At 67.0% G+C, this 56,898-nt stretch carries 52 protein-coding genes and 1 other RNA gene (1 of these 53 only partly in view); 24 read left to right on the top strand and 29 right to left on the bottom strand.

Features of this window, described 5'->3' with window-relative positions; all coding sequences use genetic code 11:
* Positions 1–101: the 5' end (the start) of an ATP-dependent Clp protease adapter ClpS gene (gene clpS, locus CSC76_RS06950; RefSeq protein ID WP_162109328.1), read on the bottom strand. Its footprint begins 220 nt before the window's first position; only the first 101 of its 321 coding nucleotides appear in the window; the start codon lies at positions 99–101; its stop codon lies beyond the left edge, outside the window.
* A gap of 92 nt (positions 102–193) precedes the next feature.
* Here clpS and CSC76_RS06945 point away from each other — a divergent pair, with 92 nt between their 5' ends.
* Genes CSC76_RS06945 through hflD form a run of 4 tightly spaced genes read left to right on the top strand, consistent with a single transcriptional unit; the run spans position 194 to position 2,864 of the window.
* A complete protein-coding gene (locus tag CSC76_RS06945; RefSeq protein WP_162109327.1) occupies positions 194–679 on the top strand; it encodes a hypothetical protein in 486 nt (161 codons plus the stop codon).
* Positions 680–1,141 (top strand): NUDIX hydrolase, encoded by a 462-nt coding sequence (locus CSC76_RS06940; protein WP_162109326.1) that lies wholly within the window; start codon positions 680–682, stop codon positions 1,139–1,141. It abuts the gene before it with no gap.
* On the top strand, positions 1,138–2,256 hold the full coding sequence (gene mnmA, locus CSC76_RS06935; RefSeq protein ID WP_162109325.1) for a tRNA 2-thiouridine(34) synthase MnmA: 1,119 nt from the start codon (positions 1,138–1,140) through the stop codon (positions 2,254–2,256). The genes CSC76_RS06940 and mnmA overlap by 4 nt, the downstream gene beginning before the upstream one ends.
* The gene (gene hflD / locus CSC76_RS06930) at positions 2,253–2,864 is read left to right on the top strand and encodes a high frequency lysogenization protein HflD (RefSeq protein WP_238394894.1); all 612 of its coding nucleotides are present in this window, start codon (positions 2,253–2,255) and stop codon (positions 2,862–2,864) included. Before mnmA ends, hflD begins: the two co-directional genes overlap by 4 nt.
* Positions 2,865–2,928: 64 nt before the next feature.
* Here hflD and acnB read toward each other — a convergent pair whose 3' ends face one another.
* Genes acnB through CSC76_RS06915 form a run of 3 tightly spaced genes read right to left on the bottom strand, consistent with a single transcriptional unit; the run spans position 2,929 to position 6,177 of the window.
* Entirely contained in the window at positions 2,929–5,520 is a 2,592-nt protein-coding gene (acnB, locus tag CSC76_RS06925) for a bifunctional aconitate hydratase 2/2-methylisocitrate dehydratase (RefSeq protein WP_162109323.1), read from the bottom strand.
* 52 nt (positions 5,521–5,572) lie between these two features.
* Positions 5,573–5,974 carry a type II toxin-antitoxin system VapC family toxin gene (locus CSC76_RS06920; protein WP_162109322.1) on the bottom strand — a complete coding sequence of 134 codons (402 nt, stop codon included), beginning with the start codon at positions 5,972–5,974 and terminating at the stop codon, positions 5,573–5,575.
* Positions 5,971–6,177, bottom strand: coding sequence for an AbrB/MazE/SpoVT family DNA-binding domain-containing protein (locus CSC76_RS06915; protein WP_162109321.1), 207 nt, complete (start codon positions 6,175–6,177; stop codon positions 5,971–5,973). The genes CSC76_RS06920 and CSC76_RS06915 overlap by 4 nt, the downstream gene beginning before the upstream one ends.
* 204 nt (positions 6,178–6,381) lie before the next feature.
* On the opposite strand from CSC76_RS06915, the gene acnA reads away from it, so the two are divergent.
* The gene (gene acnA, locus CSC76_RS06910; RefSeq protein WP_162109320.1) at positions 6,382–9,147 is read left to right on the top strand and encodes an aconitate hydratase AcnA; all 2,766 of its coding nucleotides are present in this window, start codon (positions 6,382–6,384) and stop codon (positions 9,145–9,147) included.
* 65 nt (positions 9,148–9,212) lie between these two features.
* Here the strand turns inward: acnA and CSC76_RS06905 are convergent, their stop codons facing one another.
* Complete coding sequence (locus tag CSC76_RS06905) at positions 9,213–11,669, bottom strand: S9 family peptidase (protein WP_162109319.1); 2,457 nt, start codon at positions 11,667–11,669, stop codon at positions 9,213–9,215.
* 145 nt (positions 11,670–11,814) lie between these two features.
* Here CSC76_RS06905 and CSC76_RS06900 point away from each other — a divergent pair, with 145 nt between their 5' ends.
* On the top strand, positions 11,815–12,279 hold the full coding sequence (locus CSC76_RS06900; protein ID WP_162109318.1) for an LppP/LprE family lipoprotein: 465 nt from the start codon (positions 11,815–11,817) through the stop codon (positions 12,277–12,279).
* On the opposite strand, the gene CSC76_RS06895 is transcribed toward CSC76_RS06900, so the two are convergent.
* Positions 12,280–12,699, bottom strand: a complete 420-nt coding sequence (locus CSC76_RS06895; RefSeq protein WP_238394893.1) for a Cif family virulence factor — start codon at positions 12,697–12,699, stop codon at positions 12,280–12,282.
* A 136-nt stretch (positions 12,700–12,835) separates the two neighbouring features.
* On the opposite strand from CSC76_RS06895, the gene CSC76_RS06890 reads away from it, so the two are divergent.
* Both CSC76_RS06890 and CSC76_RS06885 read left to right on the top strand, forming a co-directional pair.
* A complete protein-coding gene (locus CSC76_RS06890) occupies positions 12,836–14,515 on the top strand; it encodes a long-chain fatty acid--CoA ligase (protein WP_162109316.1) in 1,680 nt (559 codons plus the stop codon).
* 267 nt (positions 14,516–14,782) lie between these two features.
* Positions 14,783–15,649 carry a crotonase/enoyl-CoA hydratase family protein gene (locus CSC76_RS06885; protein ID WP_162109315.1) on the top strand — a complete coding sequence of 289 codons (867 nt, stop codon included), beginning with the start codon at positions 14,783–14,785 and terminating at the stop codon, positions 15,647–15,649.
* 187 nt (positions 15,650–15,836) lie between these two features.
* Here CSC76_RS06885 and CSC76_RS06880 read toward each other — a convergent pair whose 3' ends face one another.
* The 4 genes from CSC76_RS06880 to prfB form a co-directional block, all read right to left on the bottom strand.
* Positions 15,837–18,029, bottom strand: coding sequence for an ATP-binding protein (locus CSC76_RS06880; RefSeq protein ID WP_162109314.1), 2,193 nt, complete (start codon positions 18,027–18,029; stop codon positions 15,837–15,839).
* Positions 18,030–18,032: 3 nt separating this feature from the next.
* Positions 18,033–19,172 (bottom strand): cyclic di-GMP phosphodiesterase response regulator RpfG, encoded by a 1,140-nt coding sequence (rpfG, locus tag CSC76_RS06875; protein WP_162109313.1) that lies wholly within the window; start codon positions 19,170–19,172, stop codon positions 18,033–18,035.
* Positions 19,173–19,519: 347 nt separating this feature from the next.
* A complete protein-coding gene (gene lysS / locus CSC76_RS06870; RefSeq protein ID WP_162109312.1) occupies positions 19,520–21,040 on the bottom strand; it encodes a lysine--tRNA ligase in 1,521 nt (506 codons plus the stop codon).
* A gap of 103 nt (positions 21,041–21,143) precedes the next feature.
* Positions 21,144–22,269 (bottom strand): peptide chain release factor 2 gene (prfB, locus tag CSC76_RS06865; RefSeq protein ID WP_162109311.1). Its coding sequence is split into 2 segments (ribosomal slippage): positions 21,144–22,193 and positions 22,195–22,269, totalling 1,125 coding nucleotides; the frame shifts between segments, so codons are not numbered across the junction.
* A gap of 125 nt (positions 22,270–22,394) precedes the next feature.
* Here prfB and CSC76_RS06860 point away from each other — a divergent pair.
* The gene (locus CSC76_RS06860; protein ID WP_162109310.1) at positions 22,395–24,308 is read left to right on the top strand and encodes a GGDEF domain-containing protein; all 1,914 of its coding nucleotides are present in this window, start codon (positions 22,395–22,397) and stop codon (positions 24,306–24,308) included.
* 3 nt (positions 24,309–24,311) lie between these two features.
* Here CSC76_RS06860 and CSC76_RS06855 read toward each other — a convergent pair whose 3' ends face one another.
* On the bottom strand, positions 24,312–25,196 hold the full coding sequence (locus CSC76_RS06855) for a LytTR family DNA-binding domain-containing protein (RefSeq protein WP_162109309.1): 885 nt from the start codon (positions 25,194–25,196) through the stop codon (positions 24,312–24,314).
* A 154-nt stretch (positions 25,197–25,350) separates the two neighbouring features.
* Here CSC76_RS06855 and CSC76_RS06850 point away from each other — a divergent pair, with 154 nt between their 5' ends.
* Positions 25,351–26,565 carry an acyltransferase family protein gene (locus CSC76_RS06850; RefSeq protein ID WP_162109308.1) on the top strand — a complete coding sequence of 405 codons (1,215 nt, stop codon included), beginning with the start codon at positions 25,351–25,353 and terminating at the stop codon, positions 26,563–26,565.
* A gap of 4 nt (positions 26,566–26,569) precedes the next feature.
* Here the strand turns inward: CSC76_RS06850 and recJ are convergent, their stop codons facing one another.
* The 14 genes from recJ to hrcA all read right to left on the bottom strand — a co-directional run bounded on the left by recJ (position 26,570) and on the right by hrcA (position 45,231).
* Complete coding sequence (gene recJ / locus CSC76_RS06845) at positions 26,570–28,291, bottom strand: single-stranded-DNA-specific exonuclease RecJ (RefSeq protein WP_162109307.1); 1,722 nt, start codon at positions 28,289–28,291, stop codon at positions 26,570–26,572.
* On the bottom strand, positions 28,288–29,241 hold the full coding sequence (locus CSC76_RS06840) for a phosphoglycerate mutase (RefSeq protein ID WP_162109306.1): 954 nt from the start codon (positions 29,239–29,241) through the stop codon (positions 28,288–28,290). The genes recJ and CSC76_RS06840 overlap by 4 nt, the downstream gene beginning before the upstream one ends.
* A 4-nt stretch (positions 29,242–29,245) precedes the next feature.
* The gene (gene greA, locus CSC76_RS06835) at positions 29,246–29,710 is read right to left on the bottom strand and encodes a transcription elongation factor GreA (RefSeq protein ID WP_185896981.1); all 465 of its coding nucleotides are present in this window, start codon (positions 29,708–29,710) and stop codon (positions 29,246–29,248) included.
* A gap of 8 nt (positions 29,711–29,718) precedes the next feature.
* Positions 29,719–32,964, bottom strand: coding sequence for a carbamoyl-phosphate synthase large subunit (carB, locus tag CSC76_RS06830; RefSeq protein WP_162109304.1), 3,246 nt, complete (start codon positions 32,962–32,964; stop codon positions 29,719–29,721).
* An 18-nt stretch (positions 32,965–32,982) separates the two neighbouring features.
* The gene (locus tag CSC76_RS06825; protein ID WP_162109303.1) at positions 32,983–34,881 is read right to left on the bottom strand and encodes an alpha/beta hydrolase family protein; all 1,899 of its coding nucleotides are present in this window, start codon (positions 34,879–34,881) and stop codon (positions 32,983–32,985) included.
* A gap of 73 nt (positions 34,882–34,954) precedes the next feature.
* Positions 34,955–36,088, bottom strand: a complete 1,134-nt coding sequence (carA, locus tag CSC76_RS06820) for a glutamine-hydrolyzing carbamoyl-phosphate synthase small subunit (protein WP_162109302.1) — start codon at positions 36,086–36,088, stop codon at positions 34,955–34,957.
* Positions 36,089–36,313: 225 nt separating this feature from the next.
* Positions 36,314–37,030: a 4-hydroxy-tetrahydrodipicolinate reductase gene (dapB, locus tag CSC76_RS06815; protein WP_162109301.1), complete on the bottom strand. Its 717-nt coding sequence runs from the start codon at positions 37,028–37,030 to the stop codon at positions 36,314–36,316.
* A gap of 45 nt (positions 37,031–37,075) precedes the next feature.
* Positions 37,076–38,395, bottom strand: coding sequence for a sensor domain-containing phosphodiesterase (locus tag CSC76_RS06810; RefSeq protein ID WP_162109300.1), 1,320 nt, complete (start codon positions 38,393–38,395; stop codon positions 37,076–37,078).
* A 114-nt stretch (positions 38,396–38,509) separates the two neighbouring features.
* Positions 38,510–39,220: an MOSC domain-containing protein gene (locus tag CSC76_RS06805; protein ID WP_162109299.1), complete on the bottom strand. Its 711-nt coding sequence runs from the start codon at positions 39,218–39,220 to the stop codon at positions 38,510–38,512.
* The gene (locus CSC76_RS06800; RefSeq protein ID WP_238394892.1) at positions 39,217–40,323 is read right to left on the bottom strand and encodes a prephenate dehydrogenase; all 1,107 of its coding nucleotides are present in this window, start codon (positions 40,321–40,323) and stop codon (positions 39,217–39,219) included. Before CSC76_RS06800 ends, CSC76_RS06805 begins: the two co-directional genes overlap by 4 nt.
* A gap of 52 nt (positions 40,324–40,375) precedes the next feature.
* Positions 40,376–41,494 carry a molecular chaperone DnaJ gene (gene dnaJ, locus CSC76_RS06795; protein ID WP_162109297.1) on the bottom strand — a complete coding sequence of 373 codons (1,119 nt, stop codon included), beginning with the start codon at positions 41,492–41,494 and terminating at the stop codon, positions 40,376–40,378.
* A gap of 94 nt (positions 41,495–41,588) precedes the next feature.
* A complete protein-coding gene (gene dnaK / locus CSC76_RS06790; protein ID WP_162109296.1) occupies positions 41,589–43,508 on the bottom strand; it encodes a molecular chaperone DnaK in 1,920 nt (639 codons plus the stop codon).
* A 110-nt stretch (positions 43,509–43,618) separates the two neighbouring features.
* Complete coding sequence (gene grpE, locus CSC76_RS06785) at positions 43,619–44,140, bottom strand: nucleotide exchange factor GrpE (protein WP_162109295.1); 522 nt, start codon at positions 44,138–44,140, stop codon at positions 43,619–43,621.
* A 41-nt stretch (positions 44,141–44,181) separates the two neighbouring features.
* Entirely contained in the window at positions 44,182–45,231 is a 1,050-nt protein-coding gene (hrcA, locus tag CSC76_RS06780; protein WP_162109294.1) for a heat-inducible transcriptional repressor HrcA, read from the bottom strand.
* Between the two features lie 87 nt (positions 45,232–45,318).
* Here hrcA and recN point away from each other — a divergent pair, with 87 nt between their 5' ends.
* Positions 45,319–46,986 (top strand): DNA repair protein RecN, encoded by a 1,668-nt coding sequence (gene recN, locus CSC76_RS06775; protein ID WP_162109293.1) that lies wholly within the window; start codon positions 45,319–45,321, stop codon positions 46,984–46,986.
* 107 nt (positions 46,987–47,093) lie between these two features.
* Here the strand turns inward: recN and fur are convergent, their stop codons facing one another.
* On the bottom strand, positions 47,094–47,498 hold the full coding sequence (fur, locus tag CSC76_RS06770; protein ID WP_162109292.1) for a ferric iron uptake transcriptional regulator: 405 nt from the start codon (positions 47,496–47,498) through the stop codon (positions 47,094–47,096).
* Positions 47,499–47,601: 103 nt separating this feature from the next.
* Here fur and CSC76_RS06765 point away from each other — a divergent pair, with 103 nt between their 5' ends.
* Entirely contained in the window at positions 47,602–47,994 is a 393-nt protein-coding gene (locus tag CSC76_RS06765; RefSeq protein ID WP_162109291.1) for an outer membrane protein assembly factor BamE, read from the top strand.
* 15 nt (positions 47,995–48,009) lie between these two features.
* Here the strand turns inward: CSC76_RS06765 and CSC76_RS06760 are convergent, their stop codons facing one another.
* The gene (locus tag CSC76_RS06760) at positions 48,010–48,258 is read right to left on the bottom strand and encodes an RnfH family protein (protein ID WP_162109290.1); all 249 of its coding nucleotides are present in this window, start codon (positions 48,256–48,258) and stop codon (positions 48,010–48,012) included.
* Position 48,259: 1 nt separating this feature from the next.
* Complete coding sequence (locus CSC76_RS06755) at positions 48,260–48,688, bottom strand: type II toxin-antitoxin system RatA family toxin (protein WP_162109289.1); 429 nt, start codon at positions 48,686–48,688, stop codon at positions 48,260–48,262.
* A 41-nt stretch (positions 48,689–48,729) separates the two neighbouring features.
* Here CSC76_RS06755 and smpB point away from each other — a divergent pair, with 41 nt between their 5' ends.
* The 12 genes from smpB to CSC76_RS06695 all read left to right on the top strand — a co-directional run bounded on the left by smpB (position 48,730) and on the right by CSC76_RS06695 (position 55,888).
* Positions 48,730–49,218, top strand: a complete 489-nt coding sequence (smpB, locus tag CSC76_RS06750) for an SsrA-binding protein SmpB (RefSeq protein WP_162109288.1) — start codon at positions 48,730–48,732, stop codon at positions 49,216–49,218.
* 225 nt (positions 49,219–49,443) lie between these two features.
* Positions 49,444–49,797, top strand: a transfer-messenger RNA (tmRNA) gene (gene ssrA, locus CSC76_RS06745).
* Between the two features lie 180 nt (positions 49,798–49,977).
* Positions 49,978–51,213, top strand: a complete 1,236-nt coding sequence (locus CSC76_RS06740) for a tyrosine-type recombinase/integrase (protein ID WP_162109287.1) — start codon at positions 49,978–49,980, stop codon at positions 51,211–51,213.
* 66 nt (positions 51,214–51,279) lie between these two features.
* A complete protein-coding gene (locus CSC76_RS06735; RefSeq protein WP_162109286.1) occupies positions 51,280–51,510 on the top strand; it encodes a hypothetical protein in 231 nt (76 codons plus the stop codon).
* Positions 51,511–51,601: 91 nt separating this feature from the next.
* Complete coding sequence (locus tag CSC76_RS06730; protein WP_162109285.1) at positions 51,602–51,778, top strand: hypothetical protein; 177 nt, start codon at positions 51,602–51,604, stop codon at positions 51,776–51,778.
* A complete protein-coding gene (locus CSC76_RS06725) occupies positions 51,778–52,173 on the top strand; it encodes a hypothetical protein (RefSeq protein WP_162109284.1) in 396 nt (131 codons plus the stop codon). The genes CSC76_RS06730 and CSC76_RS06725 overlap by 1 nt, the downstream gene beginning before the upstream one ends.
* A 2-nt stretch (positions 52,174–52,175) precedes the next feature.
* Positions 52,176–52,385, top strand: coding sequence for a hypothetical protein (locus tag CSC76_RS06720; RefSeq protein ID WP_162109283.1), 210 nt, complete (start codon positions 52,176–52,178; stop codon positions 52,383–52,385).
* 2 nt (positions 52,386–52,387) lie between these two features.
* Positions 52,388–53,074, top strand: a complete 687-nt coding sequence (locus CSC76_RS06715; protein ID WP_162109282.1) for a hypothetical protein — start codon at positions 52,388–52,390, stop codon at positions 53,072–53,074.
* An 84-nt stretch (positions 53,075–53,158) separates the two neighbouring features.
* Positions 53,159–53,404, top strand: coding sequence for a helix-turn-helix transcriptional regulator (locus tag CSC76_RS06710; RefSeq protein ID WP_162109281.1), 246 nt, complete (start codon positions 53,159–53,161; stop codon positions 53,402–53,404).
* Positions 53,401–53,826 (top strand): hypothetical protein, encoded by a 426-nt coding sequence (locus CSC76_RS06705; protein WP_162109280.1) that lies wholly within the window; start codon positions 53,401–53,403, stop codon positions 53,824–53,826. Before CSC76_RS06710 ends, CSC76_RS06705 begins: the two co-directional genes overlap by 4 nt.
* On the top strand, positions 53,823–54,053 hold the full coding sequence (locus CSC76_RS06700; protein ID WP_162109279.1) for a hypothetical protein: 231 nt from the start codon (positions 53,823–53,825) through the stop codon (positions 54,051–54,053). The genes CSC76_RS06705 and CSC76_RS06700 overlap by 4 nt, the downstream gene beginning before the upstream one ends.
* Positions 54,054–54,508: 455 nt before the next feature.
* Positions 54,509–55,888 carry an AAA family ATPase gene (locus CSC76_RS06695; protein ID WP_162109278.1) on the top strand — a complete coding sequence of 460 codons (1,380 nt, stop codon included), beginning with the start codon at positions 54,509–54,511 and terminating at the stop codon, positions 55,886–55,888.
* Between the two features lie 299 nt (positions 55,889–56,187).
* Here CSC76_RS06695 and CSC76_RS06690 read toward each other — a convergent pair whose 3' ends face one another.
* Complete coding sequence (locus tag CSC76_RS06690; protein ID WP_162109277.1) at positions 56,188–56,787, bottom strand: hypothetical protein; 600 nt, start codon at positions 56,785–56,787, stop codon at positions 56,188–56,190.
* Positions 56,788–56,898: the final 111 nt, after the last annotated feature.

Below are 56,898 nucleotides of genomic sequence, written 5' to 3'. Positions count from 1 at the left end.
TTGAGCAGGAGCACCTGGTAGAGGGGCGGCGGCGCGACCTCGGGCCGGCTGGTCTCCACCATCAGGCCATGGTCGCGTTCGTTTTCGTTCTTGCGGGGCATGTGCCGATTATAGGCGCTGGCCGCTGTCGCCCGCATGGACGCCATGCGTGACCCCGGCCACAATGCGCCATTCCATCCACCCCGAGCCGACCATGATCCCGACGCTGTCCCGCCTGCCCATCACCGCACTGCTGTGCACCGCCGCCGCCGTCGCGGCACCCGCCACCGCTGCCGATGCGTCGGTCGAGGCCCGGCTGAAGGCACGCGGCATCCAGTACGAGATCGATGCCGACGGCGACTACAAGGCCACCTATTCGTACGACAAGGAAAACCGTACCCAGCTGGTCTTCGTGTCGGGCGGCACCGAGCAGATCAGCGGCCTGAGCATCCGAGAAGTGTTCTCGCCGGCCGGACGCATCGCGGCTGACGGCATCGACGGCGAACAGGCGCTGGCGCTGCTGGCGGACAGCCGCACCAAGAAGCTGGGCAGCTGGGAGATCGCCGGCGACGTGCTGTACTTCGTCATCAAGCTGCCGGACAACGTGGATGCGGCGGCGCTGGAAGCGGCGATGGACATCGCGGCCGAGACAGCCGACAACCAGGAGATCGAACTCTCCGGCGACCAGGACGACCTGTAAGTGAGCTATCGCGAGGGCCGGTTCTGGCAGCCCGACGTCACCGTGGCCACCGTGGTGGTCCGCGATGGCCGGCTGCTGATGGTGGAAGAGCGCGCTCAGGGCCGGCTGGTGTTCAACCAGCCCGCCGGCCACCTGGAGCCGGACGAAAGCCTGCTGGACGCCGCCCGTCGCGAAACCCTTGAGGAAACCGGCTGGGAGGTGGCGCCGACCGCCTTCATCGGCGCTTACCAGTGGAAGGCCGAGACCGGGCGGCATTACCTGCGCTTCGCCTTCTCCGCCGATCCCGTTCGGCACCTGCCCGACCGTCCGCTGGATGACGGCATCGTCCAGGCGGTGTGGCTGACACCGGCGGAACTGCAGGCGCAGGCCGACCGCCATCGCAGTCCGCTGGTCTGGCGGGTCGTGCAGGACTACCTGGCCGGCCGTCGTTCGCCGCTGTCCACGCTGCGGCACATCGCATGAGCGCTCCGCGGGTCATCGTCGGGGTGTCCGGTGGCGTGGATTCGTCGGTGGCCGCGCTGCGTCTGGTGCAGCAGGGCGAGTCCGTCGCCGGGCTCTTCATGCAGAACTGGGCCGACGACGGTACCGGCGAATGCCGTGCCGAAGACGACCGCCGCGACGCCGTGGCCGTCTGCGGCCGGCTGGGTATCCCGTTCCATTTCCGCGATTTCTCGGCCGAGTACTGGCAGGGCGTGTTCGAACATTTCCTGGCCGAGTACGCCGCCGGCCGCACCCCGAACCCGGACGTGCTGTGCAACCGGGAGGTGAAGTTCAAGCATTTCCTGGATGCCGCCCGCGAGCTGGGGGCCGAGAAGATCGCGACCGGCCACTACGCGCGCGTGGGCGAAGCGGGCGGACGCTGGCGGCTGCTGCGCGGCATGGACCGCGGCAAGGACCAGAGCTATTTCCTCCACCAGTTTGGCCAGACGCAGCTGTCGGCCACGCTGTTTCCCATCGGCGAACTGCAGAAGTCGGACCTGCGCCGGATCGCGCGCGAGGCGGGGCTGCCCACGCACGACAAGAAGGATTCCACCGGGATCTGCTTCATCGGCGAGCGCGATTTCCGCGAGTTCCTGGGACGCTATCTGCCCGCGCGGCGCGGCGAGATGCGCGACCCGCAGGGCCAGGTGGTCGGCGAGCACCCGGGCGTGTTCTATTTCACGCTGGGCCAGCGCGAAGGCCTGCAGATCGGTGGCGTGCGTGGCCGTCCGCAGGCGCCGTGGTATGTCGTGGGCAAGGACGTGGCCCATAATGTGCTGTACGTCGACCAGGACACGCACAGTCCCTATCTGATGTCCACGCGGTTGTGGACCGACACGGCGCACTGGGTGTCGGGCAGTCCGCCCGCTGGCCGCTTCGACTGCACCGCGCAGACGCGCTATCGCCAGCCGGACGAACCGTGCCGGGTGCAGGTGATGGAGGATGGCAGCGTCATGGTCGAGTTCACCACGCCGCAGCGTGCCGTCACGCCGGGACAGTCGCTGGTGCTGTATGACGGCGACGAATGCCTGGGCGGTGCGGTGATCGCGCGCACCGACGCCCCCCTGGAAACCCGTTTCGCGGAGCAAGCAGCTTGAGCAACCGATATTCCGACCGTGTGCTGGCCCTGGCCGGGCTGGCACAGGCCCTCCACCAGGTGCGGCGCATCGCCGAAACGGGTCAATCCGAATCCTCTGCCGTGCAGGCGTCGCTGGAAAGCGTGTTCCGCATCGAAGCCGCCACGCCGCTGGCGGTGTACGGGCGCCTGGGCGACGTCACCCCCGGGCTGCGGGTCCTGCGCAGCTACCTGGCCAAGGAGGCGCAGGACGACGGCCTGCCCCGCCTGGCGATGGCGGTATTGCAGCTGGAGCGGCGGTTCGTGCGCGAAGACGACACCGTGCACGCCGTTACCCGCGGCCTGGCCGACATCGCGCCGCGCGCCGAGCAGCACGGAAGCACGCATCCCGATGTGCTGTCGGCGCTCGGCGGCCTTTACGCCGACACCATCAGCCACCTGCGCCCGCGCGTGATGGTCCAGGGCAACCCGCACTACCTCGGCCAACCGGGTGTGGTGGCGGAGATCCGGGCGATCCTGCTGGCGGCGGTGCGTTCGGCCGTGCTGTGGCGCCAGTTGGGCGGCAGCATGTGGGACTTCGTCTTCAGCCGCCGGCAGATGCTGGACGCCGTCGACGACTGGCTGTCCTGACCCATCCGCCACCGTCCCAAAGAAGAGGCCCGGCATTGCCGGGCCTTTTCGTTGCAGCGGGCGATCAGGCGGCGACCGTCTTCGCCACGTCCTGGTACTCCTCGATCTGGTCGAAGTTCATGTAGCGGTAGATCTCCGCGCCCTTCTCGTTGATCACGCCGATGTCGGCCATGTACTCGGCCTTGGTCGGGATCCTGCCCAGGCGCGAGCAGATCGCGGCCAGCTCGGCCGACCCCAGGAACACGTTGGAGTTGCGGCCCAGGCGGTTGGGGAAGTTGCGGGGCGAGGGGGAGAACACCGTCGCGCCCTCGCGCACCTGCGCCTGGTTGCCCATGCACAGCGAGCAGCCCGGCATTTCCATGCGCGCGCCGGCGGTGCCGAAGGTGCCGTAGTGGCCTTCCTTGGTCAGCTCGGACGCGTCCATCTTGGTCGGCGGCGCGACCCATAGGCGGGTCGGGATGTCGCGCTTGCCTTCCAGCAGCTTGGCGGCCGCACGGAAGTGGCCGATGTTGGTCATGCAGGAACCGATGAACACTTCATCGATCTTCGTGCCGGCCACGTCGGACAGCGTCTTCACGTCGTCCGGATCGTTCGGGCAGGCCAGCAGCGGCTCGTGCACCTCGGCCAGGTCGATCTCGATGACGGCGGCGTACTCGGCATCGGCATCCGGCTCCAGCAGCTGCGGGTCGGCCAGCCACGCTTCCATCTTGGCGATGCGGCGGGCCAGCGAACGGGCGGCGGCATAGCCTTCGGCGATCATCCACTTCAGCAGCGTGATGTTGCTGGTGAGGTACTCGATGATCGGTTCCTTGTTCAGGCGCACCGTGCAGCCGGCGGCCGAACGCTCGGCCGAGGCGTCGGACAGCTCGAACGCCTGCTCCACCTTCAGGTCCGGCAGGCCTTCGATCTCGAGGATGCGGCCGGAGAAGATGTTCTTCTTGCCCTGCTTGGCGACGGTCAGCAGGCCAGCCTTGATCGCGTAGTACGGGATGGCGTTGACCAGGTCGCGCAGGGTCACGCCCGGCTGCATCTGGCCCTTGAAGCGCACCAGCACCGATTCCGACATGTCCAGCGGCATCACGCCGGTGGCCGCGGCGAACGCGACCAGGCCCGAGCCCGCCGGGAACGAAATGCCCACCGGGAAACGCGTGTGCGAATCACCACCGGTGCCGACGGTGTCGGGCAGCAGCATGCGGTTGAGCCAGCTGTGGATCACGCCATCGCCCGGACGCAGCGAGATGCCGCCACGGGTGGAAATGAATTCGGGCAGCGTGTGGTGCGTCTTCACGTCGACCGGCTTGGGATAGGCCGCGGTGTGGCAGAACGACTGCATCACCAGGTCGGCCGAGAAGCCCAGGCAGGCCAGGTCCTTCAACTCGTCGCGGGTCATCGGGCCGGTGGTGTCCTGCGAGCCCACCGAGGTCATCTTCGGTTCGCAGTAGGTGCCCGGGCGCACGCCCTGGCCTTCCGGCAGGCCGCAGGCGCGGCCGACCATCTTCTGCGCCAGGGAGAATCCCTTGCCGCTGTCGGCCGGCTGCTGCGGCTGGCGGAACAGGTCCGTCGCCGGTAGCTTCAGCGCTTCGCGCGCCTTCGCGGTCAGCCCGCGGCCGATGATCAGCGGAATCCGGCCACCGGCACGCACTTCGTCGAACAGCACCTCGGACTTGACCTGGAACTCGGCGATCACCTGCCCGTCCTTCAGTGCCTTGCCCTCGTACGGGCGCAGCTCGACCACATCGCCGTGATTCATCTGCGACACGTCGAGTTCGATCGGCAGCGCGCCGGCGTCCTCCATGGTGTTGTAGAAGATCGGGGCGATCTTGGAACCCAGGCAGACGCCGCCGAAGCGCTTGTTCGGAATGAACGGGATGTCCTCGCCGGTGAACCACAGCACGCTGTTGGTCGCCGACTTGCGCGAGGAACCGGTGCCGACCACGTCGCCGACGTAGGCGACCAGGTGACCTTTCTCCTTCAGCGACAGGATTTCCTGCACCGGACCGCGCTTGCCGTCTTCTTCGGGTACGAACGGCGCGTCGGGGCGCTTGTTCTTCAGCATCGCCAGCGCGTGCAGCGGGATGTCCGGGCGCGTGGTCGCGTCGGGTGCCGGCGACAGGTCGTCGGTATTCGTCTCGCCGGGCACCTTGAACACGGTGATGGTGAGCGACTGCGGCACTTCCGGCTTGCTGGTGAACCACTCGGCATCGGCCCAGCTCTTCAGCACGGCCTGGGCGTGGGCGTTGCCCTGCTCGGCCTTCTCCTGCACGTCGTGGAAGCTGTCGAACATTAGCAGCGTGTGCTTCAGGCCTTCGGCGGCGGTCGCACCCAGCTCGGCGTTGTCGAGCAGCTCGATCAGCGGGTGGATGTTGTAGCCGCCCAGCATCGTGCCCAGCAGCTCGGTGGCGCGCTTGGGCGTGATCAGCGGAGTCTTCTCGGTGCCGAATGCGACGGCGGCCAGGTAGGACGCCTTGACCTTGGCGGCATCGTCGACACCGGCGGGCACGCGGTGGGTGATCAGCTCGACCAGGAAGTCTTCCTCCCCGGCCGGCGGATTCTTCAGCAGTTCGATGACCTCGGCCGTCTGCTGGGCCGACAGCGGCAGCGGCGGGATGCCCAGCGCGGCGCGCTCGGCTACGTGGTGGCGATAGGCTTCCAACATGGGTGGCTCCGGTCGTTCGTTGATGCGGTGGAATGGGAAAGCGGGATGCTGCTTATTCGTTCGCGGGCACGATCAGTTTCAGGCCCTTGAAATAATCGCGATGGAAGGCGGTGTCGAAGGTGATCAGGCCGTCGCACTGCAGCAGGGCGTGCGCACCCACCAGAAAGTCGGCGATCGGCCTGGCGTCGCCCTCACGCTGGCGGTGGCGGCGCTGCATCTCGCCCGCGCGCAGCGCGGACTTGGCTTCGACGGCATTGAAATGCACACCCATCTCCTCAAGCGCCGCCAGCGCTTCCGCGCCATTGCGCAGCGACGCGCACAGCTGCGCCAGCGCGGCATCGCAGACGACGACGCGGCCGCTGCCCAGGCTCTGGCGCAGCCCGGCCCCGACGGCGTCCGCGCGCGGACCGTCGGTCAGCAGCTCGATCAGCACGGGAGCATCGACGGCGATCATTCGCTGGCGGCGCCTTTCGCGACGTCTGCATCGAGGGCGAACTTGCCACGCCCGCGCGAGATCGCGTCGTCGACGCTCTTCCGCAACACGATGCGGCTACCTTCCAGCTCGACCTTCAACACGCTGCCCTTGGTCAGGCCCAGCGCATCGCGCACGGCCTTGGGGAGGGTGATCTGTCCGCGTTCGGCAACGGTGGCTTCCATCGTCACGCCCTCTTGAGTATGGATAAATTATACATACTTTCATTGACGTACCGCATGCCTCCCCGGTCCGCCACCCCATCCGTTGGTCGGGTCCCGGCCCGCGCCGGGGTTGGCGGATAATCCGGGCAAGCCTCGACAAGACGCGCGGGACGGACGCTTTATGCTGCCCTCGCACCCTTTTCCCCCGCTACAGGAGCCTCCGCGATGAGCGATTCCTTCGCCGCCCGCCGAACCCTGGACGTCAACGGCACGTCCTACGCCTACTACAGCCTGCCGGCGCTCGCCGAACGGCTGGACCCGCAGGGAGGCTTCGCCCGCCTGCCCTACTCGCTGAAGATCCTGCTGGAGAACCTGCTGCGCTGCGAAGACGGCGTGACCGTACTGCCCGAACACATCCAGGCGGTGGCGCAGTGGGAGGCGACCCGCGAACCGGACACCGAGATCGCCTTCATGCCGGCGCGCGTGGTGCTGCAGGACTTCACTGGCGTGCCCTGCGTCGTCGACCTGGCCGCCATGCGCGATGCCGTGGTCAAGCTTGGCGGCAGCCCGGACCAGATCAACCCCCTGATTCCGTCCGAACTGGTCATCGACCATTCCATCCAGGTCGACGTGTTCGGCAAGCCCGAGGCCCTGGACCTCAACGGCAAGATCGAGTTCGATCGCAACCGCGAGCGTTATGGCTTCCTGCGCTGGGGCCAGAAGGCGTTCGACAATTTCAAGGTGGTGCCGCCGAACACCGGCATCGTCCACCAGGTGAACCTGGAGAACCTGGCCCGCGTCGTGATGACGGGCGAGCAGGATGGGCAGGCCATCGCCTATCCCGACACCGTCTTCGGCACCGACAGCCATACCACCATGATCAACGGCATCGGCGTGCTGGGCTGGGGCGTGGGCGGTATCGAAGCCGAGGCCGCGATGCTGGGCCAACCCTCCTCCATGCTCATTCCGCAGGTGGTCGGATTCAAGTTGACCGGCAAACTCCCGGAGGGTGCCACCGCCACCGACCTGGTGCTGACCGTCACCCAGATGCTGCGCAAGCTGGGGGTGGTGGGCAAGTTCGTCGAGTTCTACGGCGACGGCCTGCAGCACCTGCCGCTGGCCGACCGCGCCACCATCGGCAACATGGCACCGGAGTACGGCGCCACCTGCGGCATCTTCCCGATCGACAGCGAGTCACTGAATTACCTGCGCCTGTCCGGCCGCAGCGAAGAACAGGTCGCGCTGGTCGAGGCCTACGCCAAGGCGCAGGGCCTGTGGCATACGCCCGACAGCCCGCATGCCGAGTACAGCGCCACGCTGCACCTGGACATGGGCGACGTGAAGCCCTCCCTCGCTGGCCCCAAGCGCCCGCAGGACCGCGTGCTCCTGCAGGACGTCAAGCAGAACTTCCGCGACAACCTGGCGCCGTTCGCCGATGCCCGCCGCAAGCGCAACGACCTGGTGCAGGAAGACCGGCTGAAGAACGAAGGTGGTGGCGGTACCGCCGTCGGGGCCGAAGAGGCGGCGCATGAATCGTCGCCCAACAGCGGCGCGACCAAGCTGCGTGACGGCGACGTGGTCATCGCGGCCATCACGTCCTGCACCAATACGTCCAATCCGGCGGTGATGCTGGGGGCCGGCCTGCTGGCCCGCAACGCCGTGGCCAAGGGGTTGAAGGCGCAGCCTTGGGTCAAGACCTCGCTGGGGCCGGGCTCGCGCGTGGTCACCGACTACCTGGAGAAGGCCGGCGTACTCGGCGATCTCGAGAAGCTGGGTTTCTATGTCGTCGGCTACGGCTGCACGACCTGCATCGGCAATTCGGGCCCACTGCCGGACGATGTCTCGGCCGCGATCGCCGCCGACGACCTGGTGGTGGCCTCCGTGCTGTCGGGCAACCGCAACTTCGAGGGCCGCGTGCATCCCGAAGTGAAGATGAACTACCTGGCCAGCCCGCCGCTGGTGGTGGCCTACGCCATCGCCGGCACCACCGACATCGACCTGACGACCGAACCGCTGGGTATCGGCAGCGATGGCCAGCCGGTCTACCTGAAGGACATCTGGCCGACCAACGAGGAGATCGGCGACTTCATCGCTGCGACGATCGGGCCGGAGATGTTCGCCAAGAACTACGCCGACGTGTTCAAGGGCGATACGCGCTGGAACACCATCGCCTCGCCCGATGGCGACCTGTACGCGTGGGACGGTAGCTCGACGTACATCAAGAACCCACCGTACTTCGACGGCATGTCGATGGCCGTCGGCAGCATCGATGATGTGCACGGCGCGCGCGTGCTCGGCCTGTTCGGCGATTCCATCACCACTGACCACATCTCGCCCGCCGGCAACATCAAGAAGGACTCGCCGGCAGGACGCTTCCTGATCTCGCGTGGCGTGCAGCCGGTCGACTTCAACAGCTACGGCAGTCGCCGCGGGAACGACGACGTGATGGTGCGCGGCACCTTCGCCAACATCCGCATCAAGAACCTGATGTTCGGAGGCGAGGAAGGCGGCAACACGCTGCACTACGGCAGCGGCGCGCCGGAGAAACTGTCCATCTACGATGCAGCGATGAAGTACAAGGCCGACGGCGTGCCGCTGGTGGTCATCGCCGGCAAGGAATACGGCACGGGTTCCTCTCGCGACTGGGCGGCCAAGGGCACCAATCTGCTGGGCGTGAAGGCGGTGATCGCGGAGAGTTTCGAACGCATCCACCGCTCCAACCTGGTCGGCATGGGCGTGCTGCCGCTGCAGTTCGTCGATGGCCAGAATGCGCAGTCGCTGGGCCTGGACGGGTCGGAGACGTTCGACGTCACCGGCCTGCAGGACGGCGCCGCGAAGGTCGCGACGGTCACGGCGCACAAGGCCGACGGCAAGGCGGTGGAGTTCAAGGCCAAAGTCCTGCTGCTGACGCCGAAGGAAGTCGAGTACTTCAGGCACGGTGGCCTGTTGCACTACGTGCTGCGCCAGCTGGCTGGGCGAAGGGCCGCCTGACAGCACTGACACGGAAAGAAAAAGGCCGCCCTCGGGCGGCCTTTTTCATGCAGGTGCGTCCGACGTCAGCGAGCGGCCGCTGGTGACGCGCCGGTGGCCTGCCCCTTGTTCTTCACGTAGCGCTCCAGCCACTGGTCCTGTTCCCACAGCAGGTGCAGCACCGATTCTTTCGCTGCGTAGCCGTGGCTCTCCTTCGGTAGCAGCACCAGTCGCGCCGGCGCGCCGAAGCCCTTGAGCGCATTGAAGTAACGCTCACTCTGCATGGTAAACGTGCCGGAATTGTTGTCGGCCTCGCCATGCACCAGCAGCAGCGGCGTCTTCATCTTGTCCACGTGCATGAAGGGCGACATGTCGTTGTAGACGCTGGGAGCTTCCCAGTAGTTGCGTTCCTCCTGCTGGAAGCCGAATGGCGTCAGCGTGCGGTTGTAAGCGCCGCTGCGCGCAATGCCGGCCGCGAACAAGTCAGAATGCGTCAGCAGGTTGGCCGTCATGAATGCTCCGTAGGAATGCCCCCCCACGGCCACGCGCGAACGGTCGATGTAGCCGAGGCCGTCGACGGCGTCTATCGCCGCCTTTGCGTTGGCCACCAGCTGCTTGATGAAGGTGTCATTCGGCTCGTCCTTGCCCTCGCCCACGATCGGGAACGCGGCATCATCGAGCACGGCATAGCCGCGCGCGACCCAGTACACAGGCGAGCCGTAGCTCGGGAAGATGAACTCGTTAGGATTGGTGGTGTTCTGGCCGGCGCTGTCGCGGTCCTTGTACTCGGTGGGATACGCCCACATCACCAGCGGCAGCTTCTCGCGCCTGGCCTCGCGGTCGTAGCCGGCCGGCAGGTACAGCGTACCGGTCAGCGGCAGGCCGTCCGCTCGCGTGTACGTGAGGACTTCCTTGTAGACGCCCTGCAGCGCCTTGAACGGATTCTCGAAGCGCGTCACCGGCACGGGTGCGATCCGCTGCTTCAGGTGACGAACGTAATAGTTAGGGAACTCGGTCGGCGATTCGATGCGTACCAGTACCGTGCCCTGCTGCAGATCCAGCAGCGCCTGGATGCTTTCCTTCTGGCCTTCCAGCCTCGACGTGTACAGGCGCTTCTTCTCGCCGGTGGCCAGTTCCATCCTGTCGATGAAGGGGAATTGACCCTCGGGCGTGAAACCTTCGCCGATCAGGTGCACCTGCCCATTATCCAGTGCAAGGACGGTCTCGCCGGCTGCATTCTTCCGCGTCTCGAACTGGCCCGGATCGCTGTATTGATCCTGGTAGCTGCGACTGAAGAGTTCGCGCAGTGGCGCACCCGGCTTCGACGGATCCAGCACGTAGGTCCGGATGTGGCGCGTATTCCACCAGTAGTCGGTGACGATCGCATGCGTGTCGTCGCCCCACAGGATGCCCTGCACGCGGTCGACGGTCTTGAACAGCGATTGCGGCGTGCCGGAGAACGGCGCCTGCCAGGCAAAGGCTTCGTCGCGGAACGGCACTTCATTCGCCGGGTCGCCTTTGTCGAGCGCCTCTGCCCAGACCAAGGTCGCGGGTTGGTCGGCGCGCCATTCGATGTCGCGACGCCCCGCGCGCACGGCCATGAAGCCCTTCGGCAGGTTCTCCGCCAAGGGAGCATCGACGACGGTCACCACCGGCTTGCCCGTGGTTTCCACCACTTCCGCACGGTAAGGGAAGCGGCCATAGGGCACCAAGTAGGAGAACGGCTTCTTCAGCGTGTGCAGCAATACATAGCGGCCGTCCGGCGAGAACGACTCCCCGGTGTACATGGCCGCCGCGCGCCAGAGTGTGGCGCGCCCCTTCAACGGCACTCGGTGCAGTTCGGAGGTGGCAAGCACGGCGAAATTGCTTTCGTCCGAGGGGTTCTTCAGTAAGTCCTGATAGGTGCGGTTCTGGGCCTTGCTGCCATCGCTTACCGAAACCGTCGGTCCCGTCGGGACGGCGCGCGAAGTGTCGAGCAACGCCGGGCGCTGTGAGGGCAACATACGGACCAGCAACGCCTGGTTGTCGCGGAACCACGTGAGCGGATTGCCGACATTGGCGTTGACGCGGGCTTCCGTCAGGCGTGTAGCATGTGCGGTCGCGAGTTCCATCACCCACGCTTCCACACCGGTCCGTGTCGTGTGCGTGAATGCCAGCCGGCGTTCGTCGGGCGACCAGGTGAAATTCGCCAGACGCGGCGAGGCCGGCAATCCCGTCACATGCCGCGCGCTTCCGTCCTGCAGTTCCTGCACCTGCACGTGGTTGTAGTAGGTCGTGGTGCTGGCGATGTTGGTGCGCGGATTGACCCGTAGGCCACCGAGACGGAGCTCCTCGTCGGACAGTTCCGCCAGCGACTTGAACGTATCGCGGTAAAACAGTACCAGGCGCTGCTTGCGGCTGTCCGTCCCAACGGTGGGCGGGCGCTGCACGTCGGCGAGCTGCAGGATCTCGGCGGGGGGCGTCTGGTACGGCAGCGCGTCCTGCGCGAGGGCATTTCCAGCGGCCAGCCACAGGCACGCCAAGAGTTTCCAGCGAATCGGCATGAGCGGTTTCCCCATTTGGACGAGCCGATCATCATGGCTCCTCCCCTGCCAAGGCAAGACCACGCACGGGAAGTTTGCCGGTTGGGCGCGCTTACGGCGTTCTGGGCGTTGAAGGCCTTCGTCGGAGGTCAACCGAGACGCCGCTATGGGAATCCCTGTCCTGCGTTCCACCTGCCTGCTCCTCTTGCTCGCCGTCCATGCCAACGTACGCGCCGTCCCACCCGACGCCGACCAGGCCAGGCGTATCGCCGAGCAGTTCCTGGCCACACAGCAGGCCAGCGCGAGCCCGCAGGAAGCCTATGAAGCGGGCGACATCGCCGTGGCCGACCGGGATGGTGACGGCGAGGCGGAGGTCGTCGTGCTGTGGACGATGCTGGGCCCCACCTATTGGCACCACGGCGTCACGGTGCTGGCGCACAAAGGACAGCGCTATATGCCCGCCGGCGAGACCGGCGAGCCGCTCGGCAGCGTGGAAGGCATGCTGGTGCGCAACGGCACCATCGAGCTGAAGACCAAATGGCCTGGTCCGAACGATCCCCGCTGTTGTCCCACCGTCGCCAAGACACTGCGCTACCGCTGGACACCCGGGAAGCTCACGCCGGTGAAATGATCAAGGCGCGCCGTTCCAGCGTGCATGGTAGACGCGCCACTCACCGTCTTCCGTCCGCCACGCGGTCGTGACCCGATAGGCACGTGCCTGATCCGGCAGCAGACGCCCGTTGCCCGCGGTCAGCACCACATCGAACGCGACGGATGCGTTGTCGCCCTGCACGACCACCTCCAAGGGTCCGGTGGTCACGCCCAAGTGTGAGTCGGCCAGCATGCGCGCCCGCAGGAGATTGTGCAGCGCCGCACGATCCATCCCGGACTCGCCCGTGAAATCCGGGCTGACGCCTTCCATGAAGTCGCCGGCCTGCCCTTTTTCCACCGCCGCCTGCATCTCGCCGAAGCGCGCCCGCAGCCTGTGCTCGGGCGCTGCGGGTGCGCACGCCACCAGTCCCAACAGCAATGCCAGCGCGGCGACCCGCATCTTCTTTTCCGTGACTGCCATCGAAACCTTCGCCTTTTCCATCCGGAACGGTATGCTCCCGAAAGGCGCCGCGACCGGGCGCCGGCCCACAGTACGCCGCAACGAAGCCAGAAGACCCTGGGGAGGGAGCAGAACGATGAGTCAGGAACGTCCGTGGTTCAAGAGTTACCCGCAAGGCGTGCCCCACGAAGTGGACCTGGAGCAGTACCGCTCCATCGTGTCCGTCTTCGATGAGGCGATCAGCAAATATCGCGACCGCCCCGCGTTCCGCAACTTCGGCAAGACCCTGACCTACGGCGAGATCGACAAGCTCAGCCGCCAGTTCGCGGCGTACCTGCTTGGGGAGCTGAAGCTCAAGAAGGGCGACCGCGTCGCCATCATGATGCCCAACTGCCTGCAGTATCCCATCGCCATCTTCGGCGTGCTGCGCGCGGGCCTGACGGTGGTCAACGTCAATCCGATGTACACGCCGCGCGAGCTGAAGCACCAGTTGGTGGATTCCGGCGCCAGCGTGCTGCTGGTGGTGGACAACTTCGGCAAGACCGCGCAGGAGGCCCTCGCCGGCACCCAGGTCAGGCAGGTCATCACCACGGCGCTGGGCGACCTGGTCGGATTCCCCAAGGGCGCCATCGTCAACTTCGTGCTGAAGTACGTGAAGAAGATGGTGCCCGACTACGACATCACGGGCGCGGTGCGCTTCAAGGACACGCTGACCCTGGGCCAGTTGCATGCCCTGCCCGACGTCGACATCGATTCCGGCGACATCGCTTTCCTGCAGTACACCGGCGGCACCACCGGCGTGGCCAAGGGCGCGATGCTCACGCACCGCAACCTGGTGGCCAACATGCAGCAGGCCGGCGTGTGGGTCGGTACCGGCCTGGACTACGGCAACGAAGTGATCATCACCGCGTTGCCGCTGTACCACATCTTCGCCCTGACGGCGAACTGCTTGGTCTTCATGAAGCTGGGCGGCCTGAACCACCTGATCACCAATCCGCGCGACATGCCGGGCTTCGTCAAGGAACTGAAGGCCACGCGCTTCACCGCCATCACCGGCGTCAACACGCTGTTCAATGGCCTGCTCAACACGCCCGGCTTCGATGAGGTGGATTTCTCCAACCTCAAGATGACGCTCGGCGGCGGCATGGCCGTGCAGCGGGCGGTCGCCGAGAAGTGGAAGAAGGTCACCGGGGTGACCCTGGTCGAGGCCTACGGCCTGACCGAGACCTCGCCGGCGGCCTGCATCAACCCGATGAACCTGCACGACTACAACGGCGCGATCGGCCTGCCGGTGCCGTCCACCGATGCCTGCCTGAAGGACGACGACGGCAACATCGTGCCGCTCGGCGAAGTGGGCGAGCTGTGCATCAAGGGTCCGCAGGTGATGAAGGGTTACTGGCAGCGTCCCGAGGAGACGGCGAAGGTTATGGACGCCGAAGGCTGGCTGCACACCGGCGACATGGCGAAGATGGACGAGAACGGCTTCTTCTACATCGTCGACCGCAAGAAGGACATGATCCTGGTGTCCGGCTTCAACGTGTACCCGAACGAGGTGGAAGACGTGATTGCCGGCCTGGACGGCGTGCTGGAGGTGGCGGCGGTGGGCGTGCCTGACGACAAGTCCGGTGAGGCGGTGAAGGTCTTCATCGTGAAGAAGGACCCGTCGCTCCCGGTCGAGCAGATCAAGGCGTACTGCCGCCACAACCTCACCGGCTACAAGCAGCCCCGCTACGTGGAGTTCCGCACGGAACTGCCGAAGACCAACGTGGGCAAGATCCTGCGCAAGGAACTGCGCGAACCCGCCAAGGCCGGCTGATCCCTGTTCAGCTTTATGGAGAAGGCCGGCCCTGTGCCGGCCTTTTTCTTTTGGTTCAGGACTTTAGCGGTGGATTCTAGACGTTCGTCACAAATATCGAGACTGAAGCCTTCCTGCCCCCGGCATCTTGCCGCAAGCGCGCGTGTGCACTGGATTTTAATTATTCGTTCAGGTGTAGGATCGGCGCGTGATGCCACCTGCGTCACATTAATCCGTCACCCGCTTTCCCCTGCCGCGCGGGCAAGAAACCCCTCCAAGGAGCTCTCCATGAACAACGTCGAAAAACTGCAGCGCACCCGTTCCTTCCCGACCATCCGCGTCGAGTCCGAACCCAGCGGCGATGCCCACTGGATGTACATGCATTCGGACGTAGCGCCCGGCGTGCGTCCGTGCTTCCGCAGCCAGATGCTCGACGACGTGCTGAGCTTCATGAACTCGATCCCCCTGCGCGAATCGCAGCGCCAGCCGGGCAAGCTGCGCCACCTCGTCGTGGCGTCCGATGCCAGCGCCTTCAACCTCGGCGGCGATCTCGAACTGTTTTCGCAGCTGATCCGCGAGAACACCCGCGACCGCCTGCTCAGCTATGCGCGTCGCTGCATCGACGGCGTGCATCATCTCAACACCGGCCTGGGCGGCGACGTACGCACCATTGCGCTGATCCAGGGCGACGCGCTGGGCGGCGGCCTGGAGATCGCGCTGTCCTGCCACACCATCGTGGCCGAAGAAGGCGTGGACATGGGCCTGCCGGAAGTGCTGTTCGGCCTGTTCCCGGGCATGGGCGCCTATTCCTTCCTGTGCAAGCGCGTGTCGCCGCAGGTCGCCGAGCGGATCATCCTGGAGGGCAACATCTACACCAGCGACGAGCTGTACAAGATGGGCGTGGTGGACGTGCTGGTGCCGAAGGGCCAGGGAGCGGCGGCCGTGCAGACGATCATCGACAAGCAGCGCCGTTCACCCCATGCGCACCTGGCGCTGAATGCCTGCCGCAACCTGGCGCAGCCGGTCGGCTACGACGAGCTGATGGGCATCACCGAAGTCTGGGTGGATACGGCCCTGACGCTGGGCGACAAGTCGCTGAAGATGATGGAGCGCATCGTCCGCGCCCAGGAAAAGCGCTCCATCCGCGCTGCCTGAGCGGCACCCGCACGTCTGCTGCAAGTACAGGGGACTACAGGGGCATCAGGGGTTGGAGCGCGCGCAGGCGCCTTCAAGGGCGAGTCCGGGACACCGTACTCGCCACGGGCCTGGCTTTCTGCCGGTGCCCGGTGAGATACCCCTCCGGATCGCGCTCACGCCACCCGCCTGACGGTCCCACGCGCGGTCAGGACGAGGAGCCTTCGCCGCCCTTCTCCGCCGCGCCGCGCACGCGCTGCCGCGCATCGAGTGCCGCGCGGCCATGGCTCAGGTGGGAGTTGAGCGCGGCCAGGCGGTGGCGCCATTCGCGCGAGATCTGCCAGTCGGCGAGGCCCATGATCTCGCCTGCGGCCGCCGCCAGCTTCACCAACCCCAGATTGCTGGCCACGCCTTTCAATGCATGCGCATGTTCGCGCAGATGTTCGCCGTCGCCCCGCTCCATCGCATGGGCCATGGCGCCGATGCAGCCATCGGCGTCGTTGAGGCACTGCTCGATGAATTCCCGTTCAAACGCGTCCCCCATGCCCAAGGCAGTGAGTTCGTCCAGCACGCTGACGTCCAGCACACCGTCGGACACCTCCGGCCGCACGGGCGTGTTCGAAACCGTCGTCGCGGCCACGCGACCCGACGTGGCCACGTCGGCCAGCGCCTCCAGCAGCCGGGTCGCGACCACCGGTTTGGCGAGGAATGCGCGCGCGCCCGCCTGCTCGCACCGCTGGATCGCCTCGGGCGTGACATCGGCGCTCAGGATCAGTACCGGGGTGCGGCTGCCGCTGCCCGCTTCCATCACGCGGAGCTGCTTGAGCAGGTCCAGGCCGCTCAAGCCCGGCATGTGCAGGTCGCAGATGACCGCGTCGTAGGACGAGGATTCCAGCGCGTCCAGCACCTCTTCGCCGCCGTTGACGCAGGTGATGCGGTGCCCTGCCTTCTGCAGCAGGCGCTGCACGACCATGCGGTTGGCCTCGTGGTCGTCGGCCACCAGGATCTGCATGCTGCGCACGCGCGCGCGGTGGCGCAGGAACGGGTCCGAGAACGCGATGATGTTCTCGGCGCTGGCCGTATCCGGCGTTTCCTCCAGCCATTCGGCGTGGCCCTGCACGGCGGGCACGATGACGCGCTCCGGGACCGCGTCGAACGGCAGCTCGACCCAGAAGCAGCTGCCGCGCTGCTCGTTGCTCTCGAAGCCGATGGTGCCGCCCATCGCCTCGGTGAGACCCTTGGCGATGGTCGTCCCCAGCCCCGTGCCGCCGTAGCGGCGCGACAGGCTGCCGTCCGCCTGTTCGAACGCCTCGAACAGGCGCTCGCGCAACGCCACGGGGATGCCGATCCCGGTGTCGGTGACGGTGAAACGCAGGCGCAGGTGCTGGCCGTCCACCAGCGTAGGTGCCACTGTTAGGCGCACCTCGCCTTCGTCGGTGAACTTGACCGCATTTCCCGCGAGGTTCAGCAGGACCTGGCGCAGGTGACCCGCGTCGCCCCGCAGCTTGGCCGGAATGGCGTCGTCCACCCGCCCTTCGTAGCGCACCTGCTTGCCGCGCGCCTGCGGCATCAGGATCAGGCCGATGCTCTCCACCAGCTCGCGCGGAGAGAACTCGACGACGTTCAGCTTGACCTTGCCCGCCTCGATCGCGGAAATGTCCAGCACGTCTTCCACCAGGCCCAGCAGGGTGCGGGTGGAGGCCTGGATGGTGGACAGGCATTCGCGCTGTTCGGTGTCCAGGCGCGTGGTGGCCAGCAGTTCCGACATGCCGGCCAGGCCGTTCAGGGGCGTGCGGAACTCGTGGCTCATGTTGGCCAGGAAGCGGCTCTTGGCCTCGTTGGCGCGACGCGCTTCGTCGGTGGCGCGGGTCAGGTCCCGCAGCAGGCCTGACAGGTACATGGGCACGGCGATCAGGCCCAGCACCAGGCCGACGCCGAGGGTGGCGTTGGCGCGCCAATAATCGTTCATCCACACCCCGGCGGCGAAAGCCGTGCTGGCCATGGTGACCGCGACCACCAGGTAGCGGTTGCCATAGCGCAGACCGTTGCCCACGGTGATCCACATCAGCACCACGTAGGCCCACGACAGCGGCTCGCCCATGCCGTTCATCGCGGCGGCCAGCAGGCCGTAGTCGGCGATCATGCCCAGCCCGCGCCGCACGTGCGACTTGCCCGGCTGCACCAACAGCCAGGCAATGATGCCCAGGCCGTTGACCAAGCCCGAGACGATGATGGTCAGGACGATGGAGTATTCGTCAGCGGGCAGCGCCGCGCGCGACGAGGGCAGCAGCGCGTAGACCAGGATGATGGAAATCAGCGCGACACGGATCAGCGCCTGGCCGTGCTCGCTGTCGCCGCGATGCTCAAGGCGGGATTTGACCCAGGTAAGGACGTTGGACATGGCTCACTCCATCCCTGGACGGCTCTGCACCGTCGAGTAGCGTTCGCAGATGTCGTCCAGCCGCGCCCGCCCACGGATCAGCGCGTCGACACATGCGGGATCGAACAGGCGACCGCGCTGGGCATACAGATAGGCCAGCGCCGCGTCCTTGTCCCACGCCTTCTTGTAGGGGCGCGGCGAGATGAGGGCGTCGAATACGTCCGCCACCGCCACGATCCTGGCTTCCAACGGGATTTCCTCGCCCACGAGGCCATCGGGATAACCGCTGCCGTCGTAGCGCTCATGGTGCCGCAGCGCGATCACGGCGCCCGCCTGGATGAAGCGGTTCTGGCTGCCGGAGAGCAACTGGTGCCCGATCTTCGGATGACGGCGCATGACATCGGTCTCGTCCGCGGTCAGCGGGCCCGCCTTCATCAGCACCGAATCGGGAATGGCGATCTTGCCCATGTCATGCAGCGGCGCGGCCATCTCGATGGTCCGCACCTCGTCCTCGGGCAGGCCGAGCTGCTCGGCGATCAGTCCCGCCACGTGGGCCATGCGCTCGAGGTAGGCGCTGGTGCCGCTGTCGCGGTACTCGATGGCGCGGGCCAGGCGCGATAGCGTTTCGCGCTCGCGCTCTTCCACCTCGTGCATGCTGGACAGCAGGCGCTGCTCCAGCGACAGGGCGCGCTGCTTGACGTTCTCGGACTGCTGGCGCAGCTGGAGCAGATTGCGGCAGCGGGCACGCAGCTCGCGCGGACGCACCGGCTTGACCAGGAAGTCGATGACGCCCGCTTCCAGCGCGGCCTGACGGATGGGTTCGTCGCCGACCACGGTGATCAGGATGATGGCGATGTCGCGGTGCATCGGCAGCCGGCGGAACCGGCGGGCGAACTCCAGCCCGTCCATGCCCGGCATGCGGTAGTCGAGCAGCAGCAGGTCGGTGCGGTTCTTCTCGCACCATTCCAAGGCCGCCAGGGGATCGCCGAAATCGTGGACGGCCAGCTCGGACGCGATGTCCTCGATGACATGGCGCAGCATGGTACGCGCGGACGTCTGATCGTCGACGATGACGATGTTCAATGCGTGCCCCACCCCTTGTGGCCACGTGACGTGGCTGTCGGGCAAGGATACTCCGGCGGTGGCGACGCTCGCATCCAGCATGGTGGCAGTCCTGTTCGGCGGCCCGGCCCCAGGCTGGGGCCGAGATCCACGAAGGGAACCGATGCCGATCACGGAGCCCCCTCCCCTGATCTCTATCGGCGCGGGCGGCGAAGAATTGACCGACCTGCGTGGAAGTCCACGCAGGAAGCGTGCCAGCCGCCTCCAGGGTGTTTCAGGGTTCCGCACGTTGATGTTCGTCACATATTTCGGCATGTCCGGTCCCGTGTCCACCCGGGGTCCGCCGCCCGCGGGCTGGGGCCCCGCCAGTGTGGTCCCGTCGCGTCACGCCGTCATGTGCCCATACTGCCGCGCAGCGTCACTCTTTTGACGCTCGCGGGGACCGTGGGTCACCCCTGGGCTTCCGGACGCATGTAGGGAAACAGCAGTACGTCCCGGATCGAATCGGAGCCCGTCAACAGCATGACCAGCCGATCGATGCCGATGCCCAGGCCGCCGGTCGGCGGCAGACCGACCTCCAGGGCGCGGATGTAGTCGGCGTCGAAATGCATGGCTTCGTCATCACCGCCCTCCTTCGCCTGGACCTGGGCCATGAAGCGCGCAGCCTGGTCCTCGGGGTCGTTGAGTTCGGAGAAGCCGTTGGCCAGCTCCTTGCCGTTGATGAACAGCTCGAAGCGGTCGGTGTAGCCGGGGTCCTTGTCGTTGGCGCGGGCCAGCGGCGAAACCTCCACCGGGTGATCGGTGATGAAGGTGGGCTGGATCAGCGTGTGTTCCACGGTCTTCTCGAAGATCTCCAGCAGCAGCTTGCCCCAGCCGTAGGACGGCTTCACATGGATCTTCAGCCGCTCGCAATGGCGTACCAGCGCCTCGCGGTCCGTGCAGTCGGCAAGGCTGATCTCGGGGTTGTGGTGGCGTACCGCCTCATCCATGCGCCAGCGGCGGAACGCCGGCTCCAGGTCGATGTCCTGGCCGTCCCAGGTGACTTGGCCGGGGCCCCGGACCTCGTGGGCGACATCGCGGATGACCCCCTCGGTGAGGTCCATGATCTCGGTGTACGTGGCGTAGGCCTCGTAAAGCTCGAGCATCGTGAACTCGGGGTTGTGCCGCGTGCTGACGCCTTCGTTGCGGAAGTTGCGGTTGATCTCGTAGACCCGCTCCAGTCCGCCGACGACCAGGCGCTTCAGGTACAACTCCGGCGCCACGCGCAGGTACAGGTCCAGGTCCAGCGCGTTGTGGTGCGTGGTGAACGGCTTGGCCGCGGCGCCGCCGGGGATGTAATGCATCATCGGCGTCTCGACTTCCAGGAAACGCCGGGCATCCAGCCACTCGCGGATCGCACGGATGATGCGCGAGCGCTTGATGAACACGTCCCGCGCTTCCGGCGTGACGATCAGGTCCACGTAGCGCTGGCGATAGCGCTGCTCGACGTCGGACAGGCCATGCCACTTGTCCGGCAGCGGACGCAGCGACTTGGTCAGCAGGCGCAGGACGTCGGCCTTGACCGACAGTTCTCCGGTGCGGGTGCGGGTCAGACTGCCCTCGACGCCGACGATGTCGCCGATGTCCCAGCCCCTGAAGGCATCGTAAGTCTCGCCCAGCGTGTTCGCCTGCAGGAACAGCTGGATGCGGCCGGATTCGTCCTGGATCTGCACGAAGCTGGCCTTGCCCCTCACCCGCTTGGCCATCAGGCGGCCGGCCAGCTTCACACGGCGGCCGGTACCTTCCAGCGCTTCGACAGTCCACAGCTCGGCATCACTGTACTGGGCCTGCAGGTCGCCGGCGTAGTCGCCACGACGGAAGTCGTTGGGGAACGCGATGCCCTGCCCGCGCAGGGCCGTCAGTTTGGCGCGGCGCTCGGCGATGAGGCTGTTCTCGTCGGCAGGAGGCGTTGCGCTGGTCTGGTCGGTCATGGCGTAGGCGAGGAGTGAGTGGGGAGGAGTGAGAAGTGAGGGGAGCCGGGATGAGGAGCGAACCTGACGCTCACTCCTCACTCCTCTCCACTGACTCCTGCTTTCAAGCGTCGATGCGTTTGGCGCCCGCTTCCAGGCCGGATTTCAGGCTGGCCTCGACGAACTCGTCCAGGTCGCCGTCCAGCACCTTCTGGGTATCCGAACGCTCTACGCCGGTGCGCAGGTCCTTGATGCGGCTCTGGTCCAGCACGTAGTTGCGGATCTGGCTGCCCCAACCGATGTCGGACTTGGTGGCTTCCACCGCATCGCGCTCCGCGTTGCGCTTCTGGATTTCCAGCTCGTACAGCTTGGCGGCCAGCATCTTCATCGCGTTGTCGCGGTTCTGGTGCTGGCTGCGGCCGGTCTGGCAGGCCACCACAATCCCGGTGGGCACGTGGGTGATACGCACGGCCGATTCGGTCTTGTTGACGTGCTGGCCGCCGGCGCCGGAGGAGCGGTACACGTCGGTCTTCAAGTCGGCCGGATTGATGTCGATGTCGATGTTGTCATCGACTTCCGGCGAAACGAACACCGAGGTGAAGCTGGTATGGCGGCGGTTGTCCGAATCGAACGGCGACTTGCGCACCAGGCGGTGCACGCCGGTCTCGGTCTTCAGCCAGCCGTAGGCGAAGTCGCCCTCCACGCGCAGCGTCGCCGACTTGATGCCGGCCACGTCGCCGCCGCTGGCTTCCATCAGCTCGGTCTTCCAGCCGCGCGATTCGCACCAGCGCAGGTACATCCGCAGCAGGATTTCCGCCCAGTCCTGCGCCTCGGTGCCGCCGGCGCCGGCCTGGATGTCGACGAAGGCGTTGGCGCTGTCCATCTTGCCGGAGAACATGCGCTGGAACTCCAGCTTGTCCACGTGCGCGGCATAACGTTCGACGTCGGCCACCACGGCGTGCGCGGTATCCTCGTCGTTCTCCATCTCCGCCAGCTCCAGCAGCTCGCCGGCGCCGGTCAGGCCTTCCTCGATGTCGCGGATGCCGTTGACCGTCTTGTCCAGCAGGGAACGCTCGCGGCCCAGTTGCTGCGCGTACTCGGCGTTGTTCCAGATGTCCGGGTTTTCCAGCTCGCGGTTTACTTCTTCCAGGCGTTCGCGCTTGGCATCGTAGTCAAAGAAACCCCCGGAGCGAGGCCAGCCTGTCCTGCAGGTCGGCGATGCGCTGGCGGATGGGATTGAGCTCGATCATGGGGCTGTGACGGGGGAATGGAATCGGTCGGCAAGGATACCAGAGGCGTGCAGGTACCCGTCCTGCGCCGGCATGGAACGGAATTTGCATTCGATATGCGCGCCCCTGCCGACAGCCGACCGCTCATGCCGACTCCCTTCGCCGCCCGCCTGTTGCCCTGCCTGCTGGGCCTGGTGCTGCTGGGCCTGCCCTCCTCACGGGCCCAGGGCACGGTTGCGGCCGGCACCGAGCGGGCCAGCCAGGTGGCCCGCTGCCTGAAGCTGCGCCGCGATGCGCCCCCCGTGGCGGCCGCGCTGGCCGAATCGCTGCTGCGCGAGGCCGACCTGACCGTCGAGGACGAGCTGAAGACCCTCAGTTGCCTGGGCATCGCCGCCGGCCTGTCCGGCGACCGGAAACGCGCGGTGGAGGCCGGTGCCCGCATGGAGCGCCTCGTGCTGGCGAATCCCGAACTGGCCCTGGCGTTCCGCGCCCGCGCCTATTCGCAGGCAGGATCGGTCTTCCACGGTGCCGGCCAGATCCATCGCGCCGAGGCGGCCTACCTGCGGGTGCAGGACCTGGCCAGGCAGTTGCCCGCCGACGAGGCCGCCCTGTTCCAGGCCACCACCCTCAGCAACATCGGATTGATCCACGCCGATTACCTGGACTCGCCGGAAGTGGCCGACGGCTTCCATCGCAAGGCATTGGCCATCGCCGCGTCCGTCGGGCTGGAAGATCCGGCGATCCTGCATAACCACGTGCTCAACCTGGTCAGGTTGGGCCGAACGGCGGAGGCCCTGGCCGTAATCGACCAGGGCGAGGCCATGGCGCACCGCAGGCAGGCATTGGCGGTGGTGGAACGCCTGCGCGCAGAGCGTGCGGGAATATGGATCACGCAGGGGCGCCTGGGGCCGGCGCAGCAGGTGCTCACATCCGTAATCCGGGCGCAGCAGACGAGTGCGGACACGCCGGGATTGGCCGGCTCGCTGGCCAAGCTGTCGACCCTGCAGCGCATCGCCGGCGACCCCACGGCCGCGCTGGCCACGGCACGCTTGGCTTGGTCGCACGTGGACGGCACGCCGCAGCCGCAGAAGCAGCGCGAGGTGCTGCGCGCCTGGATGGCCGCGCATGCCGCGCTTGGCCAGGCGGACGGCGTCATGGCGGTCGGCGCACGCCTGCACGCACTGGAAATGGAGACGCTCAAGGCGCAACGGCTCGCATCGCTGGCCGAGCTGCAGGCGCGCAGCGAGAGCGCCGCCGCGCAGCGCGAACTGCAGGCCATGCGGCACAAGGCCCAGATCCAGTCCCTCAACGAGGAGAGAACACGCCTGCTGCGTAACGCCGGCGTCGCGGCGATGATCCTGCTGGTGATGGCGGGTGTCGGCTTCGGCCTGCTCCAGCGGCGCAAGAACCAGCAATTGCGCACCGTCAGCGCGACCGATCCTCTCACCGGCCTGCGCAACCGCCGCGCGGCCGGTACCGCGCTGCAGGCGATGTCGACGCAACGCGCCACGCCCGGCATGCGTCATGTGCTCTTCCTTATCGACATCGACCACTTCAAGCAGGTCAACGACGGGTTCGGCCACCATGCCGGCGACGACGTGCTGGTGGACATCGCCGACGCGCTGCGCACCCTGTGCCGGCCTGGCGACGTGATCGCACGGTGGGGCGGCGAGGAATTCCTGATGGCCTGCCCCGATCTCACGGCGGCGCAGGCATGCACGGTCGCCGCGCGCCTGCACGAGCGGTTGGGCGGCGCCCGCGAGTTGGCGCCGGGGCGGGCCTGGGATCTCACGGTGTCGCTGGGTTTCGCGCCGTTCCCGTTCTTCGAGGAGGGACGCGAAGGGTGGGAGTACGCCATCCGCCTGGCCGACCGTGCGCTCTACGCCGCCAAGGACCGTCGCAACGCGTGGGCCGGCCTGTGGGGCCGTACCCTGCCGGAAGGCGCCAGTGCGGCCAGCGTTCTGGAAGAACCGGAAAACGCCGTGCGCAGCGGCAACGTCGACCTGATGGCGAGCTACGCCATCGAACGCTTGCCGAAAGCGGCCCTGCGCGCGGCCTGAGCACTAACCCGGCTCGGCGCCGGTGCGCGTCCTCAGGTCCTGGCGGTAGCGTCGACTGCAGGGCAGCACCGTACCGTCGCGCAGGTGGACGCGCGCGTCGCCGGAATCCAGCGGCTCGATGGATGCGACATGGTCGAGCGCCACCACGTAACTGCGATGGATGCGGGCGAAGCGGCGCGGATCGAGGCGGGATTCGATGCCGGCGATGGTGCTGCGCAATGGATAGTCGTGCCCGCGCACCCGCAGGTTGACGTAGTTGCCTGCGGCCTGCAGCCACTCGATGTCGTTCGCCGCGACCAGGAATTCGCGCCCCAGTTTGCGGATCAGGAAGCGTTCGGGCCGGTCCACCGGTTCCAGCGGCGGGCCCTCGTCGGGCTCCGCCAGCAGGCTGGCCTCGCCTTGCCAACGGCGCAGCAGCAGGCGGTACGCCTCCATTGTCAGCACGATGGAGGCGAAACTGCGGACATCCTTCAGGTACTCATAGACAAGTTCGCGCGGCCAGGGGCCGAAGTCGTAGGTCATGCCCTGGGCCCGGTAGGCGAGTACCCGCAACCCCACCATGCCCACCACGTGCACGAGGCAGACGACGACGCTGGCCCCGGCATACCGTGCGAGCTGTCGCCGCCAGTCGCCCCACTGGAAAGGATAGCGCCGGGTGAACCAGGCCATCGCCGGCAACACCACCAACAGCCACATCACCGCGCTGCTGGTTTCCCAGACGGCCGGCTCCCAGGCCTGGATGGACGAATCGCCGCGTCGCAGTTCCATCAGCGTGGTGATGCTGTTGGCGACGCAGTTGACCCCGGTCACCGCGATCCAGAAGCCGGCCTCGATCACGCGTTTCCAGGGCTGGTAGCGTTCGTAGGACAGCACGGCGCGTTCGGTCATGCGCGCATTCTAGCCCTCTGCGGTCCTGCGCCCTTCGCGATTCGTCCCTGCATGCCGGCCGTTGGCCCCCTGCCCGCCCCCACATGTCCCTTCGTAGTGGGTACTGACGAGCAGACCCGACACGCTGGCGCCTTCACAGGACGAGGAAACCCCCATGCAACGCCGCCACGATCTGGACTGGGTCCGTGTTTGCGCCTTCGGGCTGCTGGTGCTGTACCACGTGGGCATGTACTACGTGACCTGGGACTGGCACGTGAAGAGTCCAGCGGCCAGCGATGCGCTGGAGCCCTTCATGCTGCTCAGTTCACCGTGGCGGCTGGCGCTGCTGTTCCTCGTGTCGGGGGCGGCCACGGCATTCCTGCTGGAACGGCAGCGACGCAGTGCCGAGGTGGCCCGCCGCCGGCCGGGGTTCCTCGCCAGCCGGTCCTGGCGTCTGTTGGTGCCGCTGGTGTTCGGCATGCTGGTGATCGTGCCTCCGCAGTCCTACTACGAGGTGGTCGAGCAGCTCCCGGGGGGCTATCACGACGGGTACCTGGCCTTCTATGGCCGCTACCTGACCGGCTACGACGGTTTCTGCGATGCAGACGGCTGCCTGGACATGCCCACCTGGAACCATCTCTGGTTCGTTGCTTACCTATGGGTCTACACCATGGTGCTGTGGTTGCTCTGGCGCATGGCGCCGCGCGCCCTGATCGCCGCGGGGCGTGGTCTCGACAAGGCGCTGGCCGGAATCGGCATCGTGGTGTGGCCCACGCTGTTCCTGGGCCTGGCGCGCATCCTGCTGGTCGGTCGCTTCGAACAGACCCATGCGCTGGTCGACGACTGGTACAACCATGCCCAGTACTTCAGCGTGTTCCTGCTGGGCTTCCTGATCGCACGCAGCGAGGGGGTCTGGGCGGCGATGGTCCGGGCGCGCTGGGTCGCCCTGCTGCTGTGGCTGGCCACCTGGGCGGGCCTGATCGCCTACTTCGTCCGCTTCGCCGATGGGCAGCCGCCCGAGCTGCTGCGGACCGCCATGCGCATGGTCTGGGGACTGGACCAGTGGTGCGCGATCGTGGCGGTACTCGGCTTCGCCCGCCACTGGAATCCCGGCGACAGTCGCGCGCTCCGGTACCTGGTGCCGGCGGTGTTCCCGGTCTACATCCTGCACCAGACCGTCACCGTCGTCCTCGCCCACCACCTGAAGCCACTGGCGATCCCGCCGCTGGTGGAAGGCATCCTGCTGGTAATGGTCACCTTCGCCGCCTGCTTCGCTGGCTATGAAGTCGTGCGCCGGGTCGCTTGGCTGCGACCGCTGTTCGGACTGAAGCGTCTGCCTGGCGGGCGAACCGACGGCTCGCCGGCGATGGTCGGCTCCACCGAGTCCTGAGCACTCACTCCGCGGCCTGCCAGTAACGGATCAGCAACTGGATGCCGCGGCGGTTCTGCCAGTCGTCGGTGTCCAACTGGTAGGCCGCATGGATACGGGCAGGTGGGGCCTGGTCCTGCCAGCCATTGAAGTGGATCGCATTGAGCGCTGCGGCATGACCGGGAAGACGCAGCGAAAACTTCAGGTGCTTCTCGCCGATCACGCGCCAATCCAGCACATCGAAACGGCCATCGAACATGGGCTCGGGGAAGCCCTGTCCCCATGGCCCGGCGCTGCGCAGCGCTTCGGCATGGGCGCGATCCAGTTCGTCCGACCGCAACTCGCCGTCGCTCAGCAGCACTTCCTGCAACATCGCCTCATCGAGCAGCTTCGAGGCCTGCTCGTGGAAGGCTTCACGGAAGGCAGACAGTGCGCTTTCGTCCAGCGACAGGCCGGCCGCCATCGCATGACCGCCGAAACGCTGCATCAGACCGGGGTTCGCCGCATCGATCGCCGCCAGCGCATCTCGGATGTGGAAACCGGGAATGGAGCGTGCCGAGCCGCGCAACACCGTGCTGCCCGGCTCGGCGGGCGCGAACGCGATCACCGGGCGATGCAGGCGTTCCTTGATCTTCGAGGCTACCAGGCCGACCACGCCCGGATGCCACTCCGGATCGAACAGACACGGCGCCAGCGGCACGGCGCCCTCGACGTCGACACGCGCCAGCGCCGCCTGCGCTTCGTCCACCATCTGCTGCTGCACGCCGCGGCGTTCGGCGTTGATGCCGTCGAGCACGTGCGCCATCTCATCGGCTTGGCTGGCGTCGTCGGTCAGCAGGCACGCGATGCCCAGCGCCATGTCCTCCAACCGGCCCGCGGCATTCAGGCGCGGGGCGACCGCAAAGCCGATGTCCGCGGCCGTGAGCCGGGCCGGGTCACGCCCCGCCACGCGCACCAGCGCCTGCAGGCCCGCACAGGCCTGGCCTGCGCGCAGGCGACGCAGGCCCGCGCCGACGAGGGCGCGGTTGTTGGCGTCCAGCGGGACGAGATCGGCGACCGTGCCCACCGCGACAAGATCCAGCAAGGACGAAAGGTCGGGTTCGGGGCCATCGAAAGCCCCCCGTCCCCGCAGCACGCGTCGCAGCGCGCGCAGCACGTAGAACATCACGCCCCCGCCCGCCAGCATCTTGCTGGGGAACGGATCGCCGCGCAGGTTGGGATTGACGATCGCATCGGCGGGCGGCAGCACGTCACCGGGCAAGTGATGATCCGTGACCAGGACTTGCCAGCCGCGCGCCTTGGCCGCCGCGATCCCGGCATGACAGGCAATCCCGTGGTCCACCGTGACCAGCAGCTCGGGCGCCAGTGCGCCCAGTTCCTCCACCAGCGAAGGCGACAGTCCGTAGCCATGGACCATGCGGTTGGGCACCGCTGGCGTGACACGCCGTGCGCCCAGCAGGCAAAGCCCACGCACGCCGACGGCGCACGCGGTGGCGCCGTCGCAGTCGAAATCGCCGACGATCACGATATGGCGGTTGGCCGCGATGGCATCGGCGAGCAGCGTCGTCGCTTCATCGATGCCGCCGAGCAGGTCGGGGGGAAGCAGCTGGGCGAGCCTAGGCTGGGCCTGCTCCATCGAACCGGCCCCCCGGGCTTCGTAGACGCGTTGCAGCAGCATGGGCACATGGGCAGGCCATGTACCGGCCGCGCCCGCCTCGCGTCGGCGGATCCGGGCCGCCGGCGTCATGCCGGCACGTGATCGGGCCGGCCTGCATCCAGGCGCGGCAGGGGCCTGCGCCAGAACCGCCAGCGCTGCTCGCGACGCAGCGCGAACAGGCCGCCATCCTCGAAGTCGAGCGTGAGCGTGTCCAGTTCGCCCTTTTTCAGGGCCTCCAGCAGCGGGCGCAGCGCATCGCGGCACAGCAGGTCCAGATTGCGCAGGTGACGCAGGTCGATCAGCGCGTCCACACCGCCCTCGCCGCCGGCATGGCTCGCGTCCACGCCCGCCGCCTGCGCCAGGGCCTGCAGCAGCACATCGTTGCCCTTGACCTGGCGGAAGCCGGTGCGGACGAAGTCCGGCAGCGCACCCGCGCCCCAGAACCACAGCGAATTGACCGGTGGTTTGCCCTGCGACACCCGCTGCGCATTCCAGGGGTGGTTGTGCAGCAGCACCTGGGCCTCGCTGAGCAGGGCCCGCCAGCGGCGGCCGGCATCGCCGTGCGGCAGGTGCGCGAACAGATCGTCGCCCAGCACATCGTCCACCGGCGCGAACTCGGGCAGCTGCGCTTCCAGCGGGAGGCGCAGATACCAGCGCGCCGGGTGCGGTGCATCCAGCGGCATGCCGGCATCGCCGAACAGGGGCTTGAGCGCGGGCAGAAGATTCGCCGCGTCCTCCGCAGACAGGCCCAGCGATTCGCCGTGGGCGAGCATGCGCGCCCCGGTCATGTCCGGCGACACCCGCACCGGATCCGCACGCAGCCAGCGGGCACCGGCGGCATCGCCCGCATCACGCTGGCGGGTAAGCGCGGCGATGGGCCAATGGTCGGGCACCAGCTGGAACTGCCGCCGCAGCTGCGCGCGCTCGCCGGCATCCGTGTCGCTGCGGTCGCTGCGGCCCAGCGCCCGCGCCACGTCGTCGGGCAGCGCCAGCCCGACCAGGCGGGTGCGCGCAGGCAGCAGCAGTGTGGCCTGGGCCATGGACTCAGTCGGCGTAGGAAACGCTGACGATTTCGTACTCGCGCTGGCCGGCCGGGGCATCGATGGTGACGCTGTCGCCCTCGTGCTTGCCGATCAGGGCGCGGGCCAGCGGCGAGGAGATCGCGATCAGGCCCAGTTTGATGTCCGCCTCGAGGTCGCCGACGATCTGGTAGCGCTTCTCTTCATCGGTATCCACGTCGGCCAGCACCACCTTGGCGCCGAACACGATGCGCGAGCCGGCATTGAGCTTGCTGACGTCGATGATCTCGGAGTGCGACAACTCGCTCTCCAGCTGCTTGATGCGGCCTTCGATGAAGCCCTGCTGCTCGCGGGCGGCGTGGTACTCGGCGTTCTCCTTCAGGTCGCCGTGCGCACGCGCCTCGGCGATGGCAGTGATCACCTCGGGACGCTTGACCGTCTTCAGAAGGTCCAGTTCCTGGCGCAGGCGCTGCGCGCCCTGCATGGTCAATGGGGCTCTCACCCTTGAAGCTCCTTGTGCAGTTCCTGCAATGCCAGCACCGGGCCCGTGCCGCGGTATTCCAGCGAATGCACCAGCGGCTTGGCGCCGGCAACGGTGGTTGAATAGGTGACGCGGTGCTGCAGGGCCTCGCGCCGGATCGAGAAGGAGTCGGCGATGGCCTGGCGTCCTTCCGTGGTGTTGACGATATACACGATTTCGCCGTTCTTGATCAGGTCCACCACATGCGGACGGCCTTCCAGCACCTTGTTGATCTGGGTGCAGTCGATGCCGTGCTCACGCAGCCACGCGGCGGTGCCGGCGGTCGCGACGATGGAGTAGCCGCGGCCGACCAGTTCCTGCGCTACCGGCAGCACGCGCTTCTTGTCCGGATCGCGTACCGAGATGAACACCTTGCCCACCGGTGGCGCCTTGATGCCGCCGGCCTCCTGCGCGCGCGCCATGGCCGCGCCGAAGCTGCGGCCCACGCCCATCACCTCGCCGGTGGAGCGCATTTCCGGTCCGAGGATCGGATCCACGCCCTGGAACTTGGCGAACGGGAAGATCGCTTCCTTGACCGAGTAGTAGTCCGGCACGATTTCCTTCGTGGCGCCCTGCCCGGCCAGCGTCTTGCCGGCCATGCAGCGGGCCGCGATCTTCGCCAGCGGCATGCCGGTGGCCTTGGAGACGAATGGCACCGTGCGCGAGGCGCGCGGGTTCACTTCCAGCAGGTAGACGATGTCGTCGCTGCCGTCCTCGCTCGCCTGGATGGCGAACTGGGTATTCATCAGGCCCACGACCTTCAGTGCCTTCGCCAGTTCGACCACCTGGCGGCGCAGTTCGTCCTGCGTCTTCGTCGACAGCGAATACGGCGGCAACGAGCATGAGGAGTCGCCCGAGTGCACGCCGGCTTCCTCGATGTGCTCCATCACGCCGCCGATCAGCACGTGGCCTTCGGCGTCGGCGATGATGTCCACATCGACTTCGACCGCGTTGTCGAGGAAGCGGTCCAGCAACACCGGCGAGTCGTTGGACACCTTGACCGCGTCGCGCACGTAGCGGGCCAGGTCGGATTCGCCGTACACGATTTCCATCGCACGGCCACCCAGCACGTAGGACGGACGCACGACCAGCGGATAGCCGATCTCGCGCGCCAGCAGCAGGGCTTCCTGGTCGTTGCGCGCAATGCGGTTCGGCGGCTGCTTCAGGCCCAACGAATCGACCAGCTGCTGGAAGCGTTCACGGTCCTCGGCCAGGTCGATGGAGTCCGGGCTGGTACCGATCACCGGCACGCCATTGGCTTCCAGCGCCCGTGCCAGCTTCAGCGGGGTCTGGCCACCGTACTGGACGATGACGCCCTTCGGCTGCTCCAGTTCGACGATCTCCAGCACGTCTTCCAGCGTCAGCGGCTCGAAGTACAGGCGGTCGGAGGTGTCGTAGTCGGTCGAGACGGTCTCGGGGTTGCAGTTGACCATGATGGTCTCGAACCCGTCCTCGCGCAGCGCCAGCGCCGCATGCACGCAGCAGTAGTCGAACTCGATGCCCTGGCCGATGCGGTTGGGACCGCCGCCCAGGATCATGATCTTGTCGCGGCTGGTGGGCTGCGCCTCGCACTCGTCCTCATAGGTCGAATACAGGTACGCCGTGCTGGTGGCGAACTCGGCCGCGCAGGAATCCACGCGCTTGTACACGGGCTTCACGCCCAGCGCCTTGCGTAGCACGCGCACGGCGGCCTCGTCGGTGCCGGCCAGCTGGGCCAGGCGCGCGTCGGAGAACCCCATCCGCTTCAGGCGGCGCATGCGCGTTTTGTCCAGCGACCCCAGGCCATCGGTAGCGAACTGCTGCTCGGCCGAGATGATTTCTTCCATCTGGTCGAGGAACCAGGGGTCGATGAAGGACAGCGCGTGCACCTGCTCGACGCTCATGCCGGCGCGGAACGCATCGGCCACGTAGAACAGGCGCTCCGGGCCCGGCGCCTTCAGTTCGCGGCGCAGCGTGGTCAGGTCGTCTTCGCTGGCCAGATCCAGGCCGGTCGGGTCGAGGCCGACCTTGCCGGTTTCCAGGCCGCGCAGCGCCTTCTGCAGCGACTCCTGGAAGGTGCGGCCCATCGCCATCACCTCGCCCACCGACTTCATCTGGGTGGTGAGGCGGGCATCGGCCTGCGGGAACTTCTCGAAGGCGAAGCGCGGGATCTTGGTGACGACGTAGTCGATCGCCGGCTCGAACGAGGCCGGGGTCTTGCCGCCGGTGATCTCGTTCTTCAGTTCGTCCAGCGTGTAGCCGACGGCCAGCTTGGCGGCGACCTTGGCGATCGGGAAGCCGGTGGCCTTGGACGCCAGCGCCGATGAACGCGACACGCGCGGATTCATCTCGATGACGACGACGCGGCCGGTCTGCGCATTGATGCCGAACTGCACGTTCGAGCCACCGGTATCCACGCCGATCTTGCGCAGCACCGCGATGGAGGCATCGCGCAGGCGCTGGTATTCCTTGTCGGTCAGGGTCTGCGCCGGGGCGACGGTGATGCTGTCGCCGGTGTGCACGCCCATCGGGTCCAGGTTCTCAATGGAACAGACGATGATGCAGTTGTCCGCGGTGTCGCGGACCACCTCCATCTCGAACTCCTTCCAGCCCAGCACCGACTCCTCCACCAGCACCTCGGTGGTCGGCGACAGCTCCAGGCCCCGGGTCACGATGTCGACCAGTTCCTCACGGTTGTAGGCGATGCCGCCGCCACTGCCGCCCAGCGTGAAGCTGGGGCGGATGATGGTGGGGTAGCCGACGCGGGTCTGGATCTCCAGCGCTTCCTCAAGCGTGTGCGCGACCGCGGCCTTCGGGCACTCCAGCCCGATTTCCTGCATGGCCACGCGGAACAGTTCGCGGTCCTCGGCCATCCGGATGGCATCGCGCTTGGCGCCGATCAGCTCGACGCCGTACTTCTCCAGCACCCCGTTGTCGGCCAGGTCCAGCGCACAGTTCAACGCCGTCTGCCCACCCATGGTGGGCAGCAGCGCATCGGGCTTTTCCTTGGCGATGATCTTCTCGACCGTCTGCCAGTTGATCGGCTCGATGTAGACCGCGTCCGCCATCTCCGGGTCGGTCATGATGGTCGCGGGGTTGCTGTTGACCAGCACCACCCGATACCCCTCCTCGCGCAACGCCTTGCACGCCTGGGCGCCGGAATAGTCGAACTCGCAGGCCTGGCCGATGACGATCGGGCCTGCGCCGATGATCAGGATGGTTTTTAGGTCGTTGCGCTTGGGCATGGGGGACTGCTTCCAGGGTTACGGGGCCGAGGCGGTCTTCGCGTTCGGCCCGATGTACTTGTCAAAGAACGCCAGCATCTTGGTGTAGAGGTTGACGTTGTTCTGCAGGTCGCGGAATCCGTGCGCTTCCTTCTTCTCCACGATCACGTCATCCGGCTTCTTGCCGACCTTGGCCAGCTGCGAGATGAGGAAATGCATGTTCTTGATCGGTACACGCACGTCCTTCTCGCCATGGACCAGCAGGATCGGAACCTTGATGCGTTCGACACCGTAGGCCGGCGACTGCGCCATGCGCTCGGCGGCCGTGGGCGGATACACGTCCTTCAGGTAGTTGCGGCCGCTCTCGTGCCCCATAAAGTCGGCATCGCGCTGCGCATCCAGATCGTAGACGCCCACGTAGCCGACGGTGCAGCGGTACAGGTCCGGCTCGCGCACCACGCTCATCAGCGCCGCGTAGCCGCCATAGGACGCGCCATAGATGCAGACACGATCAGGGTCCGCAATGCCCTGCGCGATCGCCCACTTCACCGAGTCGGTCAGGTCGTCCTGCATGGTCGTACCCCATTTGCGGTAGCCCATGCCTTCGAACGCGTTGCCGTAGCCGCCCGAGCCGCGGTAGTTGATCTGCAGGACGGCATAGCCGCGATTCGCGAACAGCTGGACTTCGGGATTGAAGCCCCATTCGTCGCGCGGACCGTGCGGGCCGCCGTGAGGATTGATGATCAGCGGCAGGTTCTTGCCATTGCTGTTCTTCGGGATGGTGATGTAGCCGTGCAGCGGAAGACCATCGCGCGCCTTCACCACGATGGGCTTCATCGGCGACATCTCTTCGGGCTTGATCCAGTCCATGCTGGCCGTGAGGAACTGCGCTTGCCCTGTCTGGCGATCGAACAGGTATGCCTCGGGCGCTTGGACGTCCGAGTACACCTGCATCATAAGATAGCGACCATTGTCTGATGCGCGATGGAAACGTACGGCTTTGCCCGGGAACGCTTTGGTCAACCCGGCATAGACCTTGGTTTCCGGATGGTCGGGAGCGACCCAGTCCCAGTAGGGAATGCCATCTTCGTACCAGACCCCCAGCAGTGTCTTGCGGTCGCTGCTCCACAGGTAACCCGAAGGGCTGACAGTCCCGTTGCTGGACAGCTGGATCTCGGCACGCGTATCGACATCGAGCAGCACGATGGACTCAGGCTTTCCATCGGCACCCTTCGCCATGTAGACACGCTTGTTCTCTGCGTCGAAGCCGAGTGGATAGTACGTCGCGCCATTGCGCTCACTCTCGTGCACCAAACTCCATTTGTCGCCATCGCGTCGATAAGTGACATTGCGGCCGTCGTTCATGGCGCCAGCAACAAAACGCACCTTGCGATCATGATCGACAAGGAAGCTTCCCTGCTCGACCGGTGCACTTGCTACATTCATGATGCGGCCATTGTTGACGTTCAGCTTGAAGAGGAACGACGTCTCGACGGAGCGTTGAACCAGAATCGTGTCCGGATCTTCCGGCGTCAGATCAACGATGCGGTATGTGTTGCCGTTCGGGATATCGAGGCGGCCCGTCCCATCGATGTTCGCGGCATACATGTCGCCGCGCGCGGTCTCGAAATCGAAACGACCCGTCTTGAAAGTCACGACGAACAGCAGACGGTTGTCGTTGACCCAGTACACCTGCCGGAAGTGTCGGTTCTCGCCATAGTCGAATTTGCCGACAATCGCTTGGTCGGCAACACGAACCACTGCCAGCAGCGTCCGGTCGGCCTGGGGAACATTGATCGCGATGTGCTTGCCGTCGGGCGACAGCGACACGGTGGTGAATTGGGGATCCTTGAAGAAATCCTGGATCGGCACCTCACGCGCAAAACCCTGCAGTGGCAGCAAGACCAGCAGCAACAACAGACGGATCATCACTTTCATCTTCCACTCCCTGAGATGGGGCGGCGACCCCCGCCACCCCGTACGGACAATCGATGGCACGGAGCCATCCCCCTCACGATGACCGTGCCTGCTCCATGCAGGCGACGAAACGGTCGAACAGCGGTGCGACATCATGCGGTCCCGGCGATGCTTCCGGGTGGCCCTGGAACGAGAACGCCGGTGCGTCGGTCAGTTCGATGCCCTGGTTGGTGCCGTCGAACAGCGAACGGTGGATCACGCGCACGTTGGCCGGCAGCGTGGTCTCGTCGACCGCAAAGCCATGGTTCTGCGAGGTGATCATCACCCGGCCGGTGTCGAGGTCCTGGACCGGATGGTTGGCACCGTGGTGGCCGTGGCCCATCTTCATGGTCTGTGCGCCGGCCGCGAGCGCCAACAGCTGGTGGCCCAGGCAAATGCCGAAAGTCGGCGTCTTCTTCGCGATGAACTCGCGGATGGCGGTGACCGCGTAATCGCACGGCTCCGGATCGCCCGGGCCGTTGGACAGGAACACGCCATCGGGCTGCAGCGCCAGCACGTCGGCGGCGCTGGTCTGCGCCGGCACCACGGTCACGTCGCAGCCGCGTTCGGCCAGCATGCGCAGGATGTTGTGCTTCACGCCGAAGTCGTAGGCCACCACCTTGTACTTCGCCGGGGCCTGAACGAAGGCATTGCGGTCCAGGTCCAGCTGGCCATCGCGCCACGGGTAGGCCTTGTCGGTGGTGACCACCTTGGCCAGGTCCATGCCCTTCAGGCCAGGGAACTTGCGTGCCGCTTCCAGCGCCTTCTCGACATCGATGTCGTCGCCGGCCATCAGCGCCCCGTTCTGGGCGCCGCGCTCACGCAGGATGCGGGTCAGCTTGCGCGTATCGATGCCGGCGATGGCCACGATGCCGCGGGTCTGCAGCCATCCCGGGAGCGCCTGCTGGTTGCGCCAGCTGCTGGGGCGGCGCGGCACGTCGCGCACGATCAGTCCGGCGCACCAGACCCTGGACGCTTCATCGTCCTGGTCGGTACAGCCGGTGTTGCCGATATGGGGGTACGTCAGGGTGACGAGCTGGCGAGCGTAGGACGGGTCGGTCAGGACCTCCTGGTAGCCGGTCATCGCGGTGTTGAACACCACTTCGCCGACCGACAGGCCGTCTGCGCCTACGGATTCGCCCTCGAATACGGTGCCGTCTTCGAGTACGAGGAGTGCGGGTCGAGTCACGGGGTTCGCCTTGGGGTGGAGGAACCCTGTCCCACCGGCTTGCGGCTGCAAGAAACCGCGGACGCGGCGTTCATCCGGTCCGTGGCGATGGGTAACAGGCGAGCGGGAATTGTACGGAGAAGCCCTGTTCAGCGCCACCGTTTTTTGCATTCTGCTGCGGGGCCGCACCGGACAAGGGCGCCGCGCATTCAGATTCCAAGAGCGGGCATGATGAATGGGCGCGCATCAATCCAGAAGATCGCGCACGCGATAGGCCCCGGGTGGGCGCCCCACCAGCGACCGGGCCACATGCAGCGCACCGCGGGCGAAGATGTCGCGATGGGTCGCCCGATGGGTGAGCTCGATCCGCTCCCCCAGCCCGGTGAACTGCACCATGTGCTCGCCCACGATGTCGCCGGCTCGCAGGCTGGCATAGCGCACCGCCTGCCCCGCGCCGCCCGCCGCATGTCCCAGGGTCAGTGCCGTGCCGGACGGCGCGTCCTTCTTGTGCACGTGGTGCGATTCGACGATATCGACGTCCCAGCCCGGCAACGCCGCCGCGGCGCGCTCCACCAGTTCGGCCAGGACGGCCACGCCCAGGCTGAAATTGCTCGCCCAGACCAAGGGGATGCGGGTCGCCGCCGTGGCCAGTGCGTCCTGCTGCGCCGCATCGATGCCCGTGGTGCCGGACACCAGCGGACACCCACGGTCCACGCACAGGGCCAGAACGGCATCGAAGCCTTCGGGCAGGCTGAAGTCGACGGCCGCGTCGAAGGCCGGAACGCCGCCCAGCTCGGTGGCGGCGAAATGCGGCACGCCATCGACGACACGCTGCTCGGGGGCACGGCGTGTCACGGCGGCGACCACCGTGCATGCGGGCTGCTCGGCGGCCAGGCGGAGCAAAGCCTGGCCCATCCGGCCGGAGGCACCGTGGATCAGCAATCGGGTCGGAGAGGTGTCCATCCGGTCATGGTAACGGCCGGGTGCCGCGTGGCGAAGTCCCGGCGTTCAGGTGCACTGCGGATGACCAAGATGGAACCCCTGTCCCAACGGCACACCGAGCTGCTTCAGAGTTTCGAGCTGACGCGGGCTTTCCACACCCTCGGCGATGAGGTCGGCACCCGTGCCCTGTGCGAAGGTCAGCAGCGCGGCGATCAGCGTCTGCATGCGCGGGCGCTGATCGACTTCGCGGACCAGGGTGATGTCGAGCTTGATGATGTCCGGCGCCAGCCGCAGCACATGGCGCAGGCTGGCGAAGCCCGCGCCGGTATCGTCCACGGCGATGCGTACCCCCTCCTCCTGCAGCGCCGACAGTCGCTGGTTCAGGCGTCCGTAGTCGTCCACCGGCGTGTGCTCGGTAACCTCCAGTACCAGCCGCCGAAGGTCATGCCCGGCGATGAGCTGGCGCAGGCGTTCGCTGCACGCGGTTTCCGGCGACACGTTGACCGAAAGAAACGTCTCCGGGGGCAGCGATGGGAACCGCGCCAGCGCGGCGGCGGCGGCGGCCAGTTCCAGCTCGACGCTGAGTCCGGTACGCGCGGCATCCTCGAACCAGCGCACCGTCGACAGGTCGTACTCCAGCGGAAAGCGCGCCAATGCCTCGTGGCCGACGACGACACCATCGGCCAGCCTGACGATCGGCTGCAGGGCGATCGCGATCCGCCCGTGTTCCAGCACCTGCAGCAGGCGCTCCCGGACATCGCGCAGATCCCTGCGTTCGCGCTCGCCCTGCCCCATGCGAGCCTGGAGCGTCGCGCGCATCTGCGCATGCTCGATGGCCATGTACATGCTGGCGGCCACCAGCGTGCTCAACTGTTCCAGCGTGCTGCAATCGGTGTCGTCGTAGGCCCCGGGCGAGGCGGACAGCACCTTCAGCACACCGACCACCTGGTCGCGGAAGCGCAACGGCGCCACCAGCATCGAGCGCAGGCCCACCGTGCGGCAGGCTTCGCGATTGACGCGGGGATCGTCCTCGCTGTCGTCGCAGCGCAGCACGCAGGCCTCGCTGATGCAGCGCCCCGACAGGCTGCCTTCGACAGGCAACGCGAGACCGACCTGGCCATGCGCGATGCCGCTGGCCGACCAGTAGCGCATCAGGTCGCCGTCGCGGATCTCGAGTACCGCCCCGGCGGAGCGGGTCAGCGCCTGCGCGCGGGATGTGATGGCATCCACCACGTCCTGCGGGTCGGGGCCGGCGGCGGCAATCTCGCCTTGCGCCGCCACGATACGCCTCAGCAGGGCGACGGCGTCGGCGGACGCGCCCTCGCCCGACGTGGGCGCTGGCGGCCGGACCGACGACAGGGACGTCACTTTGCGATCCCGACTCATCTCCGACACTCCTTGCGGATGATGGACATGATGCATACCCCCTGCATCCACGCCGTGATGCTAGGGCGGTACGCGGGGCGCTGTCGAGTAAACGCGTTTATGAGGTCGTGCGCGTCACCCGTCCGTCGCGACGCCTGTCAGGCGCTTGCTCCAATCCTCCACCGAGCCGCGCTCGAGGCGCCGCTGGAACAGTACCCTCCACGAAGGGACCAACGGCAGTTCCAGTACGTCATGCAGCACGCCCGGGTCGATCGCCCGCTGATACAGCAGCGCGATGAAACGGGACAGGGGCCATGCCGGGTGGGGACGGTCTGCGAGCACCAGGGCATCGCCCTGCTGCACATGCCCCTCCTCGATCACCCGGTAGTACCAGCCCGTGCGACCGGTGTCCTGCACACGACGCGCCATGTCAGGAATGGCGAAGCGATCGGACAGCTTCCAGCACGGCTGGCGCGACTGCGAGACCTCCACCAGCGCCGTGCCCATGCGGTAGCGGTCTCCCAGGCACACGGTGTGCTCCAGCATGCCGGTGGTGGTGATGTTCTCGCCGAACGCACCGGGTTGCTCAAGCAGGGGGTGAAGCCCGATGTCGGCGCTCCAGGCACGGTAATGATCGCGCGGATAGTGATGGATGGCCTTGTCGGGCCCACCGTGGACACGCAGGTCGCCCTGCTCGTCGTCGGCGATCCCGAGCCGAGTGACGCGCTGTGGGCCGGATACAGGGGTCTTGGCGATGGCGCTGACGCTGCCCGCACGCGTGAAAGGCACCGCCTTGCCGATCAGTACGGCGTCGACGAGGAACCTGGATTGCTCGGCCACGCTCATGCCAGCACCCTTCCCAGTCCGCTTGCGTCGATCTCTTCCGCGGCGCGCGCCAGTACCGCGCCATCCACGTCCTCGTCGAATCCGATCCTGAAGTGCACATCGCCTTCCGGCGTTCGCGAGGAGTGGATCGACGACAGGCTGATGCCATGCCGTTCGAACACGTGCAGCAACGCCCGCAACGAGCCGGGGCGATCCTCCGGCAGGTGCACGCTGATCGCCTCCCGGCCGGCGAGGTCGGCCAGCAGGTAGCCGATCCGTTCGTAACTGTAGTTTCCCTGGGCCAGCATGTCCGGACCGATGGCGGCGTGGTTGTCATGCAGGAACTCGCGCCGGAACGCGGCGCGGGCCGCGTCCGTGCCCTCCCCCACCAGGTTCGCCATGTGCTGGATCTGCCGCGCCAGCGCCTGCAGCACATCGCTGGCATGAGGATTGCCGAACTGGATGTCTTCGTAGATCGCCGGGTTGAGCGACAGGATGCGCGCGATGATGGCCGCATCCATCTCGAACGACGCGGAACGGAACGGCATCAGCGCGTCCAGCGGGCCCGCGCGCGTCGCTTCGCTGCGCAGCACGCCCGCCTGGGCGAGGTGGGCGGCATGGACCATCGCCTGCACCAGCGCCATCACGCGATCGTGCTGCTCGGGCGTGGCCTGCACACACTCGGCCTCGAGCGCGGCGAGCAGCGACGCCATCCAAGGTCGCCATGCATCGAGGCGCGCTTCGCAGACCACCATCACCCTGCCCTTCAGAGTCGGCGTCTTGGGCGGTGCGGTCATCGGATGCAGGCCCACGACCTCTGCCCGCGACGCGAGCATCGCCGCCACCGGCGCAGCCTTGATCGAAGTGACGTCCAGCCACAAGCGCCCGGCTTCGCTACCGGCGGCAAGCTCCGCATAGCGGGCGATCAGCGCCCCGGTGCGGCGGATCGGCGCCGAGAAAACCAGGACGTCCGCCCGCTGCACGAGCTCGGCTTCGTCTCTCGATGCGGGGTCGGCGGGGTCGTGGCCGATGACCTCTAGGCCCATCCGTTCCTGGAAGAAGTGCTGCAGCCAGCGGCCATAGGCACCTGCGCTGCCGACGATGCCAATCAGGGGTCCGGACACGAAAAGGGCTCCACCAGGGAGCCCCATTCTAGAAGCAAGACGCCGCGCCGTATCAGGACGTCATGCGGTCCCAGAACCCCTTGACGCCGTCGAGGAACGTGGCCGACTTCGGCGAATGCTTGCGCGCTTCCTCTCCGATGAAGGTGGCCTCGAACTTCTCCAGCAGCTCCCGCTGTTCCGGGGTCAGGTTCACCGGTGTTTCCACCACCACGCGGCAGTACAGGTCGCCTTCGCTGCGGCTGCGCACGGACTTCACGCCCTTGCCGCGCAGGCGGAACAGCTTGCCGGTCTGCGTCTCGGCCGGGATGCGGATCTCCGCCTCGCCCTTCAGCGTCGGCACGCGCACGGTGTCGCCCAGCGCGGCCTGCGAGATGCGGATCGGCACCTCACAGTGCAGGTCGTCGCCATCGCGCTGGAAGATGTCGTGCTCGCGCACGCGCACTTCCACGTACAGGTCGCCCGGGGGCGTGCCGGGCGGACCGGCCTCGCCTTCGCCGGTCAGGCGGATGCGGTCGCCGTTGTCCACGCCGGCCGGGATCTTGACCGACAGCACCTTCTCTTCCTCCACGCGGCCGGCGCCATGGCACTCGGTGCAGGGATTCCTGATGGTCTGGCCGCGGCCACCGCAGGCCGGGCACGCCTGCTGCATGGCGAAGATGCCGCGCTGCATGCGCACGTTGCCGCGACCGCCGCAGGTGCCGCAGGTCTCGACGCGGCCGTCGGCCGAGCCCGTGCCCTTGCAGGGATCGCAGGCCACCAGCGTGGGGATTTCGATGCGTTTCTCGATGCCGGCGACGGCTTCTTCCAGGTCCAGTTCCATCACGTAGCCGACATCGGCGCCACGGCGTGCCGCGCGTGCGCCACCGCCGCCGAAGATGTTGCCGAAGATGTCGCCGAAGATGTCGCCCATGTCCGGGCCGCCGGGACCGCCACCGCCCATGCCGTGCTCGAACGCGGCATGGCCGTGCGCATCGTAGGCGCGGCGCTTGGCCCCGTCCGACAGCACCTCGTAGGCTTCCTTGCACTCCTTGAACGCCGCCTCGGCGGCGGCATCGCCGGGATTGCGGTCGGGATGGTGCTTCATCGCGCAGCGCCGATAGGCCTTCTTCAGGTCTTCTTCGCTGGCGTCGCGGGCCACGCCCAGGACTTCGTAGTAATCGCGCTTGCTCATGTGTCGTCAGGCTGGTCTGGCAGGGTCGCCGGATGGCAAAACGGGAGGCCGTGGCAGGCCACGTCTCCCGTTCGCCGCATCCCGTGGGCCGGGATTACTTCTTGTCGTCCTTGACTTCGGTGAACTCGGCGTCGACGACGTCGTCGGCCGGGGCCGCACCACCGCCCGCCGGACCCGCACCGGACTGGTCGCCCGACGCGGCCGCCGCATACAGGGACTGCCCGGCCTCCTCCAGCGCCTTGGCCTTGGCCTCGATCTGCGCCTTCTCGTCGCCCTTCATCGCGGTTTCCAGATCCGCGATGGCCGATTCGACGCGGCCGATCACGTCGCCCGGCACCTTGCTGCCGTGCTCGGTGATGGCGCTGCGGGTGGCGTGGATCAGGCCGTCGGCGTGGTTGCGCGCCTGCACCAGCTCCTGGAACTTCTTGTCTTCCTCGCGGTGCGCCTCGGCATCGGCGACCATCCGGTTGATCTCGTCCTCGGACAGGCCCGAACCGGCCTTGATCTCGACCTTCTGTTCCTTGTTGGTCTTCTTGTCCTTGGCCGACACGTGCAGGATGCCGTTGGCGTCGATGTCGAAGGACACCTCCACCTGCGGCATGCCGCGCGGCGCCGGCTCGATGCCCGCCAGGTCGAACTTGGCCAGCGACTTGTTGAAGCGGGCCTGTTCGCGCTCGCCCTGCAGCACGTGCACCGTCACCGCGGACTGGTTGTCCTCGGCGGTGGAGAAGGTCTGCGAGGCCTTGGTCGGGATGGTGGTGTTCTTCTCGATGATCTTGGTGAACACGCCGCCCAGGGTCTCGATGCCCAGCGACAGCGGGGTCACGTCGAGCAGCAGCACGTCCTTGACGTCGCCGGCCAGCACGCCGCCCTGGATCGCGGCGCCCAGCGCCACGGCCTCATCGGGGTTGACGTCCTTGCGCGGCTCCTTGCCGAAGAACTCGGCCACCGCCTGCTGCACCTTCGGCATGCGGGTCTGGCCGCCGACGAGGATGACTTCGCCGATGTCGCTGGCGCGCAGGCCGGCGTCGTTCAGCGCGATGCGGCACGGCTCGATCGTCTTCTTAACCAGGTCTTCGACCAGCGCTTCCAGCTTGGCGCGGGTCAGCTTGATGTTGAGGTGCTTCGGGCCCGAGGCGTCGGCGGTGACGTACGGCAGGTTCACTTCGGTCTGCTGCGAGCTGGACAGCTCGATCTTGGCGCGCTCGGCGGCGTCCTTCAGACGCTGCAGGGCCAGCGGGTCCTTGCGCAGGTCGATGCCCTGGTCCTTCTGGAACTCCTCGACGAGGTAGTCGATGACGCGCTTGTCGAAGTCCTCGCCGCCCAGGAAGGTGTCGCCATTGGTGGCCAGCACCTCGAACTGCTTCTCGCCATCGACGTTGGCGATCTCGATGATGGATACGTCGAACGTGCCGCCGCCCAGGTCGTAGACGACGATCTTGCGGTCGGCGCCGCCGTCACCCTTGTCCAGCCCGTAAGCCAGCGCGGCCGCGGTCGGCTCGTTGATGATGCGCTTGACGTCCAGGCCTGCGATCTTGCCGGCGTCCTTGGTGGCCTGGCGCTGGCTGTCGTTGAAGTAGGCCGGCACGGTGATGACGGCTTCGGTGACGGTCTCGCCCAGGAAGGCTTCGGCCGTCTTCTTCATCTTCTCCAGTACGCGCGCGGAGATTTCCTGCGGCGCCATCTTCTTGCCGTCGCTGGTCTGCACCCAGGCGTCGCCATTGTCGTGCGCGATGATGCCGTAGGGCACCAGGTCCAGGTCCTTCTTCACTTCGGCGTCGGTGAACTTGCGGCCGATCAGGCGCTTCACCGCGTAGAAGGTGTTCTTCGGGTTGGTGACGGCCTGGCGCTTGGCCGAGGCACCGACCAGCACTTCACCGTCCTTCGTGTAGGCCACGATGGAGGGGGTGGTGCGGTCGCCTTCCGAGTTCTCGATGACGCGGGCCTTGCCGCCGTCCATGATCGCCACGCACGAATTGGTCGTGCCCAGGTCGATGCCGATGATCTTGCCCATGATGGATTTCGCTCCCTAGCAAATTCTGATGTTGGACCCGGCGATCGGCCGGGTGGATGGTCCCGATATAGGGATGCGATGGCGCCGTTCAAGCGCCACCCGCGTGTCGTTCAGTCGTGCTTGGCCACCACCACCAGGGCGGGACGCAGCAGGCGGCCGTTGAGCACATAGCCCTTCTGGAACACCTGCACCACGGTGCCGGGTGCCGCGTCGGGCGCATCGGCCTGGCTGATGGCCTGGTGGTGTTCGGGGTTGAAAGCCTCGCCGGCCGGGTCGAGCAGGCTCAGGCCGTTGTCGCCGGCGACCTTCAGCAACTGCTTGAAGGTGAGCTCAAGTCCGTCCCGCAGGGGGCTGGGCTCGCTGCCGGCGGCGGCCAGGCCGGCGTCCAGGCTGTCGAACACCGGCAGCAGGTCGCCCAGCAGGCGCTCGTTGGCGAACTTGCGGGCCTGCTCGATGTCGCGTGCCACGCGCTTGCGCTGGTTCTCCAGATCGGCGCGCTCCAGCAGCGTGGTCGCCCGCAGCTGGTCCAGCTCGTTGCGCAGGGTTTCCAGCTCGGCCAGCAGGGCGGCGTCGGTGTCGGGGGATTCGGGCGCCTGGCCCGGGGTGGCATCGTGTTCGTGCTGTTCGTTCATTTCGGTTCCCTGGCGGCGGGTCCTGCCGCCCAACCGGGAACCTATGGGGCCGGCGCGTCGGGATTCAAGGCCGCGCCCAGCACATCGGCCGCCGCCTGCACCACCGGAATGACCCGGTCGTACGCCATCCGCGTGGGCCCGATGACGCCCAGCACCCCCAGCACCTGCCCGGCCGCCATGTACGGCGCGGTCACCACGGACACCCCGTCGTGTGGCGCCAGCCCGGTGTCCTCGCCGATGAAGATGCGTACGCCGGGCGCGCGGATCGTGCGTTCCAGCAGCTGCAGGATTTCTCGCTTGCGGGCGAAGGCTTCGAAGAGGTCGCGCAGCCGCTCCAGGTCGGCCAGCTCCTGCACGCCCATCAGCCGGGTCTGCCCAGCCAGCACCACATCGTCGTTGGGCGGCGTCAGCGCCTGCTCCGCCAGTTCGATGGATTCGGCCAGCAGGCCCTCCATCTCGGTCTGCGCCCGGCGCAGGTCGCGCAGCAGGCTGGCACGGATGTCCGCCAGCGATCGGCCGGCGAACTGGGCGTTGAGGTAGTTGGCGATGCGCTCCAGTTCGGCGCGCTCGTACGGACGGCGGGTCTCGATGACCCGGTTCTGCACGTCGTTGTCGGCGAACACCAGGATGGCCATCACCCGCTGCCCATCGAGCGGCACGAAATCGATGTAGCGGAAGGCGAACTGCTCGCGTCGCGGCACGCTGACCACGCCCACGAAATGGGTCATCGCCGACAGCAGCTCGGACGCATTGCCCAGCAGGGCCTGGGTTCCCGCACCGCTGGGAAGCTCGGCGCGCAGGCGCGCCACTTCGCCCTCGCCCAGCGACTTCACCTGCACCAGACTGTCGACGAACACCCGGTAACCCTGGGCGGTGGGAATGCGCCCGGCGGAGGTATGCGGGGAACTGAGCAGCCCCACCTCTTCCAGTTCCGACAGGATGTTGCGGATGGTGGCCGGACTGACTTCCAGCCCGGCATGGCGGGCCAGGGTCTGCGAACCCACCGGTTCGCCGTCGCGGATGTAGCGCGAGATCAGCGTGCGCAGCAACTGGCGGGCACGGGGGTCCAGCGAGGGCGACGGGGATTTCATGCCCGCTAGATAACGTCGTCCCCGCGGCTTTGCAAGCCATGCCCGTCCGTCTCAGAACTTGCGCCGGCTCCGCTTACAATCCGCCGCATGCTCAGACATCTCGCCATCAAGGACTTCGCCGTCGTCCGTGCCGCCGAACTCGAGTTCGGCGAGGGCATGACGGTCATCTCGGGTGAAACCGGCGCCGGCAAGTCGCTGCTCGTCGATGCCTTGGGTTTCCTGTCGGGTCTGCGTGCCGACAGCGGCGTGGTCCGCCATGGCGCCGAGCGCGCGGAACTGTCTGCCGAGTTTTCCGCCCCTTCGGGCTCGCCCGCCCAGGCCTGGCTGGCCGACAACGAACTGGACGATGAGGGCCAGTGCCAGCTGCGCCGCGTCATCCGTGCCGACGGCGGGTCCCGCGCCTGGATCAACGGGCGCAGCGTGACGCTGTCGCAGCTGGCCGAGCTGGCCGGCCGCCTGGTGGAGATCCACGGGCAGCACGAGCACCAGGCGCTGCTGGCGCGCAACAGCCAGCTCGATCTGCTGGATGCATTCGCCCGCAACGACGCCGAACGCGCCCGGGTGCGCGACGCGGCCCGCGCGTGGTCGGCCCTGCTCCAGCAGCGCGAGCAGCTCTCGGGCCAGGGCGACGTCTCCGACCGCATCAACTATCTGGAACACCAGCTGGCGGAGCTGCAGCGCGAAGACCTGTCGCCCGCCGCGCTCGAACAGCTGGTCGCCAGCCACCGCCGCCAGGCCCATGCCACCGGCCTGATCCAGGCCTGCGACGCCGCACTGGGGCAGCTCGCCGGCGACGACACGCCGTCCCTGACCCGCCAGCTGCAGCAGGTGCGGGCCGATCTTGCCCGCCAGGCCGAGCACGAACCGCGCCTGCGCGATGTCGACGGCCTGCTCGACGGCGCCGCCATCCAGATCGAGGAAGCCCTGTCCCTCTTGGGCCAGGTCCGCGACGACCTGGACGGCGAGCCCCTGCAGTTCGACGCCCTGGAGCGCAAGCTCGCCCGTGTGCACGACCTGGCGCGCAAGCACCGGGTGCCGCTGGAGGGCCTGCAGGAGCAGCACGACCGATTGGCCGCCGAACTGGACGGTCTACGTGGCGCCGGCGAACGCCTGCTGAAGCTCAACGACGAGATCGGCGCCGCCCGCCAGCAATGGCGCGATGCGGCGGGCGCGCTCAGCCGCACCCGCCAGCGTGCCGCCCGCGCCCTGGGCGATACCACCACCGCCCTGATCGCCGAGCTGGGCATGGGCGGTGGGCGTTTCGAGATCCTGCTGGAGCCGCAGGACGGTGAGCGCCCCGACCCGACGGGGGCCGAACGCGTCGAGTTCCTGGTATCGGCCAACGCGGGCCAGCCGCCACGCGCGCTGCGCAAGGTCGCCTCCGGCGGCGAGCTGGCGCGCATTTCGCTGGCCATCGAGGTGGCGGCGCTGGGGCTGGACGCGGTGCCCACCATGGTGTTCGACGAAGTGGACACCGGCATCGGCGGCGCCGTGGCCGAGATCGTCGGCCAGAAGCTGCGCGCCCTGGGCGCCCAGCGGCAGGTGTTGTGCGTCACCCACCTGCCCCAGGTCGCCGCACAGGGGCACGCGCACTACCGGGTCAGCAAGGCGCCGGTCGAGGGGATGACCCAGAGCGCGGTCGAAAAGCTCGGCGCGAAGCAGCGGGAAGAGGAACTGGCCCGCATGCTGGGCGGCGTGGAAGTCAGCAAGGAAGCCCACGCGGCCGCGAAGCGGCTGCTCGCCAACGCGGTCTGACTCCCCTGCTGCCGCTGCGGAAGTGACGCAAGTCGCGATGAGGCTCTACCGGTGCGGCTTCGCGACTGACGTCGCTCCCGCGTCCTTGAAAGGCGAACTGCCGGTCCTCAGCGCTTCTTGCGCACGTACAGCACCAGCGAGTGTTCTTCCAGCTCGTAGCCGTGCTTGGCGGCGATCTCCCGCTGCAGCTTCTCGATCTCGCTGCTCTCGAACTCGATGATCTTGCCGGTGTCCACGTCCACCATGTGGTCGTGGTGGCCGCCACGGTCCAGCTCGTAGACCGCCTGGCCGCCTTCGAAGTTGTGCTTGAGCACCAGCCCGGCCGCCTCGAACTGGGTCAGCACGCGATAGACCGTCGCCAGTCCGATCTCGTCGCCGTGCTCCAGCAGCTGCCTGTAGATGTCTTCCGCGCTCAGGTGGTGCTGGGCGCTCTTCTGCTCCAGCAGCTCCAGGATGCGCATCCGCGGGTGGGTGACCTTGAGGCCGACTTTGCGTAGATCCTGCGATTCCATGGCGTCTCCGTTCACTCTCGGTTTAGCGCCAGCTGCCTGAAGCTCGGTTGCGGCGGTCCGCGGAAGTGTATCATCGGCCCGGTTTCCCACCGTACCTGTCCCAATGCGCAAATTCCTGCTGGTTGCCGTCCTCGCTTCCGCCACCGCTGGCTGCGGCATCCTCTACAAGCAGCCGATCTACCAGGGCAACCTGATCGAGAAGACGGCCGTGGACCAGTTGCAGGTGGGCCAGAGCAAGCAGCAGGTGCAGTCGCTGCTGGGCAGCCCGTCGATCGCCGATCCGTTCCACGCCGACCGCTGGGACTACACGGCCAGCAACCGCACCAACCGGCGCGGCACCACCGAGATCAAGAACCTCACGCTGGTGTTCAACGGCGACACGCTGGCCAGCTGGGAGGGCGAATATTTCCCCGAAGCCGACCTGCAGCTGTCGCGCGACGTGCGCAAGTTCGGCCCCAACCTGGCCAAGGAAAAGAAAAAGGGTCGCCGCCGCTGAGGCGCGGCTCTTCTCTTACCTGAGCGCACGCCGCCGGCGCGCCTCCTTCGGATCGATCAGCAACGGCCGCAGCACTTCCACGCGGTCGTTTTCGTTTAATGGCGTGTCCGGCGTGGCGATGACGCCATGGACCGCCACCGCCGGATGGCCGGCATCGACGAAACCGCTGGCCGCCAGCGCGTCGCCGACGGTGGCGCCCGCCGGCAGATCCAGCCCCACCGATTCGAACCGGTGTGGCCAGGCGCGGATCACGTCCACCCGCACGTCATTCCCCGCGGTCGGCGGCGCGCACGAAGTCGTCCACCATCCGGTCGGCCAATCCCTGGAAGCCCAGGGCCATCGCCGGGCCCAGCAGGCGGCTGGAGGGTTCGAACTCCAGGGTCAGGGTCACCTTGCAGGCCGATTCGTCCAGGGCATGGAAATCCCAGCGCCCGTGCAGCTTGCGGAACGGGCCGTCGACCAGGTTCATGTCGATCCGGTGGGGCCGGTCCAGGGCGTTTTCGGTGGTGAACCAGGTGCGCAGCGAGCCCAGGCCCAGGTCCAGCCGCGCCACCAGCCGCGCTTCCCCCTGTTCGATCAGCTCGGCGGCGCTGCACCAGTCGAAGCGGCGCGGGTACGCGGCCACATCGTTGACCAGGTCGAACATCCGGGTGGCCGAGGGTTCGACCCGGGCGCTGCGGCGGATCGTATGCATGTGGCTCGCGTGGGGTTCCGCCTTCGGCGACAATAGGACGGATGGCAAAGAAACCCGACAAGAATAAAGCAACAGGCACGATCGCGCTGAACAAGCGCGCCCGGCACGAGTACCACCTTGAGCAGCGATACGAAGCGGGCATCGCCCTGCAGGGCTGGGAGCTGAAGGCCATCCGTGCCGGCCGCGCCAACATCACCGAGGCCTACGCGGTGATCCGGCATGGCGAGCTGTTCCTGTTCGGCGCGCAGATCACGCCGCTGATCCAGGCCTCCACCCACGTGGTCGCCGACGATCGCCGCACGCGCAAGCTGCTGCTGCATCGGAACGAGATCGACAGCCTGATCGGCAAGGTCGAGCGCGACGGCTACACACTGGTGCCCACGTCGCTGTACTGGAAGGGCAACAAGGTGAAGGCCGAGCTGGCGCTGGCCAAGGGCAAGCAGACCCACGACAAGCGCGCCAGCGAGAAGGACCGCGACTGGGCCCGCGAGAAGTCGCGCGTCATGCGCCAGCACAACAAGGACGCGTAGCTCCATCGCTTCGCGATGAAGCCCCCAAGATTTGCTTCGCAAATCTCGGGCCCCGACGCGCGCTGCCGATCCCCCATTCGCGCTGACGCGCGAATTCGCCCCCTTACTAAGGGGGCATATCAGGACTGCTCTGCGGACCTCAAGCCTGAACGCGCTGGCAGCGGTGCCTTGTGAAGCGGGGTGCCCGCCCCTACACTTGCCCTTGTCAGGAAGTTTCTGACTCCCGGGGGTGCACTGGCTTCGACGGGGGTTGCAAAGTTTCCTGGTGCATGCCGAGGGGGCAGCTTTCCTCGTAAATCCAGCGGCAAAACTCTAGTTGCCAACGACGACAACTACGCTCTCGCCGCTTAAGGCGTAAGCCCTGAAACTGCTTGTGTCCGTGCTCGCAGCGTAAGGTCATCATCACGGAATCGCCGGGAGTGGTTGCCTGTCAGCACCCGGTTAACCCAAAACAGGCTGGTTCTGCGGTGCGCTTGGCCCACCGTGCTGCTGCAGGACGAGACTCAACGGCGGGATAAGCATGTAGTACCGGGGATGGAGTGCCTTCGGACGGCGGTTCAATTCCGCCCACCTCCACCATTTCACTGTGTAATGCAGTACAAATCAGGTCGGAAAGCCCAATGAAATCAAGGCTTCCGGCCTTTTTTGTGTCTCCATGGGTGTCATGGGTGGTATTGCAAGCTCGCGGTAACTGTCGGTAGGTTTAGCGGGAACGGGGCCGGTCGCCGACCGGTTACCGTCAGCAAGGACTACCGCACGATGCCCCTGACCGACACCGCCATCCGCAAGGCCAAGCCCTCCGACAAGCCGGTGAAGCTCACCGACGGACAAGGTCTGTATCTGCTTCTGCGCCCGGACGGCGCGCGCTGGTGGCGCTGGGACTACCGCCGCCCGGTCACCGGAAAGCGGAACACCCTGAGCCTGGGCACCTACCCCGACACCGGTCTCGCGGACGCACGAGCGAAGCGCGACGAAGCGCGTCGCCTGCTGGCCGCCGGCGCTGACCCGGGCGAGCAGCGGAAGGCGGCGAAGGCCTCCGGCCAGGAGCGGGCAGCCAACAGCTTCGAGGTCGTCGCGCGCGAGTGGCTGGAGAAGCAGAGCGCCGTCTGGGTGCCGGCCCACTCCACGAAGATCCTGCTGCGGCTGCAGAACGACGTCTTCCCGTGGGTGGGCGGAAAGCCCGTCGCTGAGATCGGCGCCCGCGAACTGCTGGCCGTGCTGAATCGCGTGGTCGACCGCGGTGCTGTCGAGACCGCGCACCGCATCCTGCAGAACATGGGTCAGGTGTTCCGCTACGCCATCGCGACCGGCCGTGCCGACAGGAACCCGGCCGCTGACTTGCGCGGTGCCCTACCTCCTGTGAAGCAGACGCATCTGGCAGCCATCACCGAGCCGGCGCGCGTGGGCGAACTCATGCGCGCGATCGACAGCTATCAGGGCTCCTTCGTCACGAAGTGCGCGCTGCAGATCGCGCCGTATGTGTTCCAGCGCCCTGGCGAGCTGCGCTCGATGGAATGGGCTGAACTTGATCTCGACGCCGCCGAATGGAACATCCCAGCGGACAAGATGAAGATGCGGGTCGCGCACTTGGTCCCGTTGTCGCGCCAGGTCGTGAGCATCCTGCGCGAGATCGAGCCGCTGACCGGTCGTGGGAAGTACGTGTTCCCGGGCGTGCGATCGCGAAGCCGTCCGATGAGCGACAACACGATCCTGGCCGCGTTGCGCCGCATGGGATTCGACCGTGACGAGATGAGCGGCCACGGTTTCCGCGCGATGGCGCGGACGATCCTGGACGAGGTGCTGGGTGTGCGTCCGGACTACATCGAGCATCAGCTGGCGCATGCGGTGAAGGACCCGAACGGCCGCGCGTACAACAGAACTGCGCACCTCGAGGCACGCACGAAGATGATGCAAGACTGGGCCGACTACATCGACGGGCTGCGCGACCAGAGCAACGTGCTGCCCTTCCCCAAGAGATCCGGCACGAGCCGGTAATGCGGCGGAACCGGGTGTTACGAGCACCCGGCCCGCCTTCCACAACCGTTCCGAAGGAGAACGACCATGGCAATCGCAAGTGTACCCGCTACCCGCACGCACCTCCCCGACCCGCTGGTCACCGAGGCCACGCGCCTACTGAGCCAGTCGCGCGCGATCGTCGAGCTGATCCACGCCGGCGGCAATCACATCGACGACAGAGAGACGTTGCCGAGCGCCTGCTGGGCACTGTCGGACATGCTGTCCCGTGTCAGCCAGATCGTGCAGGCGCGCAGCGAGGTGTCCCATGCGCGCTGAAATCCTCCTCCCTGGCACTCCCGTTGCCCTACCCTTCCGGCGCCGTGTGGCCGGCACTCCGCGCCCGTTGCGACGCGTACCTGGTCAGCGCGTGGGTCGCCGTACGTATCGAGTGTGCGTCACCCTGCAGATGCCCGATGGCGGCGTGGTGAGCGGATTTCCACTCGGCCCCGAGCGGCAGACCCGCCTGCAAGCCCGCAAGCTCCTGAAGCGCATTCGTGCGGTGGTCCCTGAGGCCGGCATCCTGCGCGGCCAGGAGGTGCTGTGATGGACGGCCAGCTGACCGTGGGGCGGTTCGATGACGGCGGCGAGTTCATCGACGTGGATCTGCGCGCGCTTCGCAAGGCAGCCACACCGCGTTGGCGCGCCCGCGATGGCGAAGGGAAAGGCGTGCCGGCGCATGAGGTTCGGAAGGGGTTGGCCGACCTAGTCGACCGACTCGGCTGGCCAGGAGGCAGCGACGCGCAAGACGACGTCCGTTTCGTGTTGGGACTGGTGAACCGACTGCTCGACCAGCAGGACGAACAGCGACGCGGCGCTGAGATCGCGCTGAAGCGAATCCAGCAGGCGATCACGGAAATCGATGACCCGGAGATCGAGGAGCAGTTCGAGGTGCTCTCTGACTGCGTGGCGCCAGTTGAACGCGTCTGGGGGAGGAGCTGACCATGAAGGAGCGATTCACTCTCGCCGCTGGCTACCCGCATCCGTATCAAGCGAACCTGAAACTTGTGACCGCCGTGCGGATCGCTGATCGATGCCGCGGCCAGGTTCCGACTGTGCAGCAGCTAATGCAGGACCTGGGCATGCACCGCGCGACGGCCTATCGGTGGCGCGCCGCACTGCGCATGGCGAAGTCAGTACCGGCCGAGGACTGAAGGTGAGCAGCGCATCGTTTGCGAAACGTCGACGCTTTATTGCATGGGCTCGTGCTGAAGACGCCAAGCAGGTATCGAAGCACAGTGATGTTCCACCCGAGCGCCTCACGCTCCTAGGTGGCGTAGGCGCTGGACTGAAGTTCGCAGGAGATGCTGGAGCGCCGCCTGCTCGAGACCCTGTGCAGGAGGCGCGTGATGCGCTAACCGCTCGACTAGACAAGTACCTCTCCGAGTATCTCGCTGGCGAGAACAACACGACGAGGCTGGGCGAGCTGGTGACGATTCTCAGCGGCGAGATCGGAAGGAGCGCAGCCCTGCAAACAAGTGTGAGCAAGAACAGTTGGCTCGGTCACTACGTGCAAGCCGCGTGCGAACGGAGAAGGCGTCCCGGCCGACAGAAGGACCACCGTCTCGCTCAGTTTTTCCTGTACGCCTGGACCCAGGTAAGCATCGAGCGAGCGGAGCGCGGAGAGCGCGTCGCCTCTGTCTACCCTCCAGCGGGCGAAATCCTCGAGTGGATCCATAGCCAAGTCGACGATGACGGAAGCAAGCTGTGGCACATACCCCCGGGGATCTCAGAGCGGGACGTAAGAGTCGAGCTGAAGAAGATCCGAGCCTCCGCCTGGATGAAGCAGCGAGCAGCAGAGGGCCGCTTCGATAAGCCCCCTGAAAATCTGGAGGAAAAATAGTCGCCTTTCTCCCCCCAGATCTGTTTGGAGGCACCCAAAACTAGGCATATTGTTGGAAACGGCCTCACAACATATCGCCGTTTTATGCCTACCCCTCCCGAGCAGTTCTATCGTGTTACGGATATCGTCGGCGACCGCAAGCGCGGCATTCCCGCGATCTTCCCCGTCTCCAAGTCCTACTGGCTGAAAGGCGTCCGCGCCGGCAAGTTCCCGAAGCCGATCCGCCTGAGCCCTGGCGTGGTCGTCTGGAAGGGGTCGGACATCGACGCCCTGATCCAGCGGACGATTGCTGCTGCAACGCCGGTCGAGGCCGCGGAGCCGCAGTCGTGAGCGCGCCGGCCGATTGGAGGGTTCGGGATGGACTGCTTCTGCTGAAGGCGGCGAACGCGGTGCTTGCACAGGCTCAGGCCGCCGGCGTCCAGCCAGACCTAGACGCATTCGGGGCCATCGTACGGCTGTCCAGCCGGCTCATGCCTCCGAGCGCGATTCAAGCCGAATGCCCCCTCTTCGAGCGCTCGATTCCTCCAGCGCTTCGCGTCGAGCCCGTGCACGACGTGGTCAGCTTTCGCCACTTCCTCTGCCAGGAACTCGAGACAATCCTCTGCCAGTTGCGGGCGTCCGAGGCAGCAGGTCCGGCCGCATGCACACGTGACCTGGCCGTCTCGGTGACGCATGCGCAGCTGTTCTTGGATCGCCTGCGCGCCAGCCTCAACATGGTGCTCGACGAGCGCGCGTCGGGCGGTGTCCATTGAACCCGGCACTGCAGATCTACGCGGCACTCTACCAGCCCAGTGCCGAGCAGCAGGCCCGGGCACTGGCCGAGGTCGGCGACGCGATTCAAGCCCAGATGGCCGCGCTCAGCGACGACCCCACGGTCGAGCGTGCAGAGGCCATGGCGGCCAATCTGCTGGGGGCGCACCGCGCTGTCCTGCGGCTTCGCGAAGCCCTGCTGCGGAGGGATGCCGCGCATGCCGGCTGAGACCATCCTCGAGCGCCTGGACGGCGTACAGCGCAGCGGCCGCGGCTGGCGGGCCTGCTGCCCGGCCTGCAGCAAGACGAGTCGGAGCCGGAAGCTGGCGGTCAGCGATTTGGATGATGGCCGCGTGCTCTTGCACTGCTTCGCAGGGTGCGACGCTGCGGCTATCGTCCAAGCGGCAGGACTGACCCTCGGCGATCTGTTTCCCGAACGTCTGGCAGCAGACACGCCGGAAGACCGCCGGCGGCGACAGCGCGCAGCGCGCGAGTCCCAGTGGGGCGCCGCGCTCGACGCACTCTGCCTGGAGTCGAAGGTCGTCTGGTTCTCGGCAGCAGACGTCTCGCAGGGGATCGCACTGTCGTCCGACGACACGGCGCGGCTGAAACTCGCCATCGATCGAATCGACGAGGTCCAGCAGATCCTCAGACCTCGCCCGCCGTGGCGCCCGAGGTGCGGAAATGAGCCGGGCCACGCTGGAGCAGCGAGCCGAGCAGGCGCTGTCCAATGCGGACGAGCGCGACGAGGCGCTGGCGGCCGAGTTCGGATCCCCTGGCGAGCCCGTGCGCGCGCTGCAGAGCGTGCGAAAGCCCTCCCTCGCCGACAGCCTGGCCCACCACCTGACGCCGCTGTCCGAAGAAGACCTCGCGCTCGCCGAGCTGCCTGACCCGCATGCGTTCGAGGGCGACGGCACCGGCCTATTCCCCGTCGGCGAAGTGACGGTGATCGGCTCTCCGGGCCGCGAAGGCAAGACCAGCACGCTCGTGGCGCTGGCGATCGCCTATGCCCTCGGACGCACGGTCGCAGGTTGCGCGCCACGCCATGGCACCGACGTGGTCGTGTACAGCGCCGAAGACAGCCGTAAGCAGTTCGCCCGCAAGCTGCGCGCCCAGACGGCGCGGATGACCGCCGGCGATGCGGCGACAGCCATCGCCCGGATCCGTGTCCCTGACCTGGAAGCGCCGGAGCTGCGCGACATCCGCCAACTGATCACCCTGCACGAGCGCAGTCCGGTGCCGACCATCATGGTCGACAGCCTGATCGCGGCGCTGGCAAAGCTCAGCGACGGAAAGCGCCGGCCCGGCTTGGTCTTCTTCGAGACCGCCTCGACGCTGACAGACGCGGACGAGGACAACCGGGGCCACCGTGCGCTGATCGCGGCGCTGCAGCGGATCGCCCGCGAGCTTTCGGTCGCTGCTGTGCTGATCCACCACACGAGCCAGGCCGCCGCCAACAACCTCCCCGACCTGACGATCAGCACCGCCGACATCCGCGGCGCCACGTCGCTGGTGGCCAACGCCCGCCAGTGCTTCCTGCTGGTCAACCTGGGATCGGAAGACGAGCCGTTCGCCGACGGCGACGCCCGGACGGTCCTGCGGCGCGCGGTGGCCCCGGGAATGTCGGAGCGGCTGGCCGGCCTGGTCTGCCTGGACAGCTCGAAGTGCCAGGACCCGCCGCCCGTGTTCTTCCGCTGGCATGCCACCGCGTACGGTCCAGCATTGGCGGAGCACAACGCGCCTTCCGATCTGGCCGGCAAACGCTGGCGCAAGCTGCACGAGGTCATCCGCGGCCGCCGCGCCGAGATGCGCCAGGAGGCCAAGGACGAGGGGCGCCGCGCGCTGGTGAGCCAGGTCGTGCGTGTCGTGGCGAAGCTGACCGAGGACGGCAAGCAGGCCACCGCGCGCGCCGTGTCAGTCGCCGCTGGCAAGTCGCCGACTTGGGGCACGCAGTACCTGCAGGACGCAGTTCGCGACGGCCTGCTGGTCTCGCGCGAGGAGAAGGTCGAGCGTCGGAAGGATCCAGCGATCGTCTACCACCTCAACGACTCGACGGAGTTCTGAAAATGGACCGTCGAGTCAGCAGCAAAACGCAGGCAGCACAAGGGTTTCCACTCGACGGTGACTCGACGCTTCCAGTCCAAAGCCACTACGGGAAGGAAATCGAGGTAGGAGGTCGTCGTCGTATGGCGACTCCTAACCGTTTTCCCTCTGTGTCCAGTGACTCGACTGACTCAACGACGGTCTTTATAGGGGTGTGGGGATTTTCGTCGAGTGAGTCAGATCGGCGGGAAACTGCCTGCCTGCCCCCGTTGAATGTCTCTCGCGCGCACGCGCGCGTTTGGGGGCCGACTTTGCGCCGTCTACGAGAGCGCCTTCAGTGCGTCGTCGCACCGACGGACGATCTCCTCGCACGCCTCTTGGACCACGCTGGGAGATCCTGCCCCCCGCCGCACAGCCAGCGCGGCGACGATTGCGCTCGTACCGCCGCCGTTGACCTGATCGCGCGGCTCGTCCAGATGGGCCGCCAGCGACCTACAGCAGGCATCGACCTCGGCCATGGCGTGGATCTGGTCGAAGGCATCCAGTTCACGGTACGGGCTGAAAGCCGCCAGGTACTGCCAGCGATTGAACACCGCGCGTGCCCGGAGTCTCCCAGCAGCGGATGTGGTGACCTGCTCGAACGGAAGCGCAGCCTGGTGCTGCAGGCGTCGCAGTCCTTCCACCAGGATCAGGCGCAGGCGGTCGCGCTCCTTGTCCGCGCGATGGTCAGCTACCCAAACAGCGCCCATTACCGTGATCGCGGCGCCGGCCAGAGCTCCCAGCAGTGCGGCGATATCCGAGCCCGCGGGCCCGGCGCTAGGCGCTTGAGCCCCAATGGCCATTCCGGCCATGAATCCCGCGATCGTGCCGGCCATGAACAGCGTTACGACCGGTGCGTGTTGAGCCAGCTTCCTGAGCATTCCCGTCTCCTGTGGTCTCCCGCCTCCATGGTGAGGGGCCGCTGCCACCTCAATCAATGCCGTCGCCGGCACCCCCTCACCATGGAGGCGGGAGACCACAGGAGACGGGAA

It is taken from the genome of Pseudoxanthomonas mexicana (assembly GCF_010093385.1).
In the GTDB taxonomy this organism is placed as follows: domain Bacteria; phylum Pseudomonadota; class Gammaproteobacteria; order Xanthomonadales; family Xanthomonadaceae; genus Pseudoxanthomonas_A; species Pseudoxanthomonas_A mexicana.
This window is presented reverse-complemented; position numbering and strand designations above follow the sequence as displayed.

Bases quoted from the DNA above. Each gene is read 5' to 3' on its own strand.
- CSC76_RS06945 (WP_162109327.1), top strand. From the start codon at position 194: ATGATCCCGACGCTGTCCCGCCTGCCCATCACCGCACTGCTGTGCACC.
- mnmA (WP_162109325.1), top strand. From the start codon at position 1,138: ATGAGCGCTCCGCGGGTCATCGTCGGGGTGTCCGGTGGCGTGGATTCG.
- acnB (WP_162109323.1), bottom strand. From the start codon at position 5,520: ATGTTGGAAGCCTATCGCCACCACGTAGCCGAGCGCGCCGCGCTGGGC.
- CSC76_RS06920 (WP_162109322.1), bottom strand. From the start codon at position 5,974: ATGATCGCCGTCGATGCTCCCGTGCTGATCGAGCTGCTGACCGACGGT.
- CSC76_RS06915 (WP_162109321.1), bottom strand. From the start codon at position 6,177: ATGGAAGCCACCGTTGCCGAACGCGGACAGATCACCCTCCCCAAGGCC.
- acnA (WP_162109320.1), top strand. From the start codon at position 6,382: ATGAGCGATTCCTTCGCCGCCCGCCGAACCCTGGACGTCAACGGCACG.
- CSC76_RS06905 (WP_162109319.1), bottom strand. From the start codon at position 11,669: ATGCCGATTCGCTGGAAACTCTTGGCGTGCCTGTGGCTGGCCGCTGGA.
- CSC76_RS06900 (WP_162109318.1), top strand. From the start codon at position 11,815: ATGGGAATCCCTGTCCTGCGTTCCACCTGCCTGCTCCTCTTGCTCGCC.
- CSC76_RS06895 (WP_238394893.1), bottom strand. From the start codon at position 12,699: ATGCGGGTCGCCGCGCTGGCATTGCTGTTGGGACTGGTGGCGTGCGCA.
- CSC76_RS06890 (WP_162109316.1), top strand. From the start codon at position 12,836: ATGAGTCAGGAACGTCCGTGGTTCAAGAGTTACCCGCAAGGCGTGCCC.
- CSC76_RS06885 (WP_162109315.1), top strand. From the start codon at position 14,783: ATGAACAACGTCGAAAAACTGCAGCGCACCCGTTCCTTCCCGACCATC.
- CSC76_RS06880 (WP_162109314.1), bottom strand. From the start codon at position 18,029: ATGTCCAACGTCCTTACCTGGGTCAAATCCCGCCTTGAGCATCGCGGC.
- rpfG (WP_162109313.1), bottom strand. From the start codon at position 19,172: ATGCTGGATGCGAGCGTCGCCACCGCCGGAGTATCCTTGCCCGACAGC.
- lysS (WP_162109312.1), bottom strand. From the start codon at position 21,040: ATGACCGACCAGACCAGCGCAACGCCTCCTGCCGACGAGAACAGCCTC.
- CSC76_RS06860 (WP_162109310.1), top strand. From the start codon at position 22,395: ATGCCGACTCCCTTCGCCGCCCGCCTGTTGCCCTGCCTGCTGGGCCTG.
- CSC76_RS06855 (WP_162109309.1), bottom strand. From the start codon at position 25,196: ATGACCGAACGCGCCGTGCTGTCCTACGAACGCTACCAGCCCTGGAAA.
- CSC76_RS06850 (WP_162109308.1), top strand. From the start codon at position 25,351: ATGCAACGCCGCCACGATCTGGACTGGGTCCGTGTTTGCGCCTTCGGG.
- recJ (WP_162109307.1), bottom strand. From the start codon at position 28,291: ATGACGCCGGCGGCCCGGATCCGCCGACGCGAGGCGGGCGCGGCCGGT.
- CSC76_RS06840 (WP_162109306.1), bottom strand. From the start codon at position 29,241: ATGGCCCAGGCCACACTGCTGCTGCCTGCGCGCACCCGCCTGGTCGGG.
- carB (WP_162109304.1), bottom strand. From the start codon at position 32,964: ATGCCCAAGCGCAACGACCTAAAAACCATCCTGATCATCGGCGCAGGC.
- CSC76_RS06825 (WP_162109303.1), bottom strand. From the start codon at position 34,881: ATGAAAGTGATGATCCGTCTGTTGTTGCTGCTGGTCTTGCTGCCACTG.
- dapB (WP_162109301.1), bottom strand. From the start codon at position 37,030: ATGGACACCTCTCCGACCCGATTGCTGATCCACGGTGCCTCCGGCCGG.
- CSC76_RS06810 (WP_162109300.1), bottom strand. From the start codon at position 38,395: ATGAGTCGGGATCGCAAAGTGACGTCCCTGTCGTCGGTCCGGCCGCCA.
- CSC76_RS06805 (WP_162109299.1), bottom strand. From the start codon at position 39,220: ATGAGCGTGGCCGAGCAATCCAGGTTCCTCGTCGACGCCGTACTGATC.
- dnaJ (WP_162109297.1), bottom strand. From the start codon at position 41,494: ATGAGCAAGCGCGATTACTACGAAGTCCTGGGCGTGGCCCGCGACGCC.
- dnaK (WP_162109296.1), bottom strand. From the start codon at position 43,508: ATGGGCAAGATCATCGGCATCGACCTGGGCACGACCAATTCGTGCGTG.
- grpE (WP_162109295.1), bottom strand. From the start codon at position 44,140: ATGAACGAACAGCACGAACACGATGCCACCCCGGGCCAGGCGCCCGAA.
- hrcA (WP_162109294.1), bottom strand. From the start codon at position 45,231: ATGAAATCCCCGTCGCCCTCGCTGGACCCCCGTGCCCGCCAGTTGCTG.
- recN (WP_162109293.1), top strand. From the start codon at position 45,319: ATGCTCAGACATCTCGCCATCAAGGACTTCGCCGTCGTCCGTGCCGCC.
- fur (WP_162109292.1), bottom strand. From the start codon at position 47,498: ATGGAATCGCAGGATCTACGCAAAGTCGGCCTCAAGGTCACCCACCCG.
- CSC76_RS06765 (WP_162109291.1), top strand. From the start codon at position 47,602: ATGCGCAAATTCCTGCTGGTTGCCGTCCTCGCTTCCGCCACCGCTGGC.
- CSC76_RS06755 (WP_162109289.1), bottom strand. From the start codon at position 48,688: ATGCATACGATCCGCCGCAGCGCCCGGGTCGAACCCTCGGCCACCCGG.
- smpB (WP_162109288.1), top strand. From the start codon at position 48,730: ATGGCAAAGAAACCCGACAAGAATAAAGCAACAGGCACGATCGCGCTG.
- CSC76_RS06740 (WP_162109287.1), top strand. From the start codon at position 49,978: ATGCCCCTGACCGACACCGCCATCCGCAAGGCCAAGCCCTCCGACAAG.
- CSC76_RS06735 (WP_162109286.1), top strand. From the start codon at position 51,280: ATGGCAATCGCAAGTGTACCCGCTACCCGCACGCACCTCCCCGACCCG.
- CSC76_RS06725 (WP_162109284.1), top strand. From the start codon at position 51,778: ATGGACGGCCAGCTGACCGTGGGGCGGTTCGATGACGGCGGCGAGTTC.
- CSC76_RS06720 (WP_162109283.1), top strand. From the start codon at position 52,176: ATGAAGGAGCGATTCACTCTCGCCGCTGGCTACCCGCATCCGTATCAA.
- CSC76_RS06710 (WP_162109281.1), top strand. From the start codon at position 53,159: ATGCCTACCCCTCCCGAGCAGTTCTATCGTGTTACGGATATCGTCGGC.
- CSC76_RS06695 (WP_162109278.1), top strand. From the start codon at position 54,509: ATGAGCCGGGCCACGCTGGAGCAGCGAGCCGAGCAGGCGCTGTCCAAT.
- CSC76_RS06690 (WP_162109277.1), bottom strand. From the start codon at position 56,787: ATGCTCAGGAAGCTGGCTCAACACGCACCGGTCGTAACGCTGTTCATG.